The organism is Clostridium mobile (genome assembly GCF_018918285.1).
Taxonomy (GTDB): Bacteria; Bacillota; Clostridia; order Clostridiales; family Clostridiaceae; genus Clostridium_AW; species Clostridium_AW mobile.
In genome coordinates this window covers 115,344-173,014 of record NZ_JAHLQF010000001.1, presented here as the reverse complement: position 1 = coordinate 173,014, position 57,671 = coordinate 115,344, and the positions used below count along the sequence as shown (strand labels likewise).

The following is a 57,671-nucleotide window of genomic DNA, read 5'->3' as shown; positions in this document are numbered from 1 at the left end:
TATTATATATTAGCATTTATTTGAAGGAGGCAATTTGTTATGAAAATTGCTATAGATTTGGGTCATGGAACAGGTGATGATAGGGGATCTATTGGTTATCTTAATGAAGAAAAAATTATAAGAGAATATGGTCCTTTAGTGATAGAAGGACTAAAAAAGCTAGGACATACTATAATTAATGTTACCCCAACCAAATCTAATTTGACTTTAGCACAATCCTTAGCCTATAGAGTTAACATGGCGAACAGTAATAAGGTTGATCTACTTGTTTCATTGCATGTAAATGCTTTTGAAAAAGATAGGGCTAAAGGATGTGAGGTTGAGTATATTTCTCCAACGGGCAAAGGCTTAGCCGAAAAAATATGTTCAGAGATAAGTAAGTTAGGATATGTAAATAGAGGACCTGTAAAAAGGGAAAATTTATATATTTTAAAACATACGTCTATGCCATCTATTTTAGTAGAACCATTTTTTTGTGATAACAAAGAGGACTGTGATAAATATAATCCCTTGAGCATTGCAAATTCAATAATAAAGGGATTAACTGGGCAGTACGCTTTTGTTGAAAAGAATGAGCCAACTGTTCCTAATATAGACTACAGTATCCCTTCTATGCCAGGGGTTTATTCCCTACCAGGAGGCATTGGTTATATTCAAGTTATAAAAGAAAAAGGAAGAATTGATATTCATCTTGATAAATATAATTACATTACAATTCAAGATAGTGAAATAGAAGGAAATAGAATTATATTAACCACTAGAACAAAGGGTTCAAAAATATTATTGTGATGGAGGGGGAATATGGAAACTTTGCAAAGTGGTATTATGGATATTTTAGTTCAAGGAATATTAAGTATATTAGGAGTGATAATAAGTTATTTTATTACCGTACTAGTATCATATTTGTCTAAGAAAAAAGAAATGTTGATTAAGCAAATAGGTGCAGAACAATATAATGGCACTTATAATATTGCCAAAAGTATATTTTATGCAGTTGAGCAGCAGTTTAAATATATGCCTCAAACAGGAACGGAAAAGAAGAAAATCTTTGACCAGTTATTATTAAATCAAATACCTTCCTTATCTCAGGAGGAGTTAGATCATTTTAGAGAAGCTATAGTAGGTGAGATTAATACTCAGCTAAAAAATTCAAAACTATTAGGAGAGGCGCCAATATTCAATCCTAAAATAGATGAAGCAGATCCTAAAATTACAGAATAAAACAAGAATAAAACAGGTATTATGCCTGTTTTATTCTTAAGCCTTATGTTGTTAATCTCGGCAATATTTTATTGTTAAATATATAATTCTACTTACTATTTTTTTAGCGTGACAATAAGGCACTCCACACATCATAAGACTTCTAAATATTTCTGGATTCTTTCTTTCTATTTTTTCTAGTACTTCATCGCAATCACATTTACAATGTTTCCAGTGATCTTTGTGTTTTCTTGCAAATTCTAAATCGTCATTTTCATCTGTAATAAAATCAGCATTTGCAGCTACATCTTCATTAACTTCATCAGCTTCATTTGAAGTATACTCAGTTCTCATGTAATCCATTATGCCATCGTTCATGCCCACATGGTTCATTAAGCCCATATCTCCCATAATGTCCGTATCGTTCATCATTTCCATTGTGTCCTCCATGTCCATATCCATATCCATGTATTGCATCATGGGCATTTGTTCCATTCCCATAGGCATCTGATACATATTCATAGATTGCATTCTCATCATGGTAGGGCAGTATACTTTGTGCATGCACATTTCACACATATTCATCATATAAGGATCCATAAATAACCTCCTAAAACTTTGAACTATAATAATATACTATGCAATATGTTTATTTATGACATAAATATAAAATCTTTTCTATAATTAAATTTTGTGTCAAAACAAAATTTAGAACATATAATATATTGTGTCTAGTAATATTATTTTGGAGGATTGAATGCATTATTGTTGTTCGAATTATGGAATGGATTTTACTAAAATGGATTTATGTAAATCATTAGATTTAATAAAGGAAGCCGTGCAAGATGAGCGAAATGATGAGTTAACCTATGACTATTTAATAAAAATGGCTCCAACAAAAGAAGAAAAAGAAATAATAATGTCTATAAGAAATGATGAGAGAAAACATAGAAAATGGTTTAAAGAAATTTATAAATGTTACACAGGACAAGATATAGAAAGTACAGATTGCGAAAAGTTTGTTAAACCTAAATCTTATGTAGAAGGAATTAAACGTGCCTTATTTGGGGAATTAGCAGCTGTTGAAAAATATAGAATCATAAGAATGGGCTTACCTAACAGATATCAAAGAGATATACTTCTTGAAATTTTGACAGATGAAATGAAACATGCAACAAAATATAATTATATTTTAACAATGAATTTGTGCAAACAAGTTGGGCGTAAAAAAAAGAGTGAAGAAAATTGTTATAGAGGAGAAACTGTATTAAACCATAGTGAATATATAGATAGCATGAATGCTATAATGAAAAGAGCTGTACAAGAAAAGGATATGGGATTAAACATAGAATATTTATTATCTAAATCTATAATTACGGGCATATTGGTAGGGACTGGTGAAAACATAGAAGAAGCTCAAAGGCAAGTAGAAGAATGGATTGAAAATGAAGAAATAGGTTTATTTAATAAGAACTCCTAAATCATTAGGGGTTTTTATTAATTGTTTAAAATTAAATTCTAAGATAATTAATAAAATGCTTGCAATAATTTTTAGAATGGTCTAATATTATATTATGAAAATTTTGTAAAGGAGGTCGTATTAATGTTATTAATAAATTTATTGAGTAATGGATATAATTTTATATTTAAAATACGACCTATGGACATGTAAATTTTTGTAATTGGTTAATTAAGCCATAGGTTATGTATTCTATGGCTTTTATATTATGTATATATTGTTTTGATGTGAAAGCTTAGGATACTCCTGGGCTTTTTTTGTTTAAGAAAAAAGGGGGGGACAAAAATGAAGAAAAATATTTTGCTCTATTCTGCAGCAATACTATGTGTAGCTATTGCAACCTTTATTGGTACTTTAGAACCTTTAGTTATTAAAGTTACTATTGATAACGTTATAGGGAATATACCTGTAAATAGTAGTAATAAAGTTAATTATTTTATTAATAAAATAGGAGGTATATCATACTTACAAAAAAACCTATGGATTTGCGGTTTAACACTAGTAATTTTAACTTTGGTTAGGGGATTGTTTTTATATTATAGAGGGAAATGGTCTGCTAAAGCTTCTGAAAATATAGCAAAGAGCTTAAGGGATAAGCTTTATGACCATATTCAACATCTGCCTTACGATTATCACGTGAAAACAGAAGCGGGAGATCTTATACAAAGATGTACTTCTGACGTAGAAACTATAAGGAAATTTTTATCAAATCAATTAGTGGAAATGGGAAGAGGGATTTTTATATTGGTATTTTCTCTAATAGTAATGTTTTCATTAAATGTTAAGATGACCTTAGTGTCAATGAGTACAGTGCCAATAATTTTTGGTTTTTCACTGATGTTTTTTTCTAAAATCAAGGACATATTTAATGAAGCAGATGAAGAAGAGGGGAAGATGACCACAGTACTTCAGGAAAATCTTTGGGGAGTTAGAGTAGTTAGAGCCTTTGGAAGAGAAAAATATGAAATTGATAAATTTGATAATGTAAATAAAAGATACCAAAACATATTGTATAAGCTTTACAGTTTGCTAGGTACCTATTGGAGTGTATCTGACTTCTTATGTATGATTCAAATAGCTTCAGTTTTAATATTTGGAATATATTTTACTTTAATAGGAGATATAAGTTTAGGTACATTGGTAGTTTTTCTTAATTATGAAATAAAGCTATTGTGGCCTGTAAGACAACTTGGAAGAATTCTATCTGAAATGGGGAAAATGACTGTAGCTAAAAAGAGAATATATCAAATACTTAATGAAAAGGTAGAGGAAGATAAAGAAGGAGAAAAGAAACCTAAGATATTAGGCAATATAGAGTTTAAAGATGTGCATTTTGAATATGACAAAGGTCAGCCTATTTTAAATGGTATTTCATTTAAAATAAATAAGGGTGAAAAAGTTGCTATAGTTGGACAAACGGGTTCCGGAAAATCCTCTTTAATTCACCTGTTAGGAAGGCTTTACGATTATAATGGTGGTTCTATAAAAATTGACGGAGTAGAGTTAAGAGAAATAAACAAAAAGTGGATTAGAAGTAACGTTGGTACAGTGCTTCAAGAGCCGTATCTTTACTCAAGAAATATTGAAGATAATATAAAGATTGCCAAGAAAGATGCTACTAAAGAAGAAGTGATATTCAGTGCAAGGAATGCCTCTGTTCATGAAGTTATAGAAAGCTTTGAAAAAGGTTATGAAACTATGTTAGGTGAAAAGGGAGTTAACCTGTCAGGTGGACAAAGACAGAGAATTGCTATAGCAAGAACATTGATTAAATCTAGTCCAATACTTATATTTGATGATTCCTTAAGTGCTGTAGATACTGAAACAGACAGAAAAATTAAAGAAGCATTAAAAGAGAAAAGCAAAGGGGTAACCACAATAATAATATCCCATAGAATATCCTCGATTATGGATTCAGATAAAATAATAGTATTGGATAAGGGTAAAATTGCTCAAATGGGCAGTCATAATGAATTAATAAAGGTAGAAGGAATATATAAGAGAATATGGGATATCCAAAAGAGTATAGAAAATGAATGGAATGATACAATAGTAAGTTAACGAAATGGCGGTGAGATAATGAGTGATAAATTAAGTTTTAGTCTATGGAGAAAATTATTTAATTATGTAATAGAATTTAAAGGGAGTTTAATAAAACTATCTTTGGTTATGAGTGCAGTAGCAGGTATAGATGTACTGGTACCATATCTCAATAAATATGCAATAGATACTTTTGTTGAAAATAATAATATGCTAGGACTAAAAAAATTTGCAGTAGTCTATTTAGTTATTATAATTATTCAAGCAATTAATATTAAAATATTTATAAATGTTGCAGGTAAAGTAGAAACAGGACTTGCATATCACATAAGGAGAATATCTTTTGAAAAGCTTCAAAAATTATCATTATCATATTATGACAAAACTTCAGTAGGGTGGATAATTTCTAGGGTTACTTCAGATGTGATGAGATTAAGTGAAATAGTATCCTGGGGACTAATTGATATGGTATGGGCTTTGGTTATGATGTTTGGATTTGTAATAATTATGATGATTCATAATGTTAAACTAACATTAATTACTTTAAGCGTAGTACCGCCACTTATAATAATTGGAATATATTTTCAAAGGAAAATTTTAGATTCCTATAGAGATGTAAGAAAAATAAATTCTAAAATAACAGCAGGCTTTAATGAGTGTATAACAGGAGCGAAAACTACTAAAACATTAGTTACTGAATTAGATAATTTAGAAGAATTTAAAGTTACCACTGGAGACATGAGAAGTTCTTCTTTAAGAGCAGCTATATTTTCATCCTTATTTTTACCTATAGTATTAACTTTAGGAAGCATTGGAACAGGTTTAGCTCTATGGTATGGTGGTAAAGGAGTACTTTTAGAAACATTAAGTTATGGTACTTTAGTAATGTTCTTGGCCTATTCGATACAATTTTTTGAGCCAATAACACAACTGGCTACTACCTTAGCAGAGCTTCAACATGCCCAGGCATCAGCAGAGAGGGTAATATCTCTTATTGAAGAAAAAATAGAAATCCAGGATAGCGAAGAAATAATAAATAAATATGGCGATATATTTAATCCTAAAAATGAAAATTGGGAGCCTATCCATGGAGATATAACATTCAAAGATATAAGCTTTGCTTATAAGGATGGAGAAAAGGTTTTAGATAATTTTAATTTGCAAGTAAAAAAAGGGGAGAAGATAGCTTTAGTTGGTGAGACTGGTTCAGGGAAAAGTACCATTGTAAATTTACTCTGTAGATTCTATGAGCCTACAGATGGAGAAGTATTAATAGATGGAGTTGATTATAGAGAAAGATCTATTTTATGGCTTCAATCAAACTTAGGATACGTATTACAAAGCCCTCATTTATTTAGCGGAACTATAAAGGATAATATAAAATATGGAAAACTAAATGCTACGGATGAAGAGGTTATGAAAGCAGCTCAATTAGTAAACGCCCATGATTTTATTATTAGAATGGAGAATGGATATAATACTGAAGTTGGTGAGGGAGGAAATAAACTTTCTACAGGAGAAAAACAACTTATTTCTTTTGCTAGAGCAATTATATCAAACCCATCATTATTTGTTTTAGATGAAGCTACATCATCTATTGATACAGAAAGTGAAAAAATTATTCAAGATGCAATTGATAAAGTTTTAAAAGGAAGAACTAGTTTTATAATAGCTCATAGATTATCAACTATAGTGTCTGCAGATAAAATATTAGTGATACAAAAAGGTGAAATAGTTGAAATGGGAAACCATGAAGAATTAATGAAGAATAAAGGCTATTATTACAACTTATATACTAATCAATTTATTGAAGAGAAGGAAAAAGAAATATTAAATTCTTAACACAAAGAACTGCCTTTATAAAATTTAAGGCAGTTTTTTAAATTTTATATAATAGTATATTGACAATATATTATTTAAATAATATAATCATAGTAAATATATAGGATTAAAGGAAAAAGAGGTGTAGAATATGAAGATATCAACTAAAGGCAGATATGGTTTAAAGGCTATGATGGATATTGCCATATATACATCTTGTGAGAGCATAGCACTGAAGAGTATTTCTGAGAGACAAAATATATCTGAAAAATATTTGGAGCAAATTTTTTCTGCTCTTAGAAAAAATGGATTGGTAATCAGCAAAAAAGGCGCTCAAGGAGGATATAGTTTGGCTAATCATCCATCTAAAATAACCGTAGGAGATATATTAAGAGTATTAGAAGGGGATTTAGATGTGGTTGATTGGGAAGAAAGCATGAAAGATGATATCTTGGAAAAATGCATTTATGATAACATATGGAAAAAGCTTAATATTTCCATAGCTTCAATAGTTGATTTAATAACTTTAGAAGATTTAGTAGAGCAATATAACAAAAGTAAAGGAATAGAATACATGTATTATATATAATACATGTAAATATTTTAAAACAAAGCATACTATTCAGATAGGAATAATAAATATATAATTTAAGGAGGATCATTATGAGAGTATATAATAATTTAACAGAACTTATAGGAAATACACCAATGTTGAGACTTGGTAAATTTGAAAAACAATATGAGGTTAAAGCAAATTTAATAGGTAAGGTTGAGTATTTTAACCCAGGAAGTAGTATTAAAGATAGAATAGCTTTTGCAATGATAGAAGAAGGAGAAAAGCAAGGGCTTATAAAAAAGGATACAGTTATTATAGAACCTACTAGCGGAAATACAGGAATAGGTCTAGCATTAGTAGCAGCGGCAAAAGGATATAAAATAATATTAACTATGCCTGAATCTATGAGTATAGAAAGAAGAAAGTTATTAAAAGCATATGGAGCAGAATTAGTATTAACACCAGCTGCAGACGGTATGAAAGGTTCTATTGCAAAAGCAGAAGAACTAGCAAAAGAAATACCAAATTCATTTATTCCTCAACAATTTGATAATTTAGCTAATCCATCTATTCATGAAAAGACTACTGCTGAAGAAATATTAAGAGATTTAGATGGAAAAGTAGATGTGCTTATTTCAGGAGTAGGAACTGGTGGAACTATAACAGGAATAGGAAAAGTGCTAAAAAAGAATAATCCAGATGTAAAAATCATCGCAGTGGAACCAGAAGATTCAGCGATTCTTTCTGGAGGTAAACCAGGCCCACATAAAATACAAGGTATAGGTGCAGGATTTATTCCATCAATATTAGACACATCTCTAATTGATGAAATTATTAAAGTTTCAAATGAAGATTCCTTTAAAATTACTAAAGAAATAGTAACATTAGAAGGACTTTTAGTGGGTATATCTTCAGGAGCAGCATTACATGCAGCTAAGGAAGTTGGTATAAGAGAAGAGAATAAGGGAAAAAATATAGTAGTAATACTACCTGATACAGGTATGAGATATTTATCAACACCTGTATTTGATTAAATAAAAAAAGGTGATTTAAAATGAGCAAAATTATATATATGGACTATGCAGCTACTACTTTTATAAAGGATGAGGTATTAGAAGAAATGATGCCTTATTTGAAGGGGTTCTTTGGGAACCCCTCATCTCAATATTCAATAGGACTTAGGAGTAAAATGGCAATTGAAAGCTCTAGAGATAATATAAGTAGTGCAATTAATTGTAAAAGCGATGAAGTGTTTTTTACCAGTGGAGCCACTGAGGCTGATAATTGGGCTATAAAGGGATTTGCCTATGCTAATAAAAATAAAGGTGATCATATTATCACTACAAAAATTGAGCATGAAGCAATATTAAGTACTTGTAGATATTTAGAAGAAGAGGGGTTTAAGGTTACTTATCTACCTGTAGATGGAGAGGGATTTGTAAATTTAGACCAATTAATAGATTCGATTACCAAAGATACAATATTGGTATCTATAATATATGGAAATAATGAAATTGGAACTATTCAAAACATTAAAGAGATAGGGAAAATATGTAATGAAAAGAATATAACTTTTCATAGTGATGCAGTACAGGCTTTGGGAAAAGTCCCCATAGATGTAAAAGATTCAAATATAGATATGCTTTCTATGTCCTCTCATAAAATATATGGTCCTAAAGGAGTAGGAGCTTTATATGTTAAAAAAGGGTTAAAGCTTCATAATATACTTCATGGAGGAGGGCAAGAGAGAGGAAAAAGAGGAGGCACAGAGAATGTAGCCTCTATTGTTGGCTTTGGAAAAGCCGTTGAAATATCTATGAATACTATGAAAGATGAAGTGGAAAGATTATCATTCTTAAGTAATAGAATGATAGAAAAACTTTTAGAAATAGAAGGAGCCTTTCTAAACGGTCCTGAAGGTGAGCATAGATTAGCTAATAATATAAACTTAGGTTTTAGAGGAGTTTATGGGGAAGATTTAGTATTTAATTTGGATAGGGAAGGTATATGTGTATCTAGCGGAAGTGCATGTCAAGCTACGTCTATGGAACCTTCACATGTATTACTAGCTTTGGGGCTTAGCAGAGAGTTATCAAAATCCTCTATAAGACTTACTATAGGTGAAAACACTACTGAGGAAAATGTAGATTATGTTTGTGAGCAAATAAATAATATAGTTAATAGAATTAGGACGGTGAGAAAATGAAAAAAAGAGTAGTATTAGCTATGAGTGGAGGAGTTGATAGTTCCGTAGCAGCACATTTATTATTGAAAGAAGGATATGAAGTTATAGGTGTTACAATGCAGATTTGGGATGAGGACCAAGAGTATGAGGAAAGAGAAGGCGGTTGCTGTTCCTTATCATCTGTTAATGATGCAAGGAGAGTTGCTTATAAGCTTGGAATACCATTTTATGTAATGAACTTTAAGGAAGAGTTTAAAGAAAAAATAATAACTAATTTTGTAGATGAATATTTAAAAGGAAGAACTCCTAATCCATGTATTGCTTGTAATAAACATATCAAATTTGATTCATTCTTAAAAAGAGCTTTAAATCTAGGGGCAGATTACATAGCCACAGGTCACTATGCTAAAATAGAAAAACATAATGACAGATATGTAATAAAGAAGGGTATAGATTTAACAAAGGACCAAAGTTATGTGCTTTACAATTTTACACAATTTCAGTTAGAGCATACATTACTACCCTGCGGAGATTATAATAAGAAAGAAATTAGAGCTATAGGTAAGGAAATTGGATTATCTGTCCATGATAAAAAAGATAGTGAGGAAATATGTTTTATTCCAGACGATGATTACGGAAGATTTATAGAAAAACAAATTGGAGAAGAAATAAAAGATGGCTATTTTAAAGATAAGCATGGTAATATATTAGGAAAGCATAAAGGTATAATTCATTACACCATAGGTCAAAGAAAAGGATTAGGTATTACACTTGGAAAGCCTATGTATGTAGTGAATATAGATCCTAAAAATAATGAAGTTATACTAGGAGAAAATGAAGATTTATTCAGAACGGGATTAATTGCTGAAGAAGTAAATTTAATAGCTTTCGATAAATTAGAAAAGCCGACAGAAGTTGAAGTAAAAGTAAGATATTCTACCACGTCAAATAAAGGTACAATATATCCAATTGAAGATGGAAAAGTAAAAGTTGAATTAATAAATCCCCAAAGAGCAATTACAAAAGGTCAATCTGTAGTGTTCTACCAAGAGGATATTTTAATTGGTGGGGGAATAATTAGCGAAATATTATAGTTTTTTAATTTGTAGTTTATATGTTTATATAAACTACTTTTTTTATAGCGAAATATTTTGAAGATTCCGCGTATTGAATATTTCACTATAAATTAAATAAAAAATATAGACGGAATTTAATGAAATTGATAATATTATATCTATAGATAATAATGAAAAAGGAGGTAGAATAGCATGAAATTTTGGCAAATAACATCTCTTTTTATATTTTGGATCATACTAAGTGAGTCAATTACATTAGAAAGATTAAGCATAGGACTCATAATATCTTACTTAGTGTTTAGATTTAATGAATATCTAAACAGAGACTCAATGGAAAAAAACAGTAAAAAAATCTCCTTTAATGTTAAAAAAATAACTATTTTTTTGAAGTATTTAGGTGCATTAATTTTAGAAATATTTAAATCTAATATACATGTGGCTAAAATAGTTTTAAGTCCTAAGATGAATATATCACCAAATATATGTACAGTAGACACAAAGATACAATCGAATGTATTGAAAACGGTTTTAGCAAATTCAATTACGCTAACTCCAGGTACATTAACTCTGGTTATGGATGATGACAAATTAATTATTCACTGTCTTCAAGAGGAAAATATAAAAGATTTAAAGGAGTCCTCTTTTGAGAATATTCTTTTGAAAGCTGAGGAAATTATAAATGAGTAAAGTATTGATTTTTTCCGTTATTTTTTTATCAATAACTATATTGGGATGTCTATACAGAGGGGTTAAAGGCCCAACTTCTGCAGATAGGCTTATTGCAATAAATGTAATAAGTACTAAAACAATAATTATCATAGCGTCTATTTCCTTCATACTTAAAGAAACATATTTTATAGATGTAGCGCTAGTATATGCTTTAATTAGTTTTATAGCTTCTATAATAATATCCCGCTATATAGAAAGCTTAGGAGGAGATAATGATGATTAAAATATTATTAGTATCAGCATTTACATTGGGAGGTTTATTTTTCTTCATGGTAGGTACATTAGGTATTTTAAGGTTCCCCGATGTATTCACAAGAGTGCATAGTGCAGCAAAATGTGATACTTTAGGAGCTTTGCTATGTTTAACTGGATTAATAATTAATAGTGGGTTTAATTTCACAAGTTTAAAATTAATTTTAGTCCTTGGGTTTATATGGATAACAAATCCTACCGCTACTCATTTAATAGGCAAGGCTGAGTACTTAAGAATAAAGTCTATTGAGAGAAAGGATGGAGTAAAGAAGGATGAAAATCTTTAGTGTTATAATGTTATTATTTTTAATAATATCTTCAATAATGGTTTCTTATGTAAAAGATCTCCTAGGAGCAATTATAGTTTTTATGGTTTATAGCTTAATTATGGCTATATTATGGCAACAACTAAATGCTCCAGATTTAGCAATAACCGAGGCAGCCGTTGGAGCTGGTATTACTACAGTATTGTTTATTCTAACATTAAAGAGAATAAAGGGAGAAAAGAAATGAGAAAGATAAATGCAGTACTTATTACTTTTGGAATAACCTTTATACTTCTTCTTGGAGTAATAGAATTACCTCAGTTTGGAGCAGGTTCTCCACCAACTCATAATGAAGTTTCAAAATATTATATAGAAAATGCTGTTAAAGACACAGGGGCTACTAACATAGTTACTGGAATAATATTAGACTATAGAGCATTTGATACTTTTGTTGAAGCCAGTGTTTTATTTACTTCAGCAATAACTGTATTGGTAGTTTTAAAAAAGAATAAAGAGTAAAAGGAGAGGTAAAATGAAGGATATTATATTAAAAGAAGTAAGTAGAACAATATTGCCTTTCATACACCTTTTTGGCATTTATATAATTTTACACGGCCACTTAAGTCCAGGAGGAGGATTTGCTGGGGGAACGGTTTTAGGTACAGGTTTTATACTTTATAGGATTGTATTTGGAAAAGATAAAGCAAGAGAAAAATTTCAGTATAGTAAATTAGTAAAGATCATGTCAATTGCATTAATTATGTATGGAACTATAAAGGGCTATAGTTTTATATCTGGAGGAAGTGATTTAAATTGGCCAGGCCCACCTTTAGGAAAGGCAGGGAATATACTAAGTGGTGGATTTTTGCTTCCTTTAAATATTATAGTAGGGATAATTGTATCTATAACTATATATTTTTTATATAGCTTATTTGAAGAAGGTGAAATATAAAATGGAAAAGCTATTTATTAACTATTATGAGACTGCTTCAGTAATACTATTTGGAATAGGATTTGTAACATTACTATTAAATAATAATCTAATAAAAAAAATTATTGGGCTAAACATTATGGATACATCAGTTTTTCTTTTCTTTATATCAAAAGGTTATATAGCTGGAAAAGAAGCACCCATCATAGTAGAGTCTTTTAAGGGAGTGGATAGATATATAAACCCAATTCCTACTTCTCTTATGCTTACAGGCATTGTAGTAGCTGTAAGCACTACGGCTTTTGCATTAGCATTAACTATAAAAGTTCACGAGAAATATGGAACAATAGAGTTAGATGAAATATTAAAAAAAGGAGATGAGTAGATTTGCCTATTGATAGCTTTCCATTAGTTGCGCTGTTATTACTATTTATTACGGCTACTATAATGCCAGTGATAAAAAAAGAAAAGATTTCTAAGGGAATTAGCCTCATATCTTTTTTAGCGTGCTTTTTAATGTATTTTGTTACATTAAATTATGTAATAAAAACGGGGGGATATTATTATAGAATAGGACATTTTCCTGCACCTATAGGTATTGAATTTTATGTAGGTGTAGTTGAATGTATGTTAGGTATGCTTTTTACCTTTGTGGCATCTATAGTAATATGGTATTCAATTTACAATATAGATTATGACATAAGCAAAGAAAAAATAAATCTATACTATCTTTTAATAAACATTTTAGTAGGTTCTCTTCTAGGGATAGTTTTTTCAAATGATATATTTAATATCTTTGTATTTATTGAAATAGGTAACTTAGCTTCCTGTGGAATAGTAGTTATAAAGGATAAAAAAGAAAATATAAAAGCTGGAATTAAGTACTTAATAATGAGCTGCCTAGGATCCGGTCTTGTACTTATGGGGATTGCTTTTTTATATTCAATCACTGGGCATTTAAATATGACTTTTATCCATGAGAGCATGATAAAAAACTATAGTCAATATACTAGGATTACTACAATAACCTTAGGATTATTTACTATAGGATTAGGTGTTAAGAGTGCTATGTTTCCATTACACACATGGCTTCCTGATGCTCATGCTAATGCGCCAACATCTTCTAGTGCCATATTGTCATCACTGGTATTGAAAGGATATGTATGGTTTTTGATAAAAATTATCTATAAGGTATTTGGAAAAGAGATAATTAATAATCTTCCAATATTAAATATTATATTGATATTGGGATCTTTAGGAATGATTTTTGGATCAATATTTGCAATATATCAGAAAAATATTAAAAAAGTAATTGCATATTCTACTGTAGCTCAAATGGGATATATATTCTTTGCCATAGGATTGGGTACGGAGCTAGGGGTTACAATTGCTATATTTCATATTATAGGACATGCAGTAACTAAAGGAGCTTTATTTTTAAGTGCAGGTTCAATTATTCAGAGTACGGGATTAAAAGAATTAGAGGATTTAAAAGGTGTTGGTAGGGAGATGCCTTATACTTTGGGGATGTTCTTTATTGCATCTTTATCCATGATAGGAATTCCTGTATTACCTGGCTTTGTTTCCAAATGGTATTTAGCTTTAGCAAGTATTGAAGCTAACAAAATTATATTAATAGGGGTAATACTATTAAGTAGCTTATTAAATGCAATATACTATTTTCCAATTGCTATAAATGGTTTTTTTGGTGAAGAAAATTTAAAAAATAAGGTATATAAAAGTAAAGAAAAACCCTTAAAAGAATTATTGCCAATAATAATTTTAATTTTAACTATGATATATATAGGAGTTAAATCTCAATCTATAATAGATTTAATTAAGACTGGTTTAGTGTAGGAGGAGCTATATTGAATAATATAATTGTTTTATTACCAATAATCTTTCCTTTTATAGCAGCTATTTTAATATGGTTGTGTAATTTTAGCAGAAGAAAAAGAAATATATTTGTTTTTATAATTACTTCTTTAAATTTTATATTTGTTTATATAGTTTTTAAGTATTTTAATAAAGAAAAAATACATCTGTTTGTATTCAATGAATTCTTAGATATATATTTTAAAATAGATAAACTTACAATATTATTTGCTATATTGGTTTCGATTTTATGGATATTTACTACTATTTATGCTATGGAATATATGAAACATGAAGGAAAAGAAAATAGGTTTTTTTCATTTTTTTTAACTACCTTAGGAGTAACATTAGGCATAGCCTTTTCAGGTAACTTAATAACACTTTATTTATTTTATGAATTATTAACTTTAGCTACTTTCCCATTAGTAATACATTCTGATACAAAAGAAGCTTTAAATAGTGGAAGAAAATATTTAATCTATTCATTTGCGGGAGCAACCCTTGTGCTTTTTGGAATGATTATTTTATTTAATTTAACTAAAGACTTATCATTTTTGCCTAAAGGCATAATAAATAATTTATCTAATGAAAATATAAAGCTATATACTATAAGCTTTATAACTATGTTTCTAGGTTTTAGTGTTAAGGCAGCCCTAGTACCTTTTCATTCATGGCTTCCGCAAGCTATGGTAGCACCAACTCCAGTAAGTTCATTATTACATGCTGTAGCAGTAGTTAAATCAGGTGTTTTTGCCCTTGTTAGAACTGTTTATTATATATATGGAGCTGAATTTATAAGAAATAATGAAAGTACAAAATACTTAACTATATTTATAATAATATCTATATTAATGGGGTCGTTTTTAGCCCTTCATCAAGAAAATCTTAAGAAAAGATTAGCATATTCCACCATAAGTCAATTGGGATATATTTTGTTAGGAATAATTCTTGTAAATAGAAATGCTTTTGTAGGCGCAATGCTACATTTAATAAATCATGCGGTAATAAAAATCACCTTATTTTTCTGTGTAGGGGCAATCATGTACACTAGAGGAAAAACAGAAATAAGCCAAATAAAAGGTATTGGAAGAGAGATGCCAATAACATTATGGTGCTTTACCATATCATCTATATCTCTTATAGGAATACCACCTACAAATGGCTTTGTTTCTAAATGGTTTTTAGCTCAAGGAAGTTTAGGGGAAGGCAAAATTCTTTTTCCAGCTATATTACTATTTAGTGCACTGCTTACTGCAATGTATTTGTTGCCAATAATAACTGAGGCCTTTTTTAAAAGGGAGAAGGAGAATCCCCATATTACTAATGAAGCTCCAAGAAAAATGCTTATCCCTATAATATGTATAACCACAATAACAGTAATTCTTGGACTATTCCCTAATCCAGTTCTTAGTTTTATACAGGAAATAGCAAAAGAGTTAATGTAAATATTAAATACAATAGAGAGGGAAGGTGAAATTTTGACTGGAGAAAATTCATTACTATTTATAATTTTATTTCCATTGATTTCAACGATTATTTCATATTTGCTTGGTAGAATAAGAGAAAGTTATAGAGATGTATTTAATATTTTTTCTACATTTATTATGTTTATATTTGTAAGTAGTCTGTATCTTAAAGTGTTGAGTGAGGACATGCGTTTATTAGTACCCAATATTATGGGAACAGGACTTTACTTGAAATTAAACGCTTTTAGATATATTTTTGTATGGTTAACAACTTTAATATGGTTTTTGGTTATAGTGTATTCTATTTCATATATGAAGTCATACAAGGATAAAAATAGATATTATGTGTTTTTCATGTTAACGTATTGGAGCACTTTGGGAGTTTTTATTTCAGAGGACTTGCTAAATCTATTTACATTCTTTGAAATTATGTCATTAACATCGTACCCATTGATAATACATGAAGAAGAGAAATCCTCACATGAAGCTGGAGACACATATATAATTATGGCAGTAGCAGGAGGATTAGTTCTATTAATGGGATTGTTTTTACTTTATGATTTTACTCAAACCCTCCTGCTAGGAGAGCTTAAAATTGCTGTAAGTAAAATAGGAGATATAAAGTATTTAATTGCATCTTTAATTTTATTTGGATTTGGAGTTAAAGCTGGAGCCGTACCATTGCATATTTGGTTACCTAAGGCGCATCCCGCGGCACCAGCACCAGCCAGTGCTATACTATCAGGCATATTACTTAAAACAGGTATTTTTGGAATAATGATAACAACTGGATATATGTTTCCTGATGATTTTAATATTTCTTCTGTAATATTAGTCTTAGGTTTTACAACTATGTTTATTGGAGGACTACTAGCACTATTTCAAAGAAATATAAAAAGGACACTTGCATACAGTAGTATGAGTCAAATGGGATATATACTTGTAGGTATAGGACTTATGGGCATTTTAGGAGAACATAAAGCCATAGCTTTTTATGGAACGCTATACCATATAATAAATCATGTAATTTATAAAGTACTTTTATTTTTAGCTGCTGGCGCAGTATATATGTGTTTACATCGGTTGGATATTAATTCTATATTAGGATTTGGAAAAAATAAAAATATATTTAAATATTTATTCTTAATTGGCTTGTGTGGAATAATTGGAATGCCAGGATTTAATGGCTTCATAAGTAAGAATTTACTACATCATGCATTAGCAGAAGCTTTGCATATATATGGAGGTATATGGCTAACATTAGGGGAATATATTTTTGTAATTAGTAGCGGATTTACAACGGCATATATGCTAAAGTTATTTGTTGCTATATTTATGGAAGGAGAAGACAAATACTCTAAGGAAAAATATATAAGTAAAACTACATTTATACCTATGGTAATTTTGGCTTTATTGATATTATTTATAGGAGTAAATCCTCAGTTTGTGATTAAAGTAATAGAAAAAGCTTCAATTTCATTTGGTATTTATGGTGAAATTCCTATAGATTTTTATTCTATTGAAAATATTAAATCTTCATTTGTTTCTATAGGGTTAGGTGTACTAGTCTATATATTATTCATTAGAAAACATTTAAGAGTTGTATCAGATAAGAAAATCACTTATATAAATACTACTTTAAGCTGGTTTAGCATAGAAAAAAATATTTATATCCCTTTATTTAAATTTATATTCAGAATTTTAAGCTTTGTTTTAAAGGTATTTGATGAAGGTTTGATAAAACTTATATATTTAATCAATGATAATATGAAAAAGATTGGTAATGTAGAAATCAAATTTGAAAATGACGTAGATGGAAAATTAAAAGAATTATTAAATAAGAAGTTTAGTTTAACAGGCTATAAACTAAGTAGTATAACTTATTCAATATATATTTTTGGTGTTATGCTTTTGGTTATTCTAATAACTTTAATGTATTAATAATTACTAGTAAATAAAAACAATTATCAAAAGCTGAGAGAAGGAGCTTAAAGTGGTAATAACTACTGATAGCTGTCCTTCTCTTTGTTTTTATGCTAATATTTTAATGTTGAAATAATTTCTAAAAAGATATAAATTCAATATAGATATGCAAAATAAGGTGGTGTTGACTTTGGAAGAAAAAGAGATTATAGAAAAACTAAAAAAGGATCCTTATTATATTAAATCACTAACTAATGTCACTGAAGATATGGCTTTAGCTGTAGTAAAGAACAATGGGGTATTAATTCGATATGTAGAGAATCCATCGGAAAATGTTATGTGGGAAGCACTAAAGCAAAATCCATGGGCTATTGAATATATTCATAACCCTAATGAAGATATGTGTTTATATGTAGTAGAAAAAGCATGGAATTCTTTAAGATATATTAAAGACCAAAGCTATAATGTAATAAAAAAGGCTATAGAGTCAAAAGGATGGGCAATACAATTTGCCTTAAACCCCGATATAGAACTTCAAAAGATAGCAGTAGAAAAAGATTTTGATTCTATAAAGTTTATAAAAAATCCTTCTTGCGAAATACAAATGGTTGCTGTTAAAAAGGACTGGTCTTCTATAAAATTTATAGACAATCCTTGTGATGAGGCAGAGCTAGAAAGTATAAGAAGCAATGAAGAGGCTATGAGATATCTTCACATAACAGATGAAAAAATTAATAAATATATTAAGGTAAATGTAAAAGTGGCGAAATATCTTAAAGAAGAGAAATTAAAAGAATTAGAACCAATTATAATAGAAGAGATAGGTAAAGAAGAGGCAGATAATCAATTCTTATTAGATTTTATAGAGTGTGATGCATTTAAATTTGATAAGGTTCGCTTTATTTACAAATATGGAAGTATGAAAGCTAAGACTGTTTTATTAGATTATAAACTAGGTATGTAAGGAGTGTAATATATATGAATTTTAATGATGCTTTATTAACAGTAGATTTAGTAATTAAGAGCGGTGCTGTTCCATTAATTATAGGAGAAAGTGGTATAGGGAAAACTGCTTTAGTTAGGGAATTGAGTAAAAGAGAAAAATATTTTTTAGTTAACATCGATGGAAACCTGTTAAAAGAAGGTGAAATTGGAGGGCTACCTACAGTAGATGAGTATGAAAAAAATATAGATGGCTTAGTTAAGAAAGAAAAGAAAACTGTTTATGCAATTCATACTAAGTTGTTACAAATAGAAGATGCTATAAAAGAACATCCAAAAAGAAAAGTGTTGCTTTTTATAGATGAATTAAATAGATGTGAACATGCTGTCCAACAAGAACTAATGAATATTATACTAAATAGAGAGATAAATGGATATTTTCTTCCTAAGGAAGTAGACGTAATAGCAGCTATGAATCCTTCTAATAAATATGATAACTTTTCTCAAAGTGATTATCAAGTAGTAGAAATGGATCCGGCCCAAGAGGATAGATTTGTTTGGGTAGAGCTTGAAGCAGATGTAAAGACATGGATGCAATGGGGAGTAAGTGAGGAAGGAAAAATACATGAAGATGTACTGCAGTTTATTGCAAGTTTCCCAGAATATTTGCATACTCCATATTCACAAGAAGCTATTAAGGCTACACCAAGAAGCTGGGAAAGAATATCGAAATCCTATAGTGTGTATACGAACTATAAAGAAGAATATCCATCAAAAATATTTTACAATGTGGTAAAAGGTAATGTAGGTGGTGCCATTGCACAGGATTTTATTAATTATCTACAGGAAAATAGACATCCATTGATCTCTCCAGAAGAAATATTTGCACAGGAAGAATTAAGTGAAGAGCTTATAGGAAGAGTAAAGGGAGAAAGTCATTCAAGACTTTATTTATCTTCAAAAAATGCTTTAACTTATTTAAAAGATTTACAATATAGAGATAGGGAAGTTAAAATATTTTCTAAATTTCTTCAGTTATATCCTGCAGATTTAAAAATGGGTATTATGCAGGAAATAAAGTTTAATTTTAAAGACACTTTATATAAAGAATTTATGGGTGATGAAATTTTTGTTGAAGGCTATTTTGCTCTATATAATGAATTAGAAGATTAGAGGGATGGAGATGAAAGAAAGTAAATTTGATTTGATAAGAAAAGAGTTATTAAAAGAAGTCTATTCATGGGAGGAAGAAGCTAATCCCAGTTCTAAATTTATAAATGACTTTAATAAACTATTAGAGTTATGTACATTTTCTCTTATGAGGGGAGAAGATAATTTCTTTGCTCTTTTTATAATTCAAATGAAAAGAAGATTAGATTTTAACATGGCTTCCCCTCTAGGCACAACAGCATCCCTTTCGCATTTTATCCTTCATGTGAATCCTGTAATATTCTTAGAATGCAGATTAGAAGAGATGAAGGCATTAATTAAGCATGAAGTATATCATATAATGTTTGGACATATAGTAAGGGGGAGAGAATTAAGAAAAAAATATAATGATTTTGTAGTTAATGCAGTCTTAGATATTTCTATAAATCAATATATAAAAAATTTACCCTCCTGGTCATATACTATTGAAATGATTAACTGGTCATTTAAGGCAAGTTTAGAATATGAAAAAAATGCAGAGCATTATGCTGAGGAATTAAATAAGGCAATGAACAAACTAAGTGGAGATAAAGGACCTGAAATTTTAGAGAAAAAGAATGAGGGAGATAAGTCTGAAATAAAATATTCAAAAGAATATGATATCTGGAAAACTCATGATATTTGGACAGAAAATAAAGAGGATTATAATTTTGAAGAAATAAAAGAGTTAACAAGAAAAACAGCAAATAATGCTAGCAAAGGTAAGATTCCTAATGCTGTTGAAAAGGCCTTGAAAGACCTTAATGAAAAACCTGAAATATCTTGGAGTGCTTATCTGAAAAAAATGATGGGGGCTCTTCCAGTGGGATATAAGAAGACTATAACAAGAAAAAATAGAAGGCAGCCAGATAGGTTGGATTTAAGAGGAAGGCTATCCAATCATGTAATACAAATATTAGTGGCTATAGATATCAGTGGAAGTGTTACAGATGAAGAAATTAAGAAGATAATGGTAGAGATATTTTCCATTGTAAAAAATCACCCTTGTGAAATTACTGTTATAGAATGTGATGATAGAATAAGGAGGATATATAAGGTTAAGGATTTAAGAGACATAAAGGCAAAAGTAGATACAAGAGGAGGTACCTCTTATTCACCAGTATTTCAGTATATCTATGAAAACAAATTAAGAAACCATCTTCTTATTTATTTTACGGATGGACTAGGAGAAGTAGAGTTAAAAGTAAAGCCCATAAATTTCAAAACCTTATGGGTACTTACAGGTAAAGAAGATAATCTTTCTTTGACAAATCCTCATGGAGAGATTAAGAAGCTATCAAATAAAAAAATAATAAAAAACGATGTCACCATTGCATTAGATGAAATGAAGGAAATAATTAAGGACTGGGCTTGTGCAGCTAATCAATATATTTAATATAAAAGTGAAAGATGGTGAAGGAAAGCCAAAAAATATAAAGAGGCATTTTATATATGTGCCTCCTTATACTTCTAAAATTTTATATAACTATTTCCATCCAAAGGTATAACTACTTGGAGGGACGGTGTACCTGAAGCTAATCCAATTATATATATTGTGTAGAATTTATCTGACCTTAGCAATATATTAGGAACTATTAGGACTAAATCTCCAGTATCTGCAGCCTCTGCTTCCATTGTGTATAATCCTGGACTTATTTTTTGGTAATTTGTAACTTCCATATAGTCTACATTATCAAATTTAATGTTACCGTTAGCTAAAGATGCATTTATCCTTGGAGCATCTGGAGAAAGATGAGCAACCCTTAGCATTACACTGCCTTGCTCTATAGGCACTGGAGGATCTTCAATTACTTTAATACTAATATTGTCAAGAAGACCTATAGCTGCAGCAGTTAATATTTGATTTTTACCCACAGATAAGCTAGTATTAATTATTGGTGTAGTACTATTACCAGTTGGGTATACTTTGACATTATAGTTATTAGGTGTAACTTTAAGGTATTCTGTGAAATCTCTATATTTTAAATTCCTAGCAACTAGTCTATCATTAAGATAAACATCTACAGCAGGGGCATTAGGAGAAGCGTGAAATATTCTAATATAAGAAGTTTCTTCTAGACTTCTAAAATTATTAGGTGTAAAATATGGACAATTAAACATTTTTAAACATTAAACCTTTCAAATAGTAATACTTACATTATTAATATATGAAATAAATATATTGAGGTTACATTTATGAGAAAAATATAGAAGTATTTTATTATAAATTTATAATGTATTTAAGGGGGATTAAACTTGGAAAATTATTTTAATAAAGGAAGTTTGAAAAACATTTTTTTCATTATACTTGGTACATTTTTCTCTTCTGTGGGTATTAACCTATTTATTGCCAATGCCAATTTATTAAGTGGTGGGGTCTCTGGTATTTCATTGATATTAGAATATTTACTTAAAATACCTTCAGGATATTTTGTTTTCGCATTTAATATACCTTTATTTGTTTTAAGCTATAAAAAAATGGATAGGCGTTTTACTATTTATTCAATAATTGGAGCTACTTCCTTATCTATTATGTTAATACTAACGGTGCCCATGAGAGGTTTTATTAAAATTGATGATCCTTTACTATTATGTATTTATGGTGGAGTTTTAAATGGTCTAGGAGTTGGAATGGGATTTAGTAATAACGGTTCTGGTGGAGGACTTGATATAGTAGCGGCAGTAATTAAAAAGAAACATGAGAACTTCGATATAGGAAATATAAGTTTTTCTGTTAACTGCGTAATAGTTACAATAGGAGCTTTTATATTTAGTATTGAAAGTGCGTTATACACATTAGTATCTATGTACATTACATCTTTTGTAATAGATAGAGTAATTAAAGGATTCAATAGAGATAAACTTATCTTAATTATAACTGAAAAAGAGGAAGAGGTAAGTGACTGGATATTGAGAAACTTAGGAAGAGGAGTTACCTTTCTTTATGGAGAAGGGGCCTATACTAAGAATAAAAGAAAGATATTGTATTGTGTGGTTCCCTTAGCTGAGATTCCAAAGATCAAAAATATTACAAAAGAAATAGATAATAATGCATTTATATCTATTTTAGATGTATCTGAAGTGGAAGGGAAAGGATTTAAAAAGAAATCAAAATAGGCAGAAATACTGCCTATTTTTTTATTTTATAGTAATATTCTTTTGTATCTTCAGTTATAGTTTCAAATTCATATCCTAAATCTTTATAGTATTCTATTATTTTTGGAAGAGCTTTTGCAGTGTTTTTATTATTAAAGTTGCAATGCATAAGTATTATTAATCTGGAATAGTTTTTACTATTTTTTTTAGCATTAGATGCTAATTGATCAATTGTCAAGTTTGGGTTTACTCCATCAGATATGTTAACATTCCAATCATATATTTTAAAATTATTTTGGTGTAATTTTTCTAAAAGCTCTGTGCTTAAATGCTTGGAGCTTCCCCCGGGGAATCTTATTATATTAGATGTATATCCTGTGATTTCTTTAACTTTTTTTTGTGTTTTTAACATCTCTTCAATGAAAATATCATCACTTTTATATATCTTATTAAAATCATGGGAGTAAGTATGAAGACCTATACTATGGCCTTCATCATAAATTCTTTTAAGTATATCTTCTTTGTCTTCTATTTCCTTGCCTACAACAAAAAAGGTGGCTTTAACATCATGCTCCTTTAATATATCTAATAACTTATTTGTAACCACATAAGTAGGGCCATCATCGAAGGTTAAGTATACCGGTTTATTTACATGTTCATCCTTACCACCATCATTATAATAATAATTAAATCCCGATATTAATATACATAGGCTAAATAAAATTATAGTAAAATACAATTTTTTATATTTCATATCTTTACGTTTCATAGTATCATCTCTTTCATAATTATCGTATGTGTATTAAGTGAAAATAAACATTTTTATCTCCCCAGCCTAAATCCCAAGGCACATGATATCTATCTGTGGTATGGGAATTTATAAGTGGATATCCATGAGAATCAAAGTCTGTTACTACAGCAAAGTGGTCAATATTGTTGCCTAATGCGTAACACACAAGATCTCCAGGTTCTAGTTTTCCAACAGCGCCGCAAGGAGATGTTTCATTAGGAGCAATTAATTTTTCAAAGGTTCCTTTTTTTATTAAGGTACCCTTACCGCTATATATTAAATAATTTCTAAAAGCATCTGCGTTTACCCATGCTTTGCTACCTTCACTGCCTCCAAACTTGTTATAACTACAATACCAAGTACCATCAAATTTTAATCCTCCTGCTTCTTTATCCCCCAGAACTTGAGAAACATAATTTGTGCAATCTCCTCCAAGGCCATTAAAATCTTTGTATTTTTTATTGTATTTATAATCTGTACCTTCCTCTAAAGAAGCTCCTGAATACTTATCTGCATATTCCACTGCATTTTTTCTATTATATTTTTTAGAGGTATCGTAATCTATGATTTTGGGACAATTGGGAAGAGAATATACTTTCTCTCCTGATAAATCCATTGCTACTGAATCACCAGTATAGGCTTTTAAAGCATCGCCAAAACAATCGGTATACCAGTCTGTACGGATAATCCATTTATCATCTTTATTTACTATATGAACATTATGTCGCAAACCTACGGCAAAGTTATTAGTTATAGGTGTTTGATCATCTTTATATACATAACTAAATTTACATATTTCCTTTAAAGATAATTTAACACCGCTATCAGTTTTAGTAACTTTATTTAAGATTATTTTGGAGTTTATATCAGTAAAGGCTATACCTCTTTGATGACTCCAATGCCTTAAATATTTTACTCTTCTAATTTCATTTTCTAAAGCCCATTTTCCATACTTTTGAGAAGTATCGAAATATTGAGGTAGTGAATTTAAATCTCCAGTAATAAAAACCTCAGAACGTTCATTATAAATGTTTTCTATGATTTGAAGGTACTCTTCTTTGTCAATTTTATCATTGCTATAATTAAAGGCTACTAGTAAGGAAAATAATAATAACAGTGAAGAGGGTAAAATTATTTTTAAATATTTCTTCATTAAGATTAGCCCACCTCCAAAAAATTAAGCTTAAATCTAAAGATAGTGTTTCCCAAATTGCATATAATTAAAAAGGTAAAATTTATAGTTATTTATCTAAAATTGGTTGTATTATAAAAAAATATAAATATACATTATTGATAGTAATAATTTGGTGTAATAAATGAAAATAAAAGAAGTATTTGAAGATATAATAATACTATCCATACCAGTAATTGGAGAAATGATAGTATATAATTTTGCAAATTCCTTTGAATTAATTATGATAGGAAGATTTGGTGGTAATGAATATGTAAGTGCTATTACATTGTGTAATGAATTAATAGATAGTATTTATGCTATATTTATAACATCAGGTTTATGTATTGCCATAACCTCGTACATTGCTAGAAGTTTTGGAAAAAAAGATAGACAATCAGTAATAGATTATTCCTTTATAGGAGTATTTTTGGGAATGATATTATCTATAGTATTATGTGTATTATTGAATAAGGGTGGCAGTAAAATTTTATCCCTTATGAATGCAAAAGGAGAAGTAATGGCTTTAGGAATATCTTATATAAAAATAATAAGCTTAACTCTTATTCCAGGAATATTTGTGCATACTATAAATGCTATATTACGAGGAGTAGGAGATACAATTACGCCATTTATCATTTCATTAATCATATGTTTTTCAAAAATAACTTTTTATTTGTTACTTGTATCAGAGCTTTTCGCAGTACCAACAGGAATTAAAGGCCCAGCTTTAGCTACATTGATATCGCAAATTTTAGGAGCTTTTTTTATAATAAAACATTTAAGGGAGAATAAATATAGTCTAATTTTTAATAAAAAAATTAGACTATATAAAATATTTGATTTTTTAAGAGGAGGACTATCTTGCATATTTGAAGAAGGAGCATATAGTATCAGTAGATTAATTTGTACTGGAATGATTTTATCTTTAGGCTCAAGAGCTTTTGCAGCAAATCAAATTGCAAACACAATAGAAGCTATATCTTTTATGCTTAGTATAAGCTTAGGAATAGCTATAACCACCATTGTAGGGATAAAGATAGGAGAGGGAAATATTTTAATGGCGAAAAAGTATACTTACTATTCATGCCTATTTGCAGCCATAATTAGCTTAATATTTTCAGGGATATTTTTTCTATTTCCATTTGAACTATCAAAAATATTTGTTAATAAGGAAGAAGTTGAGGTGATCTACTATACTGGAATGTGTCTTTTAATAGGAGCTATAGAGCAGCCATTTATAGCAATCTCTAGTGTGTTTTCTGGGGCCTTAAAGGGATTAGGAGATGCTAAAACCCCTTTTATTATTTCTACTTTTACCGCATGGTTTATAAGGATGCCCTTAATGTATTATTTTATTTATATTTATAAGAAACCAGTAACATATGTTTGGTGGATAACCTCATTACAATGGGGTGTGGATGGTATTTTAATGTATTTTGGTTTTAAGAGAAAAGTAAATATGATACAATGATAATGTAGTAAGAATAGAGGTGGTGTGAAATCGTGAAAATTGGTAGTGTAGATGTTGCAAAAGCTGCAATAGAAATGGCAATATCCTCAAGAGAAGAAGAAAGAAAATTAGAAGAAAATTTTAAAAATAAAGGAATAAGTACTGTAGCAGTAGATATAGGTGGAAATATTAATACATCTATTCCAAAGATAGTAGAAAGGGCCTTAGTAGCTTCAAAAAGGTGTGGAGTTATAAAAGATTCTCATGTGCATGATGGAGCAGTAGCTGGTGCTACTAGAGAAGCTATTTTACAGGTATTAAGTAAGGCTAGTGGTTTGAATGTTGGAGGAAAGATAGGGATTTCAAGAGCTGGTGAGCATTTAAGTGTTTGTATTTTTATGAGCATAGGGTTGCTTCATTTAAATGAAGTGGTTATTGGAATAGGGCATCGCTCTATACCAGATGTTTAAAAACATTTAAATTACATACCGAAAATTTTATCTCTTTTATTGGAAGGGTCGGATAAAGGGGAATAGATTTAAAATTAATTTAACAAATCAGCCTAATTGTGAGGAAAGTTCTAAACAAGAGGGGGGAGTATTGTGCCTACATATAATTAATTTTGGTAACATAAGCCTTCTAGTTTAACTGGGAGGTTTTTTATTTTAAGGAGGTTTTATAATGGATAAAAGAGTTGGAGTAGTGGGGATCGTAATTGAAAACTTTGAGAGCTCAGTTAAAGTAAATGATATACTACATCAATATGCTCATATAATTGTTGGACGTATGGGAATACCTTATAGGGAAAGGGATATTAGTGTAATTTCTTTAATTGTAGATGGTACCTCAGATGAAATTAGTGCATTAACAGGGAAACTAGGTAATATAACAGGAATCAATGTAAAATCTGCTATAACTAAAAAATAATGAGGGGGTATGTATCATGAATAAATCTAAAAACTTAGTTAGAACTGCTTTGTTATTAGCAATTTCCATAGGCGTTCAGGCTTTAGGGAGAAGCTATCCTCAGATTAGTCAAATTTTCGTAGGTTCTATAGTAAATGCAGCGTTGATTATTTCTGTGTTTAGTAGCGGAATTTCTTGGGCTGTTTTATTAGGTGCTTTAACTCCTATGTTAGCTTGGATAATTGGACAACTTCCTGGGCCTATGGGACCATTTGTACCTTTTATAGCCGTAGGTAACGCAATATTTACTATTTCATTTGGATTATTAAAAGGAAATAAAGACATAAATAATTATATATTTTTATCAATTTCAGCGGTATTAAAATTCTTATTTTTATCTCTATCCGCAAAAAAATTAATTTATTTGTTTAATTTAGGATTGCCAGGAAAAGTTGCTGAAAAACTTGGAGTTATGATGGGTATACCTCAACTTATTACCGCTTTAATTGGTGGTTTCTTAGGAATTTTAATAGTGAAAATATTAATTAAAAATAAGGCAATATAAATGTTAAGAGGCTTCCTTTTAAGGAAAGCCTCTATTATTATTGAACTAACATTTATTAAAAATCAATGCTAAAGCAATTAATGGCAATATACCATTGTTGCATCCACCAAAGAAGCTGCCGCCTCCAAATCCATCACAGCACTTACGGCTACTACAACTATTACAACAGCAGTCACATTTTTTATGACAGCAATCATGTTTACAACAATGTCTACGTTTGTGTCCCATAATCAACCCTCCTTTTTATTAATATGTTAATGAAAATACGGAGAGTCTATATTTTTAATATATTCCAATATTGTAATTCGGTGAATTAATATTTTTTTATCATAGTTTGGTATACATAATATAAATTATGTATATGAGTTAAAATGTAAACTTAGTTTTTTCTGTACAATTTAACAAATTAATGTAGTATAATAAATTGTGTTATTAGAAAATATTTCAATAAAAATATAAAAGGATGTGAAGCTATGATATGAATAGATCTTTTAATTACAATATCTTAGAAGAAATTAAGAAAAGATGGTCACCTAGAGTTTTTAAAGAAGAAAGTTTATCAAAAAAGGATTTACTTCCACTAATAGAGGCTGCTAGATATGCTCCATCTTGTTTTAATGAACAACCATGGAAATTCTTATTGATGTATAAGGATGAGCATTTAAATATGGCAAGAAGAATATTGGTAGATAGCAATAGATTATGGGCTGATAAGGCGTCGGCATTTATAATTATATTAAGTAAAAACATTTTTGACCTTAATGGAAAAGAAAATTATTGGAGTAAATTTGATGCAGGAACTGCTTGGGGATATTTATCATTAGAAGCTGAGAAAAGAGGTTTAATTACTCATGCAATGGGTGGTTTCAAAAAAGATTTAGCGAGAGAAACCTTAAATATACCTAAAGAATATGATATATTAGCTGTGGTTGCAATCGGTCATTTAGGTGATAAAACTACTTTACCAACGGAAGATTTGATAAATAGAGAAGAACCAGGAATCAGAAAACCTTTGGAAGAAGTGTATATAGAAGGTAAATTTTAAACTTAATTTATTGTGGAGGTTTAATAATGTTTCGTAAATTTAGTAGATGTAATAAGGAAATTGAAAAAATAGTAGTTAGTTATGAAAAAAATGATATTAATGCAATGGAAGATATAGTTAAGAATAATGATAATAGAATAATAAAATTTATTGGAGACATAACAGGTACTTGCAGAAGAGTCTCTACAAACTTTAATAAGTTAATTAAAGGATTATTAAAAACAACAACAGAAGCTAGTTCATTTAAAGTTGAACTTACTCACTCAGTTGAAAATTTAGAGAGGTATTCTGTAAAACTTAAGGATTCTTCTGAAAACCTATTGGCAGCTATTGAACAAACAAATGCTAGTATGAATCAAATAAATGATTCTATGACAGAAAATTCAAGTGAAATAACAAATTTAGTAAATCAAACTGATATAATTACAAAAGAGTTAGATAACAATAATTTAGTTTTAGAAGAAATTCTTCAGGTTAATAGCACATTAAATGAAAATTCAAAAACTATGGAGTCTAATTTAGACAACCTTATGAATATAGTTACAAGTATGAAAGGAATAGTAACAGGTATAGATAGCATAGCAGCACAAACAAACCTATTAGCTCTTAATGCTAGTATAGAAGCTGCAAGAGCAGGGGAAAGTGGTAGAGGTTTTGTTATTGTTGCAGAAGAAGTAAGAAAACTTGCCGAGGATACTAAAGATCAATTAAAGTTTATGCAAGATTTAATGAAGGACATAGAAGATGCTTCTGAAGTAAGTGTCGAGAGCGTTAAGCACACAATTGATTACATAGAAAAGATGGATAACAAGGTTAATACGGTAGCGTCATCTTTCCAAAAGAACAAAGGATCCATTGACAGCATGGTATCTAGTATGCATGTGCTTTCTGCAAGTTCAGAAGAAATAAATGCCTCTACAGAAGAAATAACTGCCACTATGGATTCTATAATTGATGATACAACGACTTTAACAGAAGTATCAGATTCCATTAAAAATGAATCCTTAAACATAGATAATCTTACTAGCTCATTAGATCATATTGAAGAAGAAATAAATAAATTAGCTATATTAGGAGGAACAATTACTAAGGAAAAAATCTTTAAATTACCTAATAAGGAATTTATAATAGCTATAGAGGCTGCGGTAGAAACTCATAAAAAATGGATTGAAAAGTTAAAAAATATGGTGGATGTCATGGAAGTGCAACCTCTACAAACAAATGGTCATAAATGTGGGTTCGGACATTTTTACTATGCTGTAACACCATCTCATAGCCAGATAAAAAAAATATGGGATGATATTGGAGAAGTGCATTTAAACTTTCATAAAATTGGAGACAAGACTATAAGTTGCATTAAAAATAGGGATAAAATTTTAGCTGAAAAGAGTTATTATGAAGCTGAAGAATTATCAAAAAAAATTCTATCTATGTTCAATGAAGTAGAAAATATATCCAAGATTTTAGATGATAATGGAGAAAATATATTTTAGTATAATAAAAAAATAAAAAATGGTTACACTTTATCATAAGGGGGACTTTACATTAAAGTAAAGTTTCCCTTTTATTTTATTATGCTAAAATTGGAAGTGATTTAATGAAAGATTTATTATATTATTTAACCGCTATAACACAAATAACTGTTTTTTTAATAGCTTCATATTATTTTGTAATTTCATTGTTTGGACTATTTTCAGGGGTTGATAAAAATAAAATATATGACAGTCCAACAAAAAGATTTGCTATGGTAGTGGCAGCTTACAATGAGGAGTTAGTAATAGAAAACACTATTGAGAGTTTAAAATCTCTTAATTATCCAAAGGAATTATATGATATATTTATAATTGCGGATAATTGCACAGATAATACCGCTAGTATTTCAACATCTCTGGGGGTAAATGTATTTGAAAGAAAAAATAATAAAAAAAGAGGCAAAGGATATGCCCTAGAATGGATGTTTAATAAAATTTTTACTATGGAAACCGATTATGATGGTATATGCATATTTGATGCGGATAATTTAATATCAAAGAACTTCTTGCTTGAAATGGATAATAAGTTAAGTGAAGGATATATGGTAGTTCAAGGATATATTGATAGTAAAAATCCATATGATTCTTGGATAACGCAATCTTATTCTGTATCATTTTGGAATACAAATAGATTGTTTCAATTAGGTAGAAAAAATTTAAAGCTGTCAAATCAAATAGGCGGAACAGGGTTTTGTGTACATACAAAGATTTTAAAAGAGCTGGGCTGGGGATCTACTTGTCTTACTGAGGATCTAGAATTTACTTGCAAACTAGTATTAAATAATTATAAAGTAGGGTGGGCACATAATGCCATAGTATATGACGAAAAGCCGTTAACTTTAAAGCAATCATGGAAGCAGAGGAAAAGGTGGATGCAAGGCTTTGCTGATGTTTCTTCTAGGTTTTTTTTAAAGTTAATACATAAGGCATATAAAGAAAAGGATATTATTGCATTAGATTGTGCACTTTATACTATACAACCTTTTGTAATATTATTATTTGGACTTTCTACTATAATCACATTTTTAGATGCTATTATCCCTTACAATGATAACCTTTTTTCAATGAGTGTTATACTATCACCTGTTATAATACAAATTATTGTTATTTTTCAAATGGCTATTAATCCTTTAATAATGGTTATTGAGAAAAAAATTTCAAAATTTATGTTTGGAATTTTTATATTTTATTTTTTAAGCATAACTACATATTCCCATATCTTTGATATGGATAATAGCTTTATAAACAAAATGATTTTCAGTTTATTACTATTAATGGTCATATTGTCTATTTTATATATGGCAAATAAGAGGCAATATTTAAAACTTTTTATTAGATATCTTATGTATAACATTTATGTTTTTACTTGGATTCCTATAACAATTCAAGGTATAATATATAAAAAAGACAAAGAATGGAGTCATACAAAACATACAAGAAAAATTAGAATAGGGGAAGTAGAGTGAAGCATATGTATAGTTCATCATATGCTTTTTATACTGTATAATGTTTATATGAACATATTATTAAGGGGATGATGGTAGTGAGTACAGTATTTATTGGATTAATTGGTTGTATATTCGCTGGTATGGCTACTGCTTTAGGAGCTCTACCAATATTTTTTACAAAAGAGATATCTCATAAACATTTAGATGGATTATTAGGATTTGCGGCAGGAGTAATGCTTGCAGCCACATGCTTTAGCTTAATTGTTCCTTCAATAGAATATGGAGGAGGAGGATTGAATGCTGTAATTCTTACCTCTGCTGGAATATTATCAGGAGGGATAATGCTAGACCTTATAGATAGATATGCTCCTCATGAGCATCTTTTATTTAGAGATAAGGAAAAAAGTGTGAGTTCTTCTTTATCTAAGGTCTGGTTATTTATAATTGCAATAACAATTCATAACTTTCCTGAGGGATTAGCTGTTGGAGTTGGTTTTGGTAGTGGAAATGTATATGATGGAATTTCATTGGCATTAGGTATAGGACTTCAAAATATACCTGAAGGATTAGCTGTGGCCCTAGCACTAAAGAGAGAAAATTACTCTAATAGAAAAGCTTTTAATATAGCTTTACTTACTGGATTGGTGGAACCTATTGGAGGAATAATAGGAATGTTGATGATTAAAATATCAAAACCTATGTTACCATTTATATTAGCATTGGCTGCGGGTGCAATGTTATTTGTAATTAGTGATGAAATAATACCTGAAACTCATGAACATGGCTTTGAAAGAATAGCTACCTATGGGCTATTGTTTGGATTTGTAATAATGATGATATTAGATGTAACATTAGGATAAAAGGAGAGTAAACCAATGGAGGAAAGACTACAAAAATTTATGGCTAGATGTGGAGTGGCTTCTAGAAGAAAATGTGAAGAAATAATTTTAAAAGGTAAAGTAAAAGTAAATGGAAAAATAATTGATGAATTAGGTTATAAAGTAAGTGATAAAGATACAGTAGAAGTAGAAGGATTAGTAATAAAGCCTGAAGAAAGAAAGGTATATATATTATTAAATAAACCTGAGGGTTATATATGCACTGTAAAAGATGAAAAAGGAAGAGAAACTGTATTAGATTTAGTAAAAGTAGAAGAAAGAATATATCCTATTGGAAGGCTAGACTATGATACTTCAGGTTTATTGTTACTTACTAATGATGGAGAAGTTTACAACAATATTATGCATCCAAGAGTGGAGAAAGAAAAGACTTATATTGCACTTATTAAAGGGATACCCACTAGAGAAGAAATAGAGAGATTTAAAAGTGGGCTAGATATAGGTGGATATATAACTGCTCCTGCTAAAATTGAAATTATTTCTATTGATAGTGGGAATGCAGAGGTATCAATTATTATACATGAAGGTAAAAACAGACAAATAAGAAAAATGTGTGAAAAAATAAGTCATCCTGTAATAAAACTCAAAAGAGTTTCTATAGGTAAAATAGAACTAGGAAATTTAAAAAAGGGAGATTGGCGACTTCTAAATAAAGAAGAAATAGACTATCTAAAAAATATTGAATAAATTTTTTTTAATAAAACCTTAAAGGGTTTAGATTTTATATTTATTTAGTAAGAAAAGGATAGATATACTATAACAATATATAAAGAATAGTATGATAAATTGAAAGAATCATTGATAATTTCGTCAATAGATGGTAAAATGAAATAAATATTGCATTTCTCAGGGAATATGAAGAAAGGATTGGATGTTTATGGAAGACAATAAGCAAGATTTGATGCGCACGATTCAAACGAAATTTCCTAGATTAAGTAAAGGACAAAAATTAATAGCAGAATATATATTAAAACATTATGATAAAGCCGCATTTATGACTGCTGCTAAGTTAGGTACAAGTGTTGGGGTGAGCGAATCTACTGTAGTAAGATTTGCTAATGAATTAGGGTTCAGTGGTTATCCTAAATTACAGAAAGCACTTCAAGAATTGATAAAAAACAAACTTACAACAGTGCAAAGAATTGAGTTGTCAAATGATTTTATAAATCAGGAAAGTGCTCTTAAGAGTGTGCTTAAATCTGATATGGAAAATATAAGGGCTACATTAGAAAAAATTAATCATGTAACCTTCGATGAGGTAGTAAATAGTATTTTTAGAGCAAGAAAAATATATATTGTAGGACTTAGAAGTTCAACTGCTATAGCAGAATTTTTAGGATTTTATCTAAATTTAATACTTGATAATGTTAAGGTAACTGGATATGGAGTAAGTGATATATTTGAACATATGTTAAATGTGTCTGAAGAGGACTTAGTTATCGGAATAGGATTTCCTAGATATGCAGCAAGAACTATAGAAGCTTTGGATTATGCAAAAAATAGAGGAGCAGAAGTTGTTGCTATAACGGATAGCTTATTATCACCTTTAGCAGCGAGAGCTGATTATACATTAATTGCTCAAAGTAATATGGCGTCCTTTGTGGATTCATTAGTAGCGCCTTTAAGTGTTATAAATGCATTGATTATCGCTGTAGGATTAAGGGAGAAAGAAAAGATATCTTCTACATTTACTGAGTTAGAAAAGATTTGGGAGGATTATGAAGTATATTCCTATAGGGAAAATAGAGTTGATTAAACGAACCATAGGGTTCGTTTTATTCATTATGACTCCAAAAAAGGAGGAGAAAGTGTGGCAAAAGTAATTGTAATTGGCGGAGGACCTGCAGGCATGATGGCAGCTATTCAAGCTGCAGATAAGCATGAGGTTATTTTAGTTGAAAAAAATGAAAAATTAGGCAAAAAATTATTTATTACGGGTAAAGGTAGATGCAATGTAACTAACGGGAAAGACATTGGTGATTTTTTTGAATATATTCCTGGGAATCCTGAATTCTTATATAGTTCACTTTATACATATACTAATATTGATGTTATGAATTTTTTTGAAAGTTTAGGAGTGAAACTGAAGGTAGAACGAGGAGAAAGAGTTTTCCCAGAATCAGATAAATCCTCAGATATAATAAAAGCATTAGAGAAAGAGCTTATTAAAAAAAGAGTAAAGATATTAACTAGTGAAGATGTTGATGATATAATAATTAAAGACCATTTAGTTACGGGTATTAAGACAAAAAACTTAAAGGTTATAAAAGGAGATTATTTCATTTTAGCTACTGGTGGTGTATCTTACCCACAGACAGGTTCTACAGGTAAAGGACATGAACTGGCTAAGATTGCTGGACATAAAATTACTCATCTAAAGCCTTCCTTAGTTCCTATAGAAATATATGAAGAGTGGGGAAAAGATCTTCAAGGCCTTTCTTTAAAAAATGTAGAGTTAACATTAAAAAACTCTAAAGGAAAGAAAGTTTTTAATGAATTTGGAGAAATGTTATTTACCCATTTTGGAATATCCGGACCTATAGTTTTAAGTGGTAGTAGGTTTATAGATGAAAAAGAAAAATTTAAAGCAATAATTAATCTTAAACCTGCATTAAGTAGTGAAGAATTAGATAGAAGAATACAAAAGGACTTTATAAAATATATAAATAAAGATTTTAAAAATTCATTAGAGGATCTATTACCAAGTAAGTTAATTCCTATAATTATTAGACTTTCTGAAATACCTGAAAATAAGAAAGTAAATTCAATAACAAAAGAAGAAAGAAAAAGGCTTGTAGATATCCTTCAAAATCTAACTTTAAGAGTGAAGGGATTGAGACCTATCGCAGAAGCTATTGTAACAGCTGGTGGAGTAGATGTTAAAGAGGTAGATCCATCTACGATGAAATCAAAATTAATAAATAATTTGTATTTTACTGGTGAACTTTTAGATGTAGATGCCTATACAGGAGGATACAATATTCAAATAGCTTTTTCCACAGGATATATTGCAGGAAGTATGGTAGGTGAAAAATGATGTTTAGTATAAGAGGAGCTACTACTATAAAGGAAAACACTGTAGAAGAAATCAAAGTTTCATCCTTAGAGTTATTTAAGGAGATAATTGAAAAAAATGATGTAAAGCTCGAAGATATAGTTTCAATTTTTATATCTTGTACAAAAGATGTGACAAAAGATTATCCTGGAAAATTTATAAGAGAGCATTATAATTTAAGTAATGTTGCAATAATGCATTTTAATGAAATGGAAGTAGAAAATTCTCTACCATTGTGTGTAAGATTTCTTATATTAGTGAATGGAAATAGTGATAATATTAATTATGTATATTTAAAAGAAGCAAAAAAACTTAGGACAGATCTATTTAATCATAATTAATAGAGGATTTTAATATTATTTATAGAATATATTTTTATAAAATATCTAAAAGTTAGAAAGGGAGTTTAACATTGAGTATAGCAATTGCGGTGGATGGTCCTGCAGGCGCAGGAAAGAGTACTATAGCAAAAATACTATCAAAAAAATTTAATCTAAACTATATAGATACTGGATCTATGTATAGAGGGGTGACATTATTAGCTCAAAGAAATGGTATTTCTGCTGATGATGTAGAAGGTCTTTGTAGTTTAATAAAATCTTCGCAGTTTTATTTCTTTAAAGATAGGTTAATTATAAATGAAGAAGACGTTAGTGAAGAAATACGAAATCCAAATATAAGTAATAAAGTTTCTTTTTATGCTGCTGTTCCTGAAGTTAGAGAGCTACTAGTAGAGATTCAAAAGAATATATCAAAGAAATATGATGTGATTATGGATGGCAGAGATATTGGAACTGTAGTTCTACCACAGGCTAATGTAAAATTTTATGTTACAGCTTCTCCAGAAGTTAGAGCCCAAAGAAGGTATAAAGAGTTAATAGGTAAGAAGCTAGATGTGGAATACGATAATATATTACAAGAGATAATAAAAAGAGATTATATTGACTCCAATAGGAAGGCAAACCCATTAAAAAAAGCTGAAGATGCTATTGAGATAGATACATCTAGTTGTACTATTGAAGAAGTAGTTGAAAAGATGGCATATTACATAGAAAATTCAATTGATGTAGTAGGTGATTAATTTTGAATATAATTCTTTCTAAAAACTCAGGATTTTGTTATGGTGTTAAAAGAGCTGTAGATATGGCATTAGATATAAAAAAGGAATACAACAAGCCAATTTACACATTAGGACCGCTAATACATAATGGCGATGTAGTAAATTATTTAAAAGAAAAAGATATATATCCTATAGAATTAGATCATATAAAAGATTTAAAAGAAGGGGATGTAGTGATTATACGCTCCCATGGTATATCCATAGATATTCTTAATAAGTTACATGATAAAAAATTAATAGTAATTGATGCTACCTGTACTTATGTTTCCAATATACAAAAAAAAGTGGAGAAATATTATAAAAAAGGTTATAAGATATTAATAGTTGGTGATAGTTCCCATCCAGAGGTAATTGGAATAAACGGATGGTGCAATAATACGGCAATAATTTCAAAGGATGGAAGTGATTTAAAAGACCTCCCTAAAAAGATTTGCGTTGTATCACAAACTACGGAAAAAAACGAGCATTGGGAACAGGTTTTAAGTATAGTTATTAAACAATGCAAGGAGATATTAGCATTTAATACTATATGTAGTGCAACTAGCATTAGACAAATGGCAGCAGGTAATCTTTCAAAAACAGTAGATAATATGATAGTAATAGGAGGAAAAAATAGTTCTAATACTACCAAGTTATATGAGATTTGTAAAAATAATTGTGTAAATACCATACATGTTGAAAATGCAGGAGAAATACCTGATAAATTTATAAATAATAATTCTACAATAGGTGTTACAGCTGGCGCATCCACACCTGATTGGATAATAAAGGAGGCTATTAATAAAATGAATGGAGAAAATTCAATGCAAACCAATGAACAGCTAGAATTTATGGAAAAAAACAATGCTCAAATACATGTTGGCCAAATATTAGAAGGTGAAATAATCCACGTCAATCCAAAAGAAGCTTTTGTAAATATAGGTTATAAATCTGACGCACTGCTTCCATTAGATGAAGTTACAAAGGAAGAAAATGCTGATTTAACAAACATATTAAAAAGTGGAGAAAAAGTTACAGGAAAAATAATCAGATTAGGTTCCGAAAAATATTCTCCAATAATTTCTTTAATAGAATTAAACAGAGATAATGCTTATAAAGAAGTAAAAGAAGCCTTTAACAATAATGATATTATTAAAGGAAAAGTAAAGGAAGTAGTAAAAGGTGGATTGATATTACTATATAAGGATATTATAAGAACTTTCTTACCAGCTTCCCATGTAGAATTAAGCCATATTGAAGATTTAAATTCTTATGTAGGTAAAGAGTTAAGCGTTAAAATATTAGAGTTTGAAGAAAAGAGGAATAATACAAGAATAGTAGCTTCAAGAAGAGAAATATTAAAAGAAATACAAGATAAGAGAATAGAGGAAACATGGAATTCATTAGAAAAAGATACAGTAGTTGATGGAGAAGTAAAAAGATTAACTGATTTTGGAGCTTTTGTAGAAATTGGGGGTGTAGATGGACTTCTACATGTAACAGAAATGTCTTGGGGAAGAATATCATCTCCATCCCAAATGCTTAAAGTTGGAGATAAGCTTAAAGTATATATTTTAGATTTAGATAAAGAAAACAAGAAATTAGCTTTAAGTTTAAAAAAGTTAAAGGAAGATCCATGGAGTACTGCAGATGTAAAGTACCCAATAGGTTCAATAGTACTTGGTAAAATAGTTCGTTTTGCTTCCTTTGGAGCTTTTGTTGAACTAGAGCCAGGTATAGATGGCTTAGTTCATATATCACAGATAAGTCATAAAAGAGTTGAGAAAGCAGAAGATGTACTTAAAATAGGAGAAAATATAAAGGCAAAGATCTTAGATTTAGACAAAGAAAATAAAAAAATTGGTTTAAGTATTAAAGAGGTTAATAATATATAGAAGCAAAGGATAAATTTAGATAAATGCGTGTATTATGAAAATAATACATGCATTTATTTTTGATAAATTATGTTCATATAATAGCATACACTAATTTAAGATATGAAATATATAGAACATAACATATTACCCTCTTATTTTAGGTAATATTCCCATCCATTATTAATATAATATATAAGATAATAATTGGAGGGGAATTATGGGGGATAGAAAATTAGTTCAATATGTAGATGATTTAACTGGACATGAAATAAAAACCGTAAAAAGAATAATGGAAAATTATAATTTGGATATTAAAGATATAGAAAGAGTAAGAAATACTTATAAAATATATACAGACAAAGGCCCGGTTTGTTTAAAGAAAATTAGAAGAAGTAAAAGAAAAGCTATAAATAGTAATATTTTAATTCAAGAACTAGACAAACATGGATTTTCATATACCGCTAAATTTTATAGGACAAAAGACAACTACCTATTTGAAAAATATAAAAAATCTTTTTATTATGTAACTGAATGGATAGATGGAGAAGAGTGTGATTTAAACGATATAACTGAGGCATGCAATTGCGTAAAACTACTTGCTGAATTTCATATTACTTCTTTAAAAATTGAGACTAAAAAATTAAAAGTTAAAAATAATCTTAGAAATTGGCCTAAAATATTCAACAAAAATCTTAATAATTTAGAAAGTTATAAAGATATAATTGAAAGAAGAAAATTAAAAAACGAATTTGATATAGTATATAGGAATTACATTGATAGGTTTTATGCTAGAGGATTAGCCACCCTTCATTTCTTAAATGCCTCAGATTACTATATGTTATCCAAAAAATCTAGTGAAAACAAAACAATTTGTCATGATAGTTTCTACTATCAGAATATAATTAAAAAAGATGATGAATACTACCTTATTGATTTAGATAGTATAATAATAGATTTGCATATAAATGATTTAGGTAAGCTGATTAGAAGATTAATGTTTAAGAAATCCTACGCCTGGAATTTTGATAAAGCAAAACAATTAATTGAAGCCTATAATGAGGTTAATAAGCTTTCAAAAGGAGAAGTAGAGGCTATGTTAGCTACGATAGCTTTTCCCCATAAATATTGTAAATTAGGTAAAAAGCGTTATATAAAAAAGAAAGGATGGAGTGAAAGCAAATATATGAATAAACTTAATAAATTAATAAAGTCTGATGAGTTACAACAAATATTTTTGGAAGATTATATAAACTATGTAAATAGTTACGAGGAATGCTAATTGACTATGATATTGTTACCAATTATACTAATAAGTATAGATTAATGCAAGACGAGGAAGTTTTATGTGTGTATACGAAATGTTAACTAAAAGAAATATAATTTATTTTCAAATTCTTAACAGTTTAAGATTAAACTTTAATAAACATAACGAAGATTTTTTTTATTCCTATAACGCTAAAAATATTATAGGGAAGATGCAATTAAGAAAAAGTGTATATATGATAAAAAAAAATAATAAATATATTGGATATATATGGAATACCAAGGAGGGTAACTCTCTTTATTATATAAATAGCATGAATTTAATTCCAGAAGAATGCAACGAATTTAATATTATGATGTTATTAGAAGTTTTTAGACCAAAGGATAGAGCTCATTTAATGTGTAGCAATAATGGATATAATATAAAATTATTAGAAAAAGTAGGATTTAAAAAGAAAAATGGAACTCTAAAAATGGAACGTGATTTAATATTTAATAGAAAGTCATTTTTACCTAAAGAGGTTAAGTTTAAAGTGTTTCAACGGGGAAAAGATGAAGAAATAAGATGTTTTATACAAAATGAAGTCTTTAAAAATCAATCTAGAAAACCACTTACAATAAAGGATATAGTATATGATCAATATCAAGAGTATTATTTTCCAGATGGTGCAATCTTTATTATAGTAGATGGAGTTTATATAGGATATGGGCAAATTATAATTTATAATTCCACACCTCTGATTGTAAATGTTGGAATATTAAAGGAGTATAGAGGCAAGGGTTATGGTGAAATTTTAATAAATTATTTATTAAATATAATAATAGATTATAAATTTACAAAGGCAATAATAAAAGTTGACTGGAACAATGAAACAGCATTAAATCTATATAAAAAATGTGGATTTAAAGTTATAGAAGAAGACTATAAAATGGAAATAATTATTTAAAAAAGATAGACCATTAGGAAAATGTCTATCTTTTTTATTTAATCAAATATTTTTTTATATTCTTCCAAGGCTCTTCTTAATATTTCTACAGATTCCTTTAAATCTTCCCTATCAATACAATATGAAAGTCTAACTTCATCAAGTCCTAAGCCTTCAGTAGCATAGAAACCTGCCGCTGGGGTAATCATTACGGTTTTGTTATTAAGATTAAAATCCGTTAATAACCATTTTGTAAAATGATCTGCATTTTTAACAGGAAGCTTTACTATTATATAAAATGCTCCAGATGGCTTTTCACAACTAACACCAGGTATGCTGATAAGTCCTTCATACAATACATCTCTTCTTTTTTCATATTCTTTATTTACATCAATTAAATATTGTGGAGTAACATCGATTAAACTAGCCGCTCCTATTTGATCTATACTTGAAACACTTAGTCTAGTTTGGCTGAGCTTCATAAATTCATTGGATACAATTTTATTTCTACAAACTAACATTCCTATTCTAGCTCCACATGCACTATATCTCTTTGAAATGCTATCTACTAAGATTACTCTATCTGATACATTCTCCATATGCATAAAGGAAGTGAATTTTTCAGTGCCATACACAAACTCCCTATAAACCTCATCTACTATAATAAATAGATCTTTTTCCTTTGCTATATCGCATAACAATCTAACTTCTTCTTCAGTATAAACAACTCCAGTAGGATTTCCAGGATTGCATATTAACATAGCTTTTGTTCTAGGGGTAATGTTTTTAAGTATATCTTCTTTATTTTTAAGATGAAATCCATCTTCCCTATATGTTCTAAAGGATTTAATAGTTACACCAGCCATTTTAGCCATATTGTTGTAGTTTGTATAGTATGGCTCAGGTAATATTATTTCGTCTCCGTAGTCACAAATTGTCAACAATGCAAACAAGATACCTTCGCTTGCACCATGAGTAATGAGTATATCATCTTTGTCTAAGTTTATATTAATTGATTTATAATACTTTATGAAGCTGGAAATAAGTTCTTTAATTCCATGTGAGTTTTCATATTTTAAAGTTTTTTCTTTAAAATTATTTATTGCATGAAAAAATTCTTCAGGTGTCTTTATATCAGGCTGACCAATATTTAAATGATGTACTTTTATTCCTCTTTCCTTAGCTTCATCTGCGAATGGTATGAATTTACGTATTTCAGAAAACTTCATGTTATCTATTCTTTTTGATATATTCATAATATTCAACTCCCATAACTATAATACTTCGATTATATAACATTTTAATATTTATTAGAAAATATTGAAAGAGCCACTTAAGGATAAAAAATAATATGTTGTGGTCTATATAAATATTATAATAGCAAAATAGAATTAAATATATACAATTATGATGTATAATATAGTATAATGATGAATGTTAAACTATAATTAAATATGAGGTGAACAATATGGAAAAGGAAAAAGGTTTATTTTATATAGAGACTTGGGGATGCCAGATGAACGAAGAAGATTCAGAAAAGTTATCTGGTATGTTAAGAAATATAGGATATTCAAATACTGAAGATAAAGAAAAAGCGAATATAATAATCTTTAATACTTGTTGTGTTAGAGAAAATGCTGAATTAAAGGTGTACGGTAACCTTGGAGCACTAAAAAAATTAAAAAAGGAAAATCCTGATTTAATTATTGCTGTATGTGGTTGTATGATGCAACAAGAGGGTATGGCAGAAGGAATAATTAAGAAGTTTCCTTTTGTAGATATAATATTTGGAACGCATAACTCACACAAGTTTCCAGAGTATTTAAATAGAGCAAAACAAGAAGGTAAATCAATAATTGAAATATGGAATGAAGAGGAAGGCGTTGTAGAAGGTCTTCCAATCGATAGAAAAAGTGATGTAAAGGCTTTTGTTACAATTATGTATGGTTGTAATAATTTCTGTACTTATTGTATAGTTCCCTACGTAAGAGGAAGAGAAAGAAGTAGAAAGCCTGAAGATATAGAAGAAGAAATTCAAAGTCTAGTAAAAAAAGGTTATAAAGAAATTACTCTGTTAGGTCAAAATGTAAACTCCTATGGTAAAGATTTAGTTCCATTATTAAGCTTTAGCCAACTATTAAGGAGATTAAATGAAATAGAAGGTTTAGAAAGAATTAGGTTTATGACATCTCACCCAAAGGATTTGACTGATGATGTTATAGATGCTATTAGTGAATGCGATAAACTATGCGAGCACATACATCTACCTGTTCAATCTGGCTCAGCAAAAATTCTAAAAAAGATGAATAGATCTTATGATAGAGAGCAGTATTTAGAATTAGTTAAAAAAATAAAAGAAAGAATTCCAGGTGTAGCTTTATCTACAGATATAATAGTTGGCTTCCCAGGAGAAACTGAAGAGGATTTTGAAGAAACACTATCCTTAATTAAAGAAGTTGAGTACGATACTGCATTTACATTTATTTATTCTAAGAGGAAAGGTACACCTGCAGATGAAATGGAAGAACAGATAGCGGATGATGTAAAGCATAAGAGATTTAATAGATTAATTGACACTGTAAATAAAATATTTGAGAAAAAAAATAAAGAGTATGAAGGTAGAGTTGTTGAAATTTTAGTAGAAGGGGAAAGTAAAACTAGTGATGACAGATTAATGGGAAGAACTAGAACGGGTAAACTAGTTAACTTCTATGGAGATAAGAGTAATATAGGTAAATTTATTGAAGTGAAAATAGTAAAATCTAACTCTTTTTCATTAACTGGAGAAGAAATATAAAAAAGCTCTTTAAAGAGCTTTTTTTATAAATTTAAAGGAGGATGAGTAATTTGGCATTAACTCCAATGATGCAACAATATTTAGAAATTAAGGAAAAGTGCAAAGATAGTATTTTGTTTTTTAGACTTGGCGACTTCTACGAAATGTTCTTTGAAGATGCTAAAACTGCATCTAGAGAATTGGAGTTGGTATTAACAGGTAGGGACTGTGGATTAGAAGAGAGAGCACCGATGTGTGGAATTCCCTATCATTCAGCAGATTCATATATAAGTAGATTAATTAGCAAAGGATATAAGATAGCTATATGTGAGCAGTTAGAGGACCCGTCTCAAGCAAAGGGTATTGTTAAAAGGGATATAATCAAAATAGTAACTCCTGGAACATATACGGATCCTTCATTTTTAGATGAAAATAAAAACAACTATATAATGAGCTTTTATGTAGAAAATAATCATGTAGGCATATGTTTTTGTGATATTTCTACTGGAGAATTTTATGGTACAGATCATACTTTTAGTGAAAATATTATTATTGATGAAATATCAAAATATAATCCTAGCGAAGTATTGATTTTAGAAGATAGTAATGATGAAATCATTGAAAGTATTAGAAATAGATTTAATGTGGTATTCACAAAGGTTGATAAAGATTATTTTGAAGATGAGAATTTATTAGAGAATCAATTTGAGGATTTTATAAAGGATAACTATGATGTATCTCTTATTAAAGTTAGTAATTGTCTTTTGAAGTACATATTTCAAACTCAAAAAACTTCTCTATCAAATATAAATAGATTTCAATATTATAGCATAGTAGACTTTTTATCTATAGATATAAACTCCAAGAGAAATCTTGAGTTAACGGAAACCCTTAGAGATAAATCGAAAAAAGGATCCCTATTATGGGTATTGGATAAAACTAGTACCGCTATGGGAGGAAGACAAATTAGAAAATGGTTAGAGCAACCACTTATCAATAGAGAGAAAATTGAGGGAAGATTAAATAGCGTAGAAGAGTTACTAAATAATATCTCTCTTCATGAAGATATTAAAGTAGCTTTAAAAGATATATATGATATAGAGAGAATAGTAGGGAAGATATCCTCTAAAAATGTAAATGCAAAAGAGCTTATCTCTTTAAAAAATTCACTAGAAAAAATTCCTGGAATTAAAAAGCTTTTAATGAATTTTAATACTCCTTTGTTAAAAAGTATGTGGGAAAACTTAGATGAACTATATGATATATACGACTTGCTTGAAAGAGCTATAAATAATAGTCCATCTTTATCCTTAAAAGAAGGGAATATAATTAAGGATGCATATGATGAAGAGGTTGATAGCTTAAGGAAAGCGAAGGCTCATGGTAAAGAGTGGATAGCCCAATTAGAAAATAAGGAAAGAGAGATAACGGGAATCAAATCTCTAAAGGTTGGTTACAATAAAGTGTTTGGATATTATATCGAAGTGACAAAAACCAACTTAGCTTCTGTACCTGAGGATAGATATATAAGAAAACAGACTTTAGCAAACTGTGAAAGATACATAACGCCAGAACTTAAGGAAATGGAAGATAAAATATTACATGCAGAAGATAAGCTTATTTCCTTAGAGTATAATTTATTTGTAATCATAAGAGATAACATAGAAAAAGAAGTTGAAAGAATGAAGAAGTCCGCACATATTATTGCTACAATAGATTGTCTGAGTTCTCTTGCTACAGTGGCATTAGAGAATAATTACTATAAGCCTATAATAAATGACGGTGATGAAATTAAAATAGTTGAAGGTAGACACCCAGTTATAGAAAAAATGATACCAATAGGAGCCTTTGTATCCAATGATACAGTTATAAATACAAAAGATGACTCTTTAATACTTATAACTGGTCCTAATATGGCTGGAAAGTCAACTTATATGAGACAAGTGGCTTTAATAACCATAATGGCACAAGTAGGTAGCTTTGTACCGGCAAAAGAAGCAAAGATTTCTTTATGCGATAAAATCTTTACAAGAATAGGTGCTTCAGATGATTTAGCCTCTGGCAAGAGTACTTTTATGGTTGAGATGTGGGAGGTTTCTAATATATTGAACAATGCCACTAACAAAAGCTTAATACTACTTGATGAAGTAGGAAGGGGTACTAGTACTTTTGATGGGCTTAGCATAGCCTGGGCTGTAATTGAGTATATCTGCAAGAATGCAAATTTAAAGTGTAAAACCCTATTTGCAACCCATTATCATGAATTAACTCAACTGGAAGGCAAGGTAACAGGAGTAAAGAATTATTCTGTTTCAGTAAAGGAAGTAGGGAAAGAAATAGTTTTCTTAAGAAAAATCATAAGAGGGGGAGCGGATCAATCTTATGGTATAGAAGTTGCCAAACTTGCAGGATTGCCAGAAGATGTAATCAATAGAGCTAAGGACATATTAAGTTCTATAGAAAAAGATAAAAGTATGGACCTGAAAATAGAAAATATAGATAAAGTAAATGTAAGTAAAGAAAATGTAAGTAAAGAAAATGTAAGTAAAGAAAATGTAAATAGTAAAGATTTAAATAGCAAAGATATATATATTAATGATGCACATAGTAAAGATATAAGAAATGAAGATGGAAGTAAAGAAGTGGCATTGGATAGCATACAACTAGATTTTACTCATATTCAAAAGGATAATTTAATTAAAGAAATAGTATCAATGGATATTATGAATATAACTCCTATGGAAGGTTTTAATAAATTATATGAATTAATAAAAAAAGCTAAATCCATTTAAAAGGTGGGGATTGTTTTGAAGAGGATAAATATTTTAGATCAGGATACATTTAATAAAATAGCTGCTGGTGAAGTAGTGGAAAGACCTTTTTCTGTAGTAAAAGAACTTGTTGAGAATAGTATTGACGCAGATTCTAAGAATATAACTATAGAAATTGAAGAGGGTGGTTTGAAGTTTATAAGAATTACCGATGATGGTCATGGTATATATCCTGAAGACATAGAGAAGGCATTTATCCCCCATGCTACAAGTAAAATTTTCAATATTGAAGATATTTTCACCTTACGCACCATGGGATTTAGGGGGGAAGCTTTAGCGAGTATTTCATCCGTATCTAAAACTTTGTTAAAGAGTAGAGTTGAAGATTTTAGTTATGGTAAAGAAATATGCTTAGAAGGTGGAAGAATTGTATCCAATAAAGAAACAGGGATGAATGTAGGAACTACTATTGAAGTAGAAGATTTGTTTTATAATGTGCCAGCTAGACTTAAGTTTATGAAATCAGTATCTAGGGAAGGAGCATTAATATCCGATATAGTGCAAAGATTAGCTCTTGCAAACCCTCATATAGGATTTAAACTTTATAATAACAATAAAATGGTGGTAAATACATATGGTGACGGTAATATGCTTAATGTTATAAGGGCTATATACGGCAAAAATGTAGTTGATAATGTAAATTACTTTGAATATCATGGAGATATTTCATCTGTATATGGATATATAGGTAATGAAAGTATAAGTAGGGGGAGTAGAAACAATCAAAGCATATTTGTAAATAAAAGATATATAAAAAGCAAATCCATTACAACTGCTGTAGAAAATGCATTTAAATCATTTTTAACGGTGAATAAGTTTCCTTTTTTCGTTTTATTTTTAGATATATATGCAGAATATGTGGATGTTAATGTTCATCCAACCAAAACTGAAGTAAAATTTAAAGATGATAGAAGCATATTTTCTACAATATTTAAAACCGTTCATCAATCTCTAAAAGAGAGTTTAAAAGACACGTTTAATATTGAAGCAGATAGTATAGATAAGATAGAAGAAGTCAGTTATGGAGAGAGAGATAATAGCAATAACAATAATCATGAAGTTGTAAAGGAAAATGGAAATATATTCACAAAGTATGAAGGATATAAATATGAGGCTCCTGTAGTAGAAAAAATTCAACTACCTATAGATCTAGACAAAAGAGAAATAGTTATGGATGAGATTATTCCAACTTTAAGCAATAAAATAGAAGAGAATAAAAATTTTAACGAAATAAACAGAATGGATGAAATAAAAGAAATACAAGAATCTACTGTTACGGTTGTAAGGGAAGCTAAATTCCCTAGACTTAAAATTATTGGGCAGTTTAATGCTTCATATATATTGGCTCAGTGCTTAGAGGATCTGTTTATTGTAGACCAACATGCTGCCCATGAAAAAATTATTTTTGAAAAGTATAAATTTAATATTTCTAATGCTACTGTAAAATCACAACTATTGCTATCTCCTGTGGTATTAGAATTAACTCCCGAAGACTTTACTTGTTATGAGGAAAATAAGGATTTGTTTGCTAGAGTTGGATTTAATATTGAAGTTTTTGGAGATAATACTATAAATATTAAAGAGGTGCCTTTTATCTTGGGAAAACCTGAAATAAACAGCTTATTTATGGATATAATTGATAATATAAAGAATTTAGGAAGTGGGGAAACTGTAGAAGTAAAATATAACTCAATAGCCACACTTGCTTGTAAAGCCGCAGTAAAGGCAAATGACAAATTATCTTTGGAGGAAATGGAGTGGTTATTAGAAGATTTAAGATACATAGAAGAACCTTTTACATGCCCTCATGGTAGGCCAACTATTATTAAAATTACATTAAATGAGTTAGAAAAGAGATTTAAAAGAATACAATAGCGGGGGAGGTATACTATGAGAGATTTATTAGTGCTAACGGGCCCTACTGCAGTTGGAAAAACCAATATATCTATACAATTGGCAAAACATCTTAATGGTGAAATAATATCTGCTGATTCAATGCAAATATACAAGTATATGAATATTGGCTCTGCCAAGATAACTGAAGATGAAATGGATGGAATTAAACATTATTTGATAGATGTGGTTGAACCAAATGAAAGTTTCAATGCTTCCCAATTTAAAGATTATGCAGAAAGAGCCATTGATGATATATACAATAAAAATAAGTTGCCTATGTTAGTTGGTGGAACTGGGCTATATATAAATTCCATTATACATGATTACAAGTTTACAGAGGCGATAAGCGATGAAAATTATAGGGAGTATCTACAAGGGTTAGCAGAGGAAAAAGGCAAAGAATACGTCCATAGTTTATTAAAGGATATAGATCCGTATTCTTATAATAACATTCATTACAATAACCTTAAAAGAGTTATTAGAGCTCTAGAAGTATATAAGATAACGGGAAAGAGTATAAGTGAATATTCAAAAGAAGAAATTGAAGAGAAGAGTTCTTATAACCTGCGATATTTTATTTTAACTATGGACAGAGAAAAGCTTTATAGTAGAATTGATGAAAGAGTAGATATTATGCTTAATCAAGGGCTTATTGATGAAGTTAAAAAGTTAAAAGATATGGGTTGTACAGAGTATATGCAATCTATGCAGGGCATTGGATATAAGGAAATACTTTATTATCTTAACGGTAAGATATCTTTAGATGAAGCTGTTTACTTAATAAAAAAAGGCAGTAGAAATTATGCTAAAAGACAATTGACATGGTTTAGAAGGGCAGAAAATTCAATTTGGATTAATAAAGATGATTTTAATTCTGATGAGGAGATAATAGAATATATTATAAATAACTATTCAAGATGATAAAACTTAGAGGATTTTAGCATACTTTATAGAATATTTATAATAATCATTTAATGGAGGGTGATACATATGAGTAAAGCAGTTAATAACCTACAGGATATATTTTTAAATGGAGCCAGAAAAAATAGAATCGAAGTTATCATATATTTAACTAATGGATACCAAATAAAGGGATTTGTAAGAGGGTTTGATTCTTTTACAATCATATTAGATTGTAATGGCAAACAGATGTTGGTTTACAAACATGCAGTATCTACGATTACTCCTAATAGACCGATATTATTTAATAATTTTCAAGAAGAGTAGGCAAATAAATTTTGCCTATTCTTTTTTTATATGATAATATGTTTAAGTAATTAATGTTAACTGGAGGGTTCTAATAAAATGTTTGATTTAACAAAAGAACAACTTAAAAATCTATATAAAATTGGAGAGAATGTTATTGATCTATACGATAAAGCTCTCGAAGATATAGAAGTTGAGTTTAAAAGCTATCATCAAATTAGAGAATACAATCAATTAAAAGTTCTTAATGCTTTACAAAAAGAGAGAATAAGCGATTCTCACTTCACCAATTCTACTGGATATGGATATGCTGATATAGGTAGAGATTCATTAGATAAAGTATATGCTAGGGTGTTTAATTGTGAAAGTGCTTTAGTAAGGCCTCACTTTGTAAGCGGTACTCATGCTATAGGTACTGCACTATTTGGAAATCTAAGGCCAGGAGATACTATGTTTGCGGTAACGGGATCGCCTTATGATACTCTTCATAGTATAATTGGTTTAACAGGGGAGGACAACACGGGTTCGTTAAAGGACTACGGAATAAACTACAGACAAATAGATCTTAAAGGCGGAAAAGTAGATTTTGATTCCATGGAAGAAATATTAAGAGAAGATAAAAGTATAAGATTAGTACATATACAGAGATCTACAGGCTATGGCTGGAGAAATTCAATGTTGATAAGTGAAATAAAGGACGTAATTGAAAGGGTAAAAAGCATAAGAAAAGACGTAATATGTTTTGTGGATAATTGCTACGGAGAATTTACAGATACTTTAGAACCTACTGATGTTGGAGCAGACCTTATGGCAGGATCTTTAATCAAAAATATAGGTGGTGGAATTGCTCCTACTGGAGGATATATAGTAGGGAAGAGTGAGTATGTTGAAATGGCATCTTATAGACTTACTACACCAGGCTTAGGAGGGGAATGTGGCTCTACTTTTGGTGTTATGAGGCTGTTATTCCAAGGATTATTCCTCGCACCACATATATCAATGGAAGCGGTAAAAGGTGCAATATTGTGTTCTAGAATAATGGAACTAGCTGGCTTTGAAGTGTTACCTAAATATAACGAAAAGAGAAGTGATATAATTCAAGCTGTTAAGTTCAATGATAAGGAAAAGTTAATAAAATTCTGTAAAGGCATACAGGCGGGTTCACCTATAGATTCTTTCGTACAATGTGAGCCGTGGGAAATGCCTGGTTATGAAGATCAAGTAATTATGGCTGCTGGTGCATTTGTTCAAGGTTCATCAATAGAGTTATCTGCAGATGCTCCAATAAGAGACCCTTATATAGCATATCTTCAAGGAGGATTAACTTTTGATCATGCTAAAATAGGTATTCTCATCGCGTTAAACAAAATAATCAATGAATAAAAAAGGTGACCCGCAAGGTCACCTTCACTAATACTTTAATACTTTCTAAACAACCCTACAATTTTTCCAATGACTTTACAGTCTTTCACTAATATAGGTTGCATATTTTTATTTTCTGGTTGTAATCGTATGTAGCCATCTTCTTTATAAAATCTCTTTACTGTAGCTTCGTTTTCGATTAAAGCTACGATTATTTCTCCGTTATCAGCAGAATCTGATTTTTCAACAATAACCCAGTCTTCATCCATAATTCCAACGTCGATCATGCTTTCGCCTTGGATTTTTAGCATGAATAGGTCCTTGTTACTATTTATAAAATTCACAGGTAATGCAAAGGTATCTTCGATGTTTTCCACAGCAAGTATTGGCTGCCCTGCAGTAACGGTACCTATGATTGGTATATTAAGCATTTCTTTTTTATTGATATTATCATGTACTAATTCTATGGCTCTTGGCTTAGTAGGGTCTCTTCTCAACAGTCCCTTTTTCTCCAATCTTTTTAGATGACCATGAACAGTAGAGGTTGATTTTAAACCTACAGCTTCACAGATTTCACGAACAGAAGGGGGATATCCTTTTTCTCTTACCTGATCTTTTATAAAATCATATATTTCCCTTTGCTTATCCCGTTTTATCATAAAAACACCTCACAATCTATCATAAGTGAATTATATCATATATATTATTAAATATCAAACTTATGTTCTCGTATGTTAGTTGAAATTGGAATGAGCTTCTGATATAATTGCATAATGTAAATATTATAAAAGAGGAGATTACTAAAGATGTCAAATAAATGCTGTATATTTAATCATGCTAATCAATGCAATGAGTGTGGGGAGTGTTATACTTGTGATTTAGATAATAATAAAACATGCGATAACTGCGGCAAATGCTTAGAAGAGTCAAAAGATATGAGAAGTGTTAAAATTGATGAAATTATTGAAGATGAATTTGAAGATGAGGATGAATTAAATAATTTAGATTACAGTTATGGATCTAAAAGTGTATGCGATGAAAGTATAGAAGGGCCAGAAGAAGTAGAATTTATTGATGATATAGATGGATTGAATGAAATTCTAGAAGATGAAATAAAAAGGGAAGAATATACTTATGAAGAGTTTCCTGGATTGATAAAAATAATAAGAAAATAATAAGAAGAAAAAATAAGAGGGGAAATCCTCTTATTTTTATTCATCTGAATATTCTTCGCTTAGTGGATTAGATTTAACTGCTTCTCTTAGTCTTTCGTTATCTACATGAGTGTATATTTGAGTAGTAGAAACATTTTCATGGCCTAATATCTGTTGTAAACTTCTAATATCCACATTCCCATATTTGTACATTAAAGTAGCAGCTGTATGCCTAAGTTTGTGAGGGGTGTAATTCTCATCATCCAATCCAGCTTTCTCAACGTATTTTTTTACCAACATTTCAACAGAGCGCTTATTGATTCTTGTATAGTTTTTGCTTATAAAGAGGGCGTCTTTATCTTTGATTTTATCATTATCCTTATTTCTAACCTGTAAGTAATCGTCAATAGCTTTTATACATGCCTTATTTAGATAAATAGTTCTTTCTTTATCTCCTTTACCAACTACGGTTAAGGTGTCACCTTTAATTTTAGGGATATCGATTCCGCATAACTCTGATAGTCTCAATCCGCAATTTAAAAATAGGGTGATAATACAATAATCTCTTTCCTTATACCTGCCTGTAATCGCATTTAATAATTTCTTACTTTCGTCTAAGGTGAGATAAATAGGGTTTCTTTTATTGATTTTAGGTGATTCTAAGTCTAGTGCTGGATTTTCTTCTAGTATCCTTGCTTTTCCATTAAGATACTTAAAGAAGGATCTCAATGTGGCTACTTTTCTAGCTCTAGCGTAGCTTCCGTTATCTCTATAATTTTCTGCAAAAGCTAAAAATGCATACAAATCCGAAAGGTTCACCTCTCTTATGAAATCATCATCAATATCGTTAATTTTAATTAAGTCAAATTCAATGTCTTCGGATACCATGCCTCTATATAGTTTTAAAAATCTAAAGAACATGGTTAAGTCGATTTTATAACCATTTATAGTATTGATAGATTTTCCTTTGATAGTACCTAAATAGTTTAAAAAATCATTAACTTGTCTTGGTAGGTATGGGTCATAAATGCTTTTTAACTTATATTTCATATAAACCTCCTTAAAATACGTAAAAAATACATACAACTTCGCTAAATGTATATTTAGCGAATATAATATTCTATAAATAGGGGGCAAAATCCTTCTTTTTGAGCAAATTTATTATAATACATTTATATAAAAATATAAATTTCTACTTTTCGTATATCTAGCAAAACTACATTTGAAGAATTTTAAAATTTATTTTGTTGCTAAAAATCGAAATATATGTTATAAATAATTAAATGTAGAATAACAGGGTTATAATAATAAAATTCTATATAACATGTCAAATCTCCTCCCCTATGTCAATTAATATATCAATTGAGAATAGATATCAAACACAGAGTGAATTACCATTATCTGTATCTATATACAGACTATATTGATTGATACAGTTGGAATGGAATTAGTTGTATAAATATACCAATTAATGTAATTAACAATTGTTGATATTAACGTGGGTAATTATTAATTTATTAAACTTACACATTTTGGGAATAACTATGTGAACAATTTTATTTATCAGTTAAAAGTAAAGATTGAAAAAGAAAATCAAAGGAATGAATGTTGTTATTGGAAGAAATCATAGTAATAAAATAGAAGAAATAATAATGATGATAAAATAATAGTAAAATAAAAGGGACTTTGCATAGCAAAATCCCTTTAACTATTCTTTTTTTAAAATTTTTACCGCTTAAAGCATTCCTCTATACTTCATAGCAATTGCTAGTTTATTTATAGCATGCATATAGGCGGCTTTTCTCATAGGTACATTATGCTCTTCTTTTAATTGCCAAACTTCATTGAAAGCTTTAACTAAAGTTTCTTCTTCTTTATTCTTAACATCCTCTTCTGACCAGTAGTATCCATATAAGTTTTGTACCCATTCAAAATATGAAACTACAACTCCGCCGCTATTAGTTAAGATATCAGGAGTTACTAATATGCCCCTTTCAAATAATCTGCGATCAGCTTCGGGTGTTATTGGGCCATTTCCCCCTTCACATATAACCTTAGATTTTATTAAATCAACATTATCTAATGTAATTGAATTTTCTAGAGCTGCAGGAACTAGAATATCTACATTTAAAGCCCAGAATTCATTCATATTTAATTCTTTAGTACCAGGTAAATTTATTAAAGTTCCATTTTCTTTAAAATATTTTAATGCTTCTTCAATATTTATACCTTCTTCATTATGTACTGCATAAGCCCCCTTCTCTCTGCTCCATTCAGCTACACTAACTATTTTAGCGCCTAATCTTTCTATATTTAAAGCTGAATAACTTCCTACATTACCGAAACCTTGTATGGCAACTGTTCTTTCTTTTATATCTATGTTCAATTTCTTTAACGCTTCTCTAGCTGTTATGGCAACTCCTAGTCCTGTTGCTTCTGTTCTTCCTTCTGATCCGCCAATTTCTAATGGCTTACCAGTGAAAGTACCGCAAGAATTATATCCAACTAACTTATTGTATTCATCTACCATCCAGGCCATTATCTCACCATTAGTATTAACATCAGGTGCTGGAATATCAACCTTTTCTCCTATTAACTTATAAATACCCTTAACATATCCTCTGCTTAATTTCTCAAGTTCACCTTTGGAAAGAGTTTTAGGGTCAACTATAATTCCGCCCTTTCCTCCACCATAAGGTATTCCTGTTATAGCGCATTTAAATGTCATCCAAGTTGATAATGCTTTAACTTCATCTAGGTTTACTCCTGGATGAAACCTTATTCCCCCTTTAGTTGGACCTAAAGAATCGTTATGTTGAGATCTGAAGCCTTTAAATACTTTTATAGAACCATCATCCATTTTTACGGGTATATTTACTTCTAGAACTCTCATAGGTTCTCTAAGGAGCTCATATACATTTTCGCTTAGTCCTAGACTTTTACAAGATTCTTTTATAACTGATTGAACATTTTCAAAAGGATTTAAATTTTCCTTTGTCATTTTTGATCTACCTCCAAATTTTTAAAAAAAGTTGTGTCTGTTAGTGTATACTAAATTCAAATTTATCTAATATAAATATTCGATATTATTATACAAAATTCCTTTTAAAAAGATAAAAAAATTATAAAAAATTATACAAATATAATAAATTCGTATAAAAGATATATAAAAATATAAAGATTTATACGTTAATAGATACTTTTACTCCAAGGACATCTTTATTTTCCTTTAATAATGGATTCACTACTTCATTGATAAAGTCTATTACTTGATTTGGCGCTCTTCCTATAAATCTATCTCCATCAATTAGATTCATGATTTCTTCTTCTGTTAAATTAAAACTACCATCTTCAATAATTCTCTTAATTAAATCATTATCTAATCCATCTATCTTAACCCTTTTAGCAGCTTCCATAGAATGCTTCCTTATTTTCTCATGTAAATCCTGTCTGTCTCCCCCTCTTTTAACCGCTTCCATCAATATATTTTCAGTGGCCATAAAAGGTAGTTCATTTTCAATGTGCGATTTTATAACTTTTTCATAAACTACTAAGTTACTACAAACATTCAAGTATAGGTTTAATACACCGTCTAGGGCTAAAAAACCCTCAGGTACCGCAATTCTTTTGTTTGCAGAATCATCAAGGGTCCTTTCAAACCATTGAGTAGAAGCTGTAATAGCAGGGTTTAAAGAGTTTACTATTATATATCTTGACAAAGCGCTAATTCTTTCGCATCTCATAGGATTTCTTTTATAAGCCATGGCAGAAGAACCAACTTGTTGTTCTTCAAAAGGTTCTTCTATCTCTTTCATGCTTTGTAAAAGCCTTATATCATTACTAAATTTATATGCACTTTGGGCTATTTGAGACAATGTATCCAGTATGTAAGAATCAACTTTTCTCGGATAGGTTTGACCTGTTACATAAAAAGGTTTATCAAACCCTATTTTCTTTGTTAACATAGTATCTAATTCCTTAACCTTATCTTCATCCCCATCAAAAAGCTCCATAAAACTGGCTTGTGTTCCGGTGGTGCCTTTAACACCTCTTAATTTTAATGAATCTATAATAAAATTAATATGCTCTACATCCATTATTAAATCTTGAATCCAAAGAGTTGCTCTCTTACCCACGGTTGTAAGTTGCGCTGGTTGAAGATGGGTGAATCCTAATGTAGGTAAACTTTTATGCCTTAAAGCAAATTTAGAGAGCTCAAAGATTATATTTATAATTTTTTTCTTTACTATAATTAGAGCTTCTTTCATTATTATCAAATCTGTATTGTCTCCTACAAAACAACTTGTAGCTCCTAGATGAATTATTCCTTTGGCCTTTGGGCATTGTACTCCATATGCGAAAACATGACTCATAACATCATGTCTTATTTCTTTTTCTTTTTCCTCTGCTATATTGTAGTTTATATTATCTATATTGGCCTTTAGCTCTTCAAGCTGCTCATCGGTTATATTTAAACCTAACTCCTTTTCGCATTCTGCAAGAGTAAACCATAATTTTCTCCAAGTTCTAAACTTCTTTTCTTCAGAAAATATGTAACTCATTTCTTTTGAGGCATATCTTTTACTTAATGGACTATAGTATAATTCTTTCATGAGAAAACCTCCTAGCGCACATAATACATAATTATATCATATTCATTTTTATTGTATGATACAATTGTATTTTTCTTCATATCAAAGTTCGTTTTCAATGGGGTTCTATATTTATTTAAGTACTAATATAATCTAATAGGAAGATTATTATATGATATGGGGAGGAAATTATGTACAAGTTTAATTTATTTGACAAAATAGCTTTAATATTAGTACTAATTGGTGCACTTAATTGGGGATTTTTAGGATTATTTAATTTAAATTTAGTTAGTGCTATATTTGGAGAACCTGCTAACTTCTTATCAAGAATAATATATATACTTGTTGGAGTTTCAGGAGTGTACTTATTATTATTGCTCTTTAAGATGAAAAAATACTCAAAATCGTAACATAAATAAAAGGCTCATAAAGAGCCTTTTATTATTGCAATGATTCAATTAATTTAGATACTTCTTCTAATGCTAATACTTCATCATCTCCAGAAGCAGAAAGAGTTATTTTTCCGCCTTTTGTTACTGCTAATGATAAAACGCCAATTAAACTTTTAATGTTAGCGCTCTTACCATTGAACTCCATAAATATATCAGACTTAAAAGATGATGCTTTTTTAACTAATAATGTCGCTGGTCTTGCGTGCAAACCAGTAGAACTATTTACTATTAATTCTTTACTAACCAATTTATATCACTCCTAATAATTCATGCTAATATTTACAGCTTTATTATAATTTTATTATAGC

At 29.4% G+C, this 57,671-nt stretch carries 58 protein-coding genes; 47 read left to right on the top strand and 11 right to left on the bottom strand.

Features of this window, described 5'->3' with window-relative positions; all coding sequences use genetic code 11:
* Positions 1–39 precede the first annotated feature (39 nt).
* Entirely contained in the window at positions 40–789 is a 750-nt protein-coding gene (locus tag KQI86_RS00915; RefSeq protein ID WP_216437278.1) for an N-acetylmuramoyl-L-alanine amidase, read from the top strand.
* Between the two features lie 12 nt (positions 790–801).
* On the top strand, positions 802–1,221 hold the full coding sequence (locus KQI86_RS00910) for a phage holin, LLH family (RefSeq protein ID WP_246582611.1): 420 nt from the start codon (positions 802–804) through the stop codon (positions 1,219–1,221).
* A gap of 51 nt (positions 1,222–1,272) precedes the next feature.
* Here KQI86_RS00910 and KQI86_RS00905 read toward each other — a convergent pair whose 3' ends face one another.
* On the bottom strand, positions 1,273–1,800 hold the full coding sequence (locus KQI86_RS00905) for a hypothetical protein (RefSeq protein ID WP_216437277.1): 528 nt from the start codon (positions 1,798–1,800) through the stop codon (positions 1,273–1,275).
* A 184-nt stretch (positions 1,801–1,984) separates the two neighbouring features.
* On the opposite strand from KQI86_RS00905, the gene KQI86_RS00900 reads away from it, so the two are divergent.
* The 20 genes from KQI86_RS00900 (at position 1,985) to KQI86_RS00805 (ending at position 21,365) form a co-directional block, all read left to right on the top strand.
* Positions 1,985–2,680 (top strand): ferritin-like domain-containing protein, encoded by a 696-nt coding sequence (locus KQI86_RS00900; protein WP_216437276.1) that lies wholly within the window; start codon positions 1,985–1,987, stop codon positions 2,678–2,680.
* A 324-nt stretch (positions 2,681–3,004) separates the two neighbouring features.
* Complete coding sequence (locus KQI86_RS00895) at positions 3,005–4,780, top strand: ABC transporter ATP-binding protein (protein ID WP_216437275.1); 1,776 nt, start codon at positions 3,005–3,007, stop codon at positions 4,778–4,780.
* 18 nt (positions 4,781–4,798) lie between these two features.
* Positions 4,799–6,601 (top strand): ABC transporter ATP-binding protein, encoded by a 1,803-nt coding sequence (locus KQI86_RS00890; RefSeq protein ID WP_216437274.1) that lies wholly within the window; start codon positions 4,799–4,801, stop codon positions 6,599–6,601.
* A 130-nt stretch (positions 6,602–6,731) separates the two neighbouring features.
* Positions 6,732–7,169: an RrF2 family transcriptional regulator gene (locus KQI86_RS00885; protein WP_216437273.1), complete on the top strand. Its 438-nt coding sequence runs from the start codon at positions 6,732–6,734 to the stop codon at positions 7,167–7,169.
* Positions 7,170–7,243: 74 nt separating this feature from the next.
* Entirely contained in the window at positions 7,244–8,170 is a 927-nt protein-coding gene (gene cysK / locus KQI86_RS00880) for a cysteine synthase A (protein WP_216437272.1), read from the top strand.
* Positions 8,171–8,190: 20 nt separating this feature from the next.
* Positions 8,191–9,342: a cysteine desulfurase NifS gene (gene nifS, locus KQI86_RS00875; protein ID WP_216437271.1), complete on the top strand. Its 1,152-nt coding sequence runs from the start codon at positions 8,191–8,193 to the stop codon at positions 9,340–9,342.
* The gene (gene mnmA / locus KQI86_RS00870) at positions 9,339–10,415 is read left to right on the top strand and encodes a tRNA 2-thiouridine(34) synthase MnmA (protein WP_216437270.1); all 1,077 of its coding nucleotides are present in this window, start codon (positions 9,339–9,341) and stop codon (positions 10,413–10,415) included. Before nifS ends, mnmA begins: the two co-directional genes overlap by 4 nt.
* A gap of 174 nt (positions 10,416–10,589) precedes the next feature.
* Positions 10,590–11,084: a Na+/H+ antiporter subunit E gene (locus KQI86_RS00865; RefSeq protein WP_216437269.1), complete on the top strand. Its 495-nt coding sequence runs from the start codon at positions 10,590–10,592 to the stop codon at positions 11,082–11,084.
* Positions 11,077–11,349, top strand: coding sequence for an MrpF/PhaF family protein (locus KQI86_RS00860; RefSeq protein ID WP_216437268.1), 273 nt, complete (start codon positions 11,077–11,079; stop codon positions 11,347–11,349). Before KQI86_RS00865 ends, KQI86_RS00860 begins: the two co-directional genes overlap by 8 nt.
* Complete coding sequence (gene mnhG / locus KQI86_RS00855; RefSeq protein ID WP_216437267.1) at positions 11,342–11,665, top strand: monovalent cation/H(+) antiporter subunit G; 324 nt, start codon at positions 11,342–11,344, stop codon at positions 11,663–11,665. Before KQI86_RS00860 ends, mnhG begins: the two co-directional genes overlap by 8 nt.
* Positions 11,652–11,891: a hydrogenase subunit MbhD domain-containing protein gene (locus tag KQI86_RS00850; protein ID WP_216437266.1), complete on the top strand. Its 240-nt coding sequence runs from the start codon at positions 11,652–11,654 to the stop codon at positions 11,889–11,891. The genes mnhG and KQI86_RS00850 overlap by 14 nt, the downstream gene beginning before the upstream one ends.
* Positions 11,888–12,163 (top strand): hydrogen gas-evolving membrane-bound hydrogenase subunit E, encoded by a 276-nt coding sequence (gene mbhE / locus KQI86_RS00845; protein ID WP_216437265.1) that lies wholly within the window; start codon positions 11,888–11,890, stop codon positions 12,161–12,163. Before KQI86_RS00850 ends, mbhE begins: the two co-directional genes overlap by 4 nt.
* Before the next feature lie 13 nt (positions 12,164–12,176).
* On the top strand, positions 12,177–12,596 hold the full coding sequence (locus tag KQI86_RS00840) for an MnhB domain-containing protein (protein ID WP_216437264.1): 420 nt from the start codon (positions 12,177–12,179) through the stop codon (positions 12,594–12,596).
* 1 nt (position 12,597) lies between these two features.
* A complete protein-coding gene (locus KQI86_RS00835) occupies positions 12,598–12,960 on the top strand; it encodes a sodium:proton antiporter (protein ID WP_216437263.1) in 363 nt (120 codons plus the stop codon).
* Positions 12,961–12,962: 2 nt separating this feature from the next.
* Positions 12,963–14,432, top strand: a complete 1,470-nt coding sequence (locus KQI86_RS00830) for a complex I subunit 5 family protein (protein ID WP_216437262.1) — start codon at positions 12,963–12,965, stop codon at positions 14,430–14,432.
* An 11-nt stretch (positions 14,433–14,443) separates the two neighbouring features.
* On the top strand, positions 14,444–15,895 hold the full coding sequence (locus KQI86_RS00825) for a monovalent cation/H+ antiporter subunit D family protein (protein ID WP_216437261.1): 1,452 nt from the start codon (positions 14,444–14,446) through the stop codon (positions 15,893–15,895).
* A gap of 33 nt (positions 15,896–15,928) precedes the next feature.
* Positions 15,929–17,857 (top strand): complex I subunit 5 family protein, encoded by a 1,929-nt coding sequence (locus tag KQI86_RS00820; protein WP_216437260.1) that lies wholly within the window; start codon positions 15,929–15,931, stop codon positions 17,855–17,857.
* A gap of 172 nt (positions 17,858–18,029) precedes the next feature.
* Complete coding sequence (locus KQI86_RS00815) at positions 18,030–18,803, top strand: hypothetical protein (RefSeq protein WP_246582610.1); 774 nt, start codon at positions 18,030–18,032, stop codon at positions 18,801–18,803.
* A gap of 14 nt (positions 18,804–18,817) precedes the next feature.
* The gene (locus KQI86_RS00810) at positions 18,818–19,954 is read left to right on the top strand and encodes an AAA family ATPase (RefSeq protein WP_216437258.1); all 1,137 of its coding nucleotides are present in this window, start codon (positions 18,818–18,820) and stop codon (positions 19,952–19,954) included.
* Between the two features lie 10 nt (positions 19,955–19,964).
* Positions 19,965–21,365, top strand: coding sequence for a vWA domain-containing protein (locus tag KQI86_RS00805; protein ID WP_216437257.1), 1,401 nt, complete (start codon positions 19,965–19,967; stop codon positions 21,363–21,365).
* Between the two features lie 74 nt (positions 21,366–21,439).
* On the opposite strand, the gene KQI86_RS00800 is transcribed toward KQI86_RS00805, so the two are convergent.
* On the bottom strand, positions 21,440–22,090 hold the full coding sequence (locus tag KQI86_RS00800; RefSeq protein WP_216437256.1) for a DUF4397 domain-containing protein: 651 nt from the start codon (positions 22,088–22,090) through the stop codon (positions 21,440–21,442).
* A gap of 135 nt (positions 22,091–22,225) precedes the next feature.
* Here KQI86_RS00800 and KQI86_RS00795 point away from each other — a divergent pair, with 135 nt between their 5' ends.
* Positions 22,226–23,086 (top strand): YitT family protein, encoded by an 861-nt coding sequence (locus KQI86_RS00795; RefSeq protein ID WP_216437255.1) that lies wholly within the window; start codon positions 22,226–22,228, stop codon positions 23,084–23,086.
* 13 nt (positions 23,087–23,099) lie between these two features.
* Here the strand turns inward: KQI86_RS00795 and KQI86_RS00790 are convergent, their stop codons facing one another.
* Positions 23,100–23,819, bottom strand: coding sequence for a polysaccharide deacetylase family protein (locus tag KQI86_RS00790; protein ID WP_216438262.1), 720 nt, complete (start codon positions 23,817–23,819; stop codon positions 23,100–23,102).
* 34 nt (positions 23,820–23,853) lie between these two features.
* A complete protein-coding gene (locus KQI86_RS00785) occupies positions 23,854–25,008 on the bottom strand; it encodes an amidase domain-containing protein (protein WP_216437254.1) in 1,155 nt (384 codons plus the stop codon).
* 163 nt (positions 25,009–25,171) lie between these two features.
* Here KQI86_RS00785 and KQI86_RS00780 point away from each other — a divergent pair, with 163 nt between their 5' ends.
* The 4 genes from KQI86_RS00780 to KQI86_RS00765 all read left to right on the top strand — a co-directional run bounded on the left by KQI86_RS00780 (position 25,172) and on the right by KQI86_RS00765 (position 27,950).
* On the top strand, positions 25,172–26,500 hold the full coding sequence (locus tag KQI86_RS00780; protein WP_216437253.1) for an MATE family efflux transporter: 1,329 nt from the start codon (positions 25,172–25,174) through the stop codon (positions 26,498–26,500).
* A 32-nt stretch (positions 26,501–26,532) separates the two neighbouring features.
* The gene (locus tag KQI86_RS00775) at positions 26,533–26,949 is read left to right on the top strand and encodes a HutP family protein (protein WP_216437252.1); all 417 of its coding nucleotides are present in this window, start codon (positions 26,533–26,535) and stop codon (positions 26,947–26,949) included.
* 211 nt (positions 26,950–27,160) lie between these two features.
* Positions 27,161–27,406: a TM1266 family iron-only hydrogenase system putative regulator gene (locus tag KQI86_RS00770; protein WP_216437251.1), complete on the top strand. Its 246-nt coding sequence runs from the start codon at positions 27,161–27,163 to the stop codon at positions 27,404–27,406.
* A gap of 16 nt (positions 27,407–27,422) precedes the next feature.
* Positions 27,423–27,950 carry an ECF transporter S component gene (locus KQI86_RS00765; RefSeq protein ID WP_216437250.1) on the top strand — a complete coding sequence of 176 codons (528 nt, stop codon included), beginning with the start codon at positions 27,423–27,425 and terminating at the stop codon, positions 27,948–27,950.
* A gap of 45 nt (positions 27,951–27,995) precedes the next feature.
* On the opposite strand, the gene KQI86_RS00760 is transcribed toward KQI86_RS00765, so the two are convergent.
* Positions 27,996–28,178 (bottom strand): hypothetical protein, encoded by a 183-nt coding sequence (locus KQI86_RS00760; RefSeq protein ID WP_216437249.1) that lies wholly within the window; start codon positions 28,176–28,178, stop codon positions 27,996–27,998.
* Positions 28,179–28,428: 250 nt separating this feature from the next.
* On the opposite strand from KQI86_RS00760, the gene KQI86_RS00755 reads away from it, so the two are divergent.
* The 12 genes from KQI86_RS00755 (at position 28,429) to KQI86_RS00700 (ending at position 41,115) form a co-directional block, all read left to right on the top strand.
* On the top strand, positions 28,429–28,995 hold the full coding sequence (locus KQI86_RS00755; protein WP_216437248.1) for a nitroreductase family protein: 567 nt from the start codon (positions 28,429–28,431) through the stop codon (positions 28,993–28,995).
* A gap of 26 nt (positions 28,996–29,021) precedes the next feature.
* Positions 29,022–30,488 carry a methyl-accepting chemotaxis protein gene (locus KQI86_RS00750; RefSeq protein WP_216437247.1) on the top strand — a complete coding sequence of 489 codons (1,467 nt, stop codon included), beginning with the start codon at positions 29,022–29,024 and terminating at the stop codon, positions 30,486–30,488.
* Positions 30,489–30,592: 104 nt separating this feature from the next.
* Complete coding sequence (locus KQI86_RS00745) at positions 30,593–31,993, top strand: glycosyltransferase family 2 protein (protein ID WP_216437246.1); 1,401 nt, start codon at positions 30,593–30,595, stop codon at positions 31,991–31,993.
* Between the two features lie 77 nt (positions 31,994–32,070).
* The gene (locus KQI86_RS00740) at positions 32,071–32,835 is read left to right on the top strand and encodes a ZIP family metal transporter (RefSeq protein WP_425514342.1); all 765 of its coding nucleotides are present in this window, start codon (positions 32,071–32,073) and stop codon (positions 32,833–32,835) included.
* Between the two features lie 15 nt (positions 32,836–32,850).
* Entirely contained in the window at positions 32,851–33,561 is a 711-nt protein-coding gene (locus KQI86_RS00735; protein ID WP_216437244.1) for a pseudouridine synthase, read from the top strand.
* A gap of 190 nt (positions 33,562–33,751) precedes the next feature.
* Positions 33,752–34,630, top strand: coding sequence for a MurR/RpiR family transcriptional regulator (locus KQI86_RS00730; RefSeq protein ID WP_216437243.1), 879 nt, complete (start codon positions 33,752–33,754; stop codon positions 34,628–34,630).
* A gap of 54 nt (positions 34,631–34,684) precedes the next feature.
* Complete coding sequence (locus tag KQI86_RS00725; RefSeq protein WP_216437242.1) at positions 34,685–35,911, top strand: BaiN/RdsA family NAD(P)/FAD-dependent oxidoreductase; 1,227 nt, start codon at positions 34,685–34,687, stop codon at positions 35,909–35,911.
* Positions 35,911–36,270 (top strand): chorismate mutase, encoded by a 360-nt coding sequence (aroH, locus tag KQI86_RS00720; protein ID WP_216438260.1) that lies wholly within the window; start codon positions 35,911–35,913, stop codon positions 36,268–36,270. Before KQI86_RS00725 ends, aroH begins: the two co-directional genes overlap by 1 nt.
* A 71-nt stretch (positions 36,271–36,341) precedes the next feature.
* Positions 36,342–37,010: a (d)CMP kinase gene (cmk, locus tag KQI86_RS00715; protein ID WP_216437241.1), complete on the top strand. Its 669-nt coding sequence runs from the start codon at positions 36,342–36,344 to the stop codon at positions 37,008–37,010.
* Positions 37,011–37,012: 2 nt separating this feature from the next.
* A complete protein-coding gene (locus tag KQI86_RS00710; protein WP_216437240.1) occupies positions 37,013–38,923 on the top strand; it encodes a bifunctional 4-hydroxy-3-methylbut-2-enyl diphosphate reductase/30S ribosomal protein S1 in 1,911 nt (636 codons plus the stop codon).
* Positions 38,924–39,122: 199 nt separating this feature from the next.
* The gene (locus KQI86_RS00705; protein ID WP_216437239.1) at positions 39,123–40,184 is read left to right on the top strand and encodes a CotS family spore coat protein; all 1,062 of its coding nucleotides are present in this window, start codon (positions 39,123–39,125) and stop codon (positions 40,182–40,184) included.
* Between the two features lie 220 nt (positions 40,185–40,404).
* Complete coding sequence (locus KQI86_RS00700; RefSeq protein ID WP_216437238.1) at positions 40,405–41,115, top strand: GNAT family N-acetyltransferase; 711 nt, start codon at positions 40,405–40,407, stop codon at positions 41,113–41,115.
* A gap of 38 nt (positions 41,116–41,153) precedes the next feature.
* Here the strand turns inward: KQI86_RS00700 and KQI86_RS00695 are convergent, their stop codons facing one another.
* Complete coding sequence (locus KQI86_RS00695; protein ID WP_216437237.1) at positions 41,154–42,350, bottom strand: pyridoxal phosphate-dependent aminotransferase; 1,197 nt, start codon at positions 42,348–42,350, stop codon at positions 41,154–41,156.
* Positions 42,351–42,562: 212 nt separating this feature from the next.
* On the opposite strand from KQI86_RS00695, the gene miaB reads away from it, so the two are divergent.
* The 6 genes from miaB to KQI86_RS00665 all read left to right on the top strand — a co-directional run bounded on the left by miaB (position 42,563) and on the right by KQI86_RS00665 (position 51,186).
* The gene (gene miaB / locus KQI86_RS00690; RefSeq protein WP_216437236.1) at positions 42,563–43,891 is read left to right on the top strand and encodes a tRNA (N6-isopentenyl adenosine(37)-C2)-methylthiotransferase MiaB; all 1,329 of its coding nucleotides are present in this window, start codon (positions 42,563–42,565) and stop codon (positions 43,889–43,891) included.
* A 50-nt stretch (positions 43,892–43,941) separates the two neighbouring features.
* On the top strand, positions 43,942–46,662 hold the full coding sequence (gene mutS / locus KQI86_RS00685) for a DNA mismatch repair protein MutS (protein WP_216437235.1): 2,721 nt from the start codon (positions 43,942–43,944) through the stop codon (positions 46,660–46,662).
* Between the two features lie 15 nt (positions 46,663–46,677).
* Positions 46,678–48,576: a DNA mismatch repair endonuclease MutL gene (mutL, locus tag KQI86_RS00680; RefSeq protein WP_216437234.1), complete on the top strand. Its 1,899-nt coding sequence runs from the start codon at positions 46,678–46,680 to the stop codon at positions 48,574–48,576.
* Between the two features lie 15 nt (positions 48,577–48,591).
* Positions 48,592–49,518, top strand: a complete 927-nt coding sequence (gene miaA / locus KQI86_RS00675; protein ID WP_216437233.1) for a tRNA (adenosine(37)-N6)-dimethylallyltransferase MiaA — start codon at positions 48,592–48,594, stop codon at positions 49,516–49,518.
* Between the two features lie 69 nt (positions 49,519–49,587).
* Positions 49,588–49,824: an RNA chaperone Hfq gene (hfq, locus tag KQI86_RS00670; RefSeq protein WP_216437232.1), complete on the top strand. Its 237-nt coding sequence runs from the start codon at positions 49,588–49,590 to the stop codon at positions 49,822–49,824.
* A 78-nt stretch (positions 49,825–49,902) separates the two neighbouring features.
* Positions 49,903–51,186, top strand: a complete 1,284-nt coding sequence (locus tag KQI86_RS00665; RefSeq protein ID WP_216437231.1) for a methionine gamma-lyase family protein — start codon at positions 49,903–49,905, stop codon at positions 51,184–51,186.
* Positions 51,187–51,221: 35 nt separating this feature from the next.
* Here KQI86_RS00665 and lexA read toward each other — a convergent pair whose 3' ends face one another.
* Complete coding sequence (lexA, locus tag KQI86_RS00660) at positions 51,222–51,824, bottom strand: transcriptional repressor LexA (protein ID WP_216437230.1); 603 nt, start codon at positions 51,822–51,824, stop codon at positions 51,222–51,224.
* A gap of 147 nt (positions 51,825–51,971) precedes the next feature.
* Between lexA and KQI86_RS00655 the strand changes: the two genes are divergently transcribed.
* Positions 51,972–52,340: a hypothetical protein gene (locus KQI86_RS00655; RefSeq protein ID WP_216437229.1), complete on the top strand. Its 369-nt coding sequence runs from the start codon at positions 51,972–51,974 to the stop codon at positions 52,338–52,340.
* A 36-nt stretch (positions 52,341–52,376) separates the two neighbouring features.
* Here the strand turns inward: KQI86_RS00655 and KQI86_RS00650 are convergent, their stop codons facing one another.
* The 3 genes from KQI86_RS00650 to purB form a co-directional block, all read right to left on the bottom strand.
* Positions 52,377–53,369, bottom strand: a complete 993-nt coding sequence (locus KQI86_RS00650) for a tyrosine recombinase XerC (RefSeq protein ID WP_216437228.1) — start codon at positions 53,367–53,369, stop codon at positions 52,377–52,379.
* 685 nt (positions 53,370–54,054) lie between these two features.
* Positions 54,055–55,320, bottom strand: coding sequence for a Glu/Leu/Phe/Val family dehydrogenase (locus KQI86_RS00645; RefSeq protein ID WP_216437227.1), 1,266 nt, complete (start codon positions 55,318–55,320; stop codon positions 54,055–54,057).
* A gap of 181 nt (positions 55,321–55,501) precedes the next feature.
* Complete coding sequence (gene purB, locus KQI86_RS00640; protein ID WP_216437226.1) at positions 55,502–56,932, bottom strand: adenylosuccinate lyase; 1,431 nt, start codon at positions 56,930–56,932, stop codon at positions 55,502–55,504.
* Between the two features lie 170 nt (positions 56,933–57,102).
* Here purB and KQI86_RS00635 point away from each other — a divergent pair, with 170 nt between their 5' ends.
* Positions 57,103–57,321 (top strand): DUF378 domain-containing protein, encoded by a 219-nt coding sequence (locus tag KQI86_RS00635; protein ID WP_216437225.1) that lies wholly within the window; start codon positions 57,103–57,105, stop codon positions 57,319–57,321.
* 31 nt (positions 57,322–57,352) lie between these two features.
* On the opposite strand, the gene KQI86_RS00630 is transcribed toward KQI86_RS00635, so the two are convergent.
* Positions 57,353–57,610 carry an HPr family phosphocarrier protein gene (locus KQI86_RS00630; protein WP_216437224.1) on the bottom strand — a complete coding sequence of 86 codons (258 nt, stop codon included), beginning with the start codon at positions 57,608–57,610 and terminating at the stop codon, positions 57,353–57,355.
* Positions 57,611–57,671: the final 61 nt, after the last annotated feature.

Excerpts from the sequence above, each read along its gene's own strand:
- KQI86_RS00915 (WP_216437278.1), top strand. The coding sequence starts at position 40 with ATGAAAATTGCTATAGATTTGGGTCATGGAACAGGTGATGATAGGGGA.
- KQI86_RS00910 (WP_246582611.1), top strand. The coding sequence starts at position 802 with ATGGAAACTTTGCAAAGTGGTATTATGGATATTTTAGTTCAAGGAATA.
- KQI86_RS00905 (WP_216437277.1), bottom strand. The coding sequence starts at position 1,800 with ATGGATCCTTATATGATGAATATGTGTGAAATGTGCATGCACAAAGTA.
- KQI86_RS00900 (WP_216437276.1), top strand. The coding sequence starts at position 1,985 with ATGGATTTTACTAAAATGGATTTATGTAAATCATTAGATTTAATAAAG.
- KQI86_RS00895 (WP_216437275.1), top strand. The coding sequence starts at position 3,005 with ATGAAGAAAAATATTTTGCTCTATTCTGCAGCAATACTATGTGTAGCT.
- KQI86_RS00890 (WP_216437274.1), top strand. The coding sequence starts at position 4,799 with ATGAGTGATAAATTAAGTTTTAGTCTATGGAGAAAATTATTTAATTAT.
- KQI86_RS00885 (WP_216437273.1), top strand. The coding sequence starts at position 6,732 with ATGAAGATATCAACTAAAGGCAGATATGGTTTAAAGGCTATGATGGAT.
- cysK (WP_216437272.1), top strand. The coding sequence starts at position 7,244 with ATGAGAGTATATAATAATTTAACAGAACTTATAGGAAATACACCAATG.
- nifS (WP_216437271.1), top strand. The coding sequence starts at position 8,191 with ATGAGCAAAATTATATATATGGACTATGCAGCTACTACTTTTATAAAG.
- mnmA (WP_216437270.1), top strand. The coding sequence starts at position 9,339 with ATGAAAAAAAGAGTAGTATTAGCTATGAGTGGAGGAGTTGATAGTTCC.
- KQI86_RS00865 (WP_216437269.1), top strand. The coding sequence starts at position 10,590 with ATGAAATTTTGGCAAATAACATCTCTTTTTATATTTTGGATCATACTA.
- KQI86_RS00860 (WP_216437268.1), top strand. The coding sequence starts at position 11,077 with ATGAGTAAAGTATTGATTTTTTCCGTTATTTTTTTATCAATAACTATA.
- mnhG (WP_216437267.1), top strand. The coding sequence starts at position 11,342 with ATGATTAAAATATTATTAGTATCAGCATTTACATTGGGAGGTTTATTT.
- KQI86_RS00850 (WP_216437266.1), top strand. The coding sequence starts at position 11,652 with ATGAAAATCTTTAGTGTTATAATGTTATTATTTTTAATAATATCTTCA.
- mbhE (WP_216437265.1), top strand. The coding sequence starts at position 11,888 with ATGAGAAAGATAAATGCAGTACTTATTACTTTTGGAATAACCTTTATA.
- KQI86_RS00840 (WP_216437264.1), top strand. The coding sequence starts at position 12,177 with ATGAAGGATATTATATTAAAAGAAGTAAGTAGAACAATATTGCCTTTC.
- KQI86_RS00835 (WP_216437263.1), top strand. The coding sequence starts at position 12,598 with ATGGAAAAGCTATTTATTAACTATTATGAGACTGCTTCAGTAATACTA.
- KQI86_RS00810 (WP_216437258.1), top strand. The coding sequence starts at position 18,818 with ATGAATTTTAATGATGCTTTATTAACAGTAGATTTAGTAATTAAGAGC.
- KQI86_RS00805 (WP_216437257.1), top strand. The coding sequence starts at position 19,965 with ATGAAAGAAAGTAAATTTGATTTGATAAGAAAAGAGTTATTAAAAGAA.
- KQI86_RS00800 (WP_216437256.1), bottom strand. The coding sequence starts at position 22,090 with ATGTTTAATTGTCCATATTTTACACCTAATAATTTTAGAAGTCTAGAA.
- KQI86_RS00790 (WP_216438262.1), bottom strand. The coding sequence starts at position 23,819 with ATGAAATATAAAAAATTGTATTTTACTATAATTTTATTTAGCCTATGT.
- KQI86_RS00785 (WP_216437254.1), bottom strand. The coding sequence starts at position 25,008 with ATGAAGAAATATTTAAAAATAATTTTACCCTCTTCACTGTTATTATTA.
- KQI86_RS00780 (WP_216437253.1), top strand. The coding sequence starts at position 25,172 with ATGAAAATAAAAGAAGTATTTGAAGATATAATAATACTATCCATACCA.
- KQI86_RS00770 (WP_216437251.1), top strand. The coding sequence starts at position 27,161 with ATGGATAAAAGAGTTGGAGTAGTGGGGATCGTAATTGAAAACTTTGAG.
- KQI86_RS00765 (WP_216437250.1), top strand. The coding sequence starts at position 27,423 with ATGAATAAATCTAAAAACTTAGTTAGAACTGCTTTGTTATTAGCAATT.
- KQI86_RS00760 (WP_216437249.1), bottom strand. The coding sequence starts at position 28,178 with ATGGGACACAAACGTAGACATTGTTGTAAACATGATTGCTGTCATAAA.
- KQI86_RS00755 (WP_216437248.1), top strand. The coding sequence starts at position 28,429 with ATGAATAGATCTTTTAATTACAATATCTTAGAAGAAATTAAGAAAAGA.
- KQI86_RS00750 (WP_216437247.1), top strand. The coding sequence starts at position 29,022 with ATGTTTCGTAAATTTAGTAGATGTAATAAGGAAATTGAAAAAATAGTA.
- KQI86_RS00745 (WP_216437246.1), top strand. The coding sequence starts at position 30,593 with ATGAAAGATTTATTATATTATTTAACCGCTATAACACAAATAACTGTT.
- KQI86_RS00735 (WP_216437244.1), top strand. The coding sequence starts at position 32,851 with ATGGAGGAAAGACTACAAAAATTTATGGCTAGATGTGGAGTGGCTTCT.
- KQI86_RS00730 (WP_216437243.1), top strand. The coding sequence starts at position 33,752 with ATGGAAGACAATAAGCAAGATTTGATGCGCACGATTCAAACGAAATTT.
- aroH (WP_216438260.1), top strand. The coding sequence starts at position 35,911 with ATGTTTAGTATAAGAGGAGCTACTACTATAAAGGAAAACACTGTAGAA.
- KQI86_RS00705 (WP_216437239.1), top strand. The coding sequence starts at position 39,123 with ATGGGGGATAGAAAATTAGTTCAATATGTAGATGATTTAACTGGACAT.
- KQI86_RS00700 (WP_216437238.1), top strand. The coding sequence starts at position 40,405 with ATGATAAAAAAAAATAATAAATATATTGGATATATATGGAATACCAAG.
- KQI86_RS00695 (WP_216437237.1), bottom strand. The coding sequence starts at position 42,350 with ATGAATATATCAAAAAGAATAGATAACATGAAGTTTTCTGAAATACGT.
- miaB (WP_216437236.1), top strand. The coding sequence starts at position 42,563 with ATGGAAAAGGAAAAAGGTTTATTTTATATAGAGACTTGGGGATGCCAG.
- miaA (WP_216437233.1), top strand. The coding sequence starts at position 48,592 with ATGAGAGATTTATTAGTGCTAACGGGCCCTACTGCAGTTGGAAAAACC.
- hfq (WP_216437232.1), top strand. The coding sequence starts at position 49,588 with ATGAGTAAAGCAGTTAATAACCTACAGGATATATTTTTAAATGGAGCC.
- KQI86_RS00665 (WP_216437231.1), top strand. The coding sequence starts at position 49,903 with ATGTTTGATTTAACAAAAGAACAACTTAAAAATCTATATAAAATTGGA.
- lexA (WP_216437230.1), bottom strand. The coding sequence starts at position 51,824 with ATGATAAAACGGGATAAGCAAAGGGAAATATATGATTTTATAAAAGAT.
- KQI86_RS00655 (WP_216437229.1), top strand. The coding sequence starts at position 51,972 with ATGTCAAATAAATGCTGTATATTTAATCATGCTAATCAATGCAATGAG.
- KQI86_RS00650 (WP_216437228.1), bottom strand. The coding sequence starts at position 53,369 with ATGAAATATAAGTTAAAAAGCATTTATGACCCATACCTACCAAGACAA.
- KQI86_RS00645 (WP_216437227.1), bottom strand. The coding sequence starts at position 55,320 with ATGACAAAGGAAAATTTAAATCCTTTTGAAAATGTTCAATCAGTTATA.
- purB (WP_216437226.1), bottom strand. The coding sequence starts at position 56,932 with ATGAAAGAATTATACTATAGTCCATTAAGTAAAAGATATGCCTCAAAA.
- KQI86_RS00635 (WP_216437225.1), top strand. The coding sequence starts at position 57,103 with ATGTACAAGTTTAATTTATTTGACAAAATAGCTTTAATATTAGTACTA.